Here is a 57,671-nt window from a genome sequence, read left to right as displayed (position 1 = left end):
ACCCCTTCAGAGTTGTCTACATTCTCAATAACTTTCCCACATACTTGACAAACGATAGTTCCCTGCTTTACATTAACCTGCTTATTCATGTCTATTTCCTCCTTTTTAGTAGAAAAATTCGTTTGTATTCAAATCCATTTCTTTAGAGACAAATTCGTTTTATCTCTATTTTGATTAATCATTGTATGATAGAAAAGATATCCTTAAGCTAGAATGGTATCCAGTAAGCTGTATTTATCATCATTACTAGATAGCTTCGAATGAACTTTTTCAATATCTACATTGATTAAGTCGTTTTCTTTAATTCCTACAGCTCTGCCAGAATACCCTTTGAGTAATAATTCTACTGCTGTGATCCCCATTTTACTTGCTAAGATACGATCAAATGCGGACGGTTGTCCTCCTCTTTGAATGAAACCTAATATACTTGTCCTTACGCTAATATCTAATCGATCCTCGACATATTTTTGTAGGTCTTGAATATCGTACATTTTTTCAGTAATCAGGATTAGGTTATCTTTTTTACCATTTTTAATTTTCTCATTAAGCTTGAAGCAGATCTCTTCAAAGCCCAATTTTCTCTCTGGGGTTGAAATAATTTCTCCAGCTCCCGCTAAAGCAGAGTACAGGGCTAAATCTCCGCAATATCTTCCCATAACTTCTACAATGGTAGTCTTTTCATGAGATAAATCTGTATCCTTAATTTTACCGAGGCACTCTAATATCGTATTTAATGTAGTATCAAATCCAATTGAATAATCTGTGTAAGATAAATCATTATCAATCGTTGCCGGTATACCAATGACATTTACACCTAATTGATGTAATTTTTGTGTTCCTTTAAAAGAGCCTTCACCGCCGATTACCACTAAATGATTAATTCCATAATCCTTTAATATGCTTAAGGCTTTCATTCTGCCCGACTCTTTCATAAATTCTGCGCAACGGGAGGTTTTTAAAAATGTCCCTCCTTTATCCGCAATGTAGTCTACATTCGTAGAGGTTAATCTATGAAGTTTACCTTCTATTAAACCTTGGTAACCACCCTCGATTCCCATTACCTCTATATTATGATAATCAGCTGTTTTTACTACTACTCTAATAGCAGCATTCATTCCTGGAGCGTCACCGCCGCTTGTTAAAACTCCTAGCTTCATCATTGCCATACACCCCTGTTATTCTTATCCATGTAAGAAAGTTGTCCGACAGTCTCTAAAAACTAATTGTCCGCCCCTCCTAGTAGTACAAATTTCTTTCAAACAATAATCAACTAGTTTTTTCTAATCGATCGACTGTATTTTTTTTAATAGCTCTTCCTGATTGTTTTAATAAAAAGGCTACGATAAAGGACGCTACAAACATGCTAATACCTAGAAATGTCATACTAGCATTAAAAGATCCTGTTAGATCTTTAATGTATCCCACGATATATGGTCCAAAGAAACCGCCTAGATTACCAATACTATTGATAAGAGCAATGGCACCTGCAGCAGCAGCTTCCGTTAAGAAAGACGGTGGAATTGCCCAAAACGGAGAATATGCTCCGAACGCTCCGCAAAGACTGATCGTTAAGAATACAAATGATAAAACAATGTTCGTATTTGCCACGTAGCTACTGATAATCAATGCCACGCCACTTGTTACTAAGCAAGCAACTACGTGAAAGCGTCTTTCATTTTTCTTGTCAGAGTGGTTACTAACCAACATCATGGTTACCATTGCACAAACATACATTAATCCTAAAATCCACCCCATAGCATGTGTACTAAGAGAAGTAGTCTTAGACAACCCTTCTGAAATTGTCGGTAAAAACATGACGATGCCATAGTAGCCAACCATCCAGAAAAAGTATCCTAAAGATAGAGTTAATACGTCACGATCTTTTAAGGCCTGAGCGAATGTATAGTGTTTGGCTTCCTGCTTTTCTAACTTCTCTTTTGTTGTAACGTCGATTAACCATTTCTTCTCCTCGTTAGTCAACCATTTTACATCCTCCAGCTTATCGTCAAGATAGAAGAAACATATCACACCTAAGATCAAAGCTGGAATCGCTTCCAAAATGAAAAGCCATTGCCATCCAGCCATGTTTAACCAGTCGATACCTAATAAATAAGTAGAAAGAGGAGATCCTATTGCATTAGCACCAGGGATTGCAATCATAAAACCAGCAATTGCTTTTGCATGATGTTTTGTTTGATAAAAACCACTTAGATAAAAGACCATACAAGGGTAAAAGCTAGCTTCAGCAACTCCTAAAAGAAATCTTGCTGTATAAAACTGCCATGGTGTTTGGATAAAAGCCATTAAAATAGCAATTACTGCCCATGTAATCATTATTCTACTAATCCATCTTCTAGCCCCGACCTTCGTCATCATAGCACTGCCAGGTACTTCTAAAAGGAAATAGCCAAGGAAGAAAATCCCTGCCCCTAATCCAAAAACAGCATTAGAAAAACCTAAATCTTCATTCATTTGTAATGCAGCAAACCCGATATTCACTCGATCAAGTATAGATATGGTAAAACATAAAAATAGAAATGGAATGAGCCTTAATGTTACTTTTTTGGTAGTTGAACGTTCTAAGTTAATTGGATCCAAAATAATTCCTCCCTGGGTTACCATCTTTCTATTCTTCATACTCTTCGGTCTTTGACCCTAGTATTTACTCTAGGCTAATTGACAAAAAGGATTAAAAGTTTATATAAAAGATGATTGATCTATTTCTAAGTCTCAGTAAATCTAGTCCTTACTTCTGTAATCCCTTTCATATGGAAATATAAAAAATGAAAAAGCGAAGTATCCCCCTGTATTATTTATCATTTTAAAAAGTAAGAACTATTAGAAAATATCACGCACCAAAACCTTACTAGCGATATGAAAACACTATAAATCTACTTTCTATCCTAATAATCCAAAACATTTGTACTCTACAGTAACGGTAAAAACGCTTACATTTTCTAACCCTTCTGCTAATCTCTTCAACAAAATATCGAGCTGTAAAGAATAATGAATTTTAAGATTCACATTACCTCCGTTTTATAGATTTGCTACTTGTATACTAAGTTACCTTATATAAACAGTGTACTTACATACCTACTAATTGTCAATATAATTATTAGATTAAATATTTTCTTAATTTTCTTTTAAAAAAAAGAAATATACAGTTTGTTTGGAAAGAAAACACTGAATCTTACTCATTTTATGCTGTCTTTTCAACAGCAAAAAGACAGCTACACTTTAGCTGTCTTTTAACTCTATATTTGGTATTATTCTAATAAAAAATTAGTTGGAATTAAGCTTTCCAATAGCGATCATACAAGTTTCGCATGTGAAAATTCATAATTCTCACAGCTTCTTCTTCGTTATGTTGTTCAATTGCATTAATAAGTAATTTATGCTCATTAAAATTAACTTCTCTATAGTCAGGTCTAGTGACGGTTCGGTCTCTTATAAACTTCCACATTTCCTGCTGTTTCATCGCATTGCTGATAGCTGCCATAATACTAATAAATAAATCATTATGAGAAGCCTTCGCTATGCCATTATGTAGGGCTTCATCTGTTTCTGGTACATACACCCCTGCGTTCGTTTCTTCCTCCATCTTATCAATTGTTGCGCGCAGTTCCTTAATATCTTCTTCTGTAGCTCTCAAAGCTGCAAAACGTACAATAAGAGGCTCTATGTTCATTCTTGCTTCTACAATGTCTTCAGGGGAGGTAGATTCCGTTAAAAGTGTTGATTGAGAATTTTCAGCTTCTGTTTGAAAATCTTTAACGTATACACCTTCTCCTTGACGAGAATAAATAAAACCGTTCAATTCTAGGGCGCTAAGGGCTTGTCTAACAGGCACTCGGCTTACACCAAATTGTTCACACAGCTCCCTTTCAGCAGGGAGTTTGTCTCCTACTTGGAATGCTCCAGATTGAATTTCAGAAAGAATTTGATTATAAATTTGAATATATAATTTATTATTGGAAACTGGATTAAAACTAATGGAAATCACTTCTCTCTATAATTATTAACTCATTTTATTCATAATTAAGTAGACATAATTATTATATACTGTTCTATTTTTAGGGGCAACAAGCCTAGCATCTTCTAGCAAAAAAATCCTTATTTATGTAGTCAGTTTCTCATTTTACTAATGATTTTATCAATAAACAGCTATACAGGCATACCATAATGGCATGCCTGTATAACGAACCTGAATATTAATCCATATGTGAGCCACCGTTTATATCAATTTCTTCTCCTGTAATATACGAAGCTTCTTTTGAAGCTAAAAAGGCAATTGTAGCCGCGATTTCTTTCACTTCACCTGGTCTACCCATAGGAATACTATCAATCACAGACTTTGCATCTTCTTCAGGAAGGGACTTCCAAATTTCTGTATTAACCAATCCAGGAGCTACACAGTTAACCGTAATGCCATCTAAGGCTACCTCGCGCGCTAAGTTCTTTGAAAAACCTAGTACTGCTGCCTTAGATGCCGAATAGTGAGGTCCACCAAACACGCCTCCACCTCTTTTAGCCGAAACAGAAGACAGGCTTATAATTCGACCATACTTTTGATCTTTCATTGTTTCTAATACTGCTTGTGTACATAGAAACAACCCAAACATATTAACGTTAAAAACTTTTGTAATGTCTTCAAGCGTCATATCTTGAACGGTAACTTTTTGAGAAATCCCTGCATTATTAATTAAAATATCAATTCTGCCGAATTCTTCAAGCGTTTTTTTAACCATCGCATCGCAAGAATCTTTACTTGTTACATTTAACTCTATTCCTAAGGCTTTGCCGCCAGCTTCTTTTATTTCATTTACTGTATCCTGCACACCATCAAAATTAATATCTGCTATAACAACAGCCGCTCCTTGCTCTGCAAGTGTCAGGGCGATTGTACGTCCAATCCCTTTTTTGGAACCGCTACCAGTAATAATTGCTACTCTCTCTTTTAAATCAAACATATTATATTTCCCCCATCTTGTTAGCTTCTTCTATTTAATTTAGTTAGTCTTAAATCAGTTCTTTAGCTGTTTTGATAATATTTTCTACAGTAATTCCATTTAACTCTAATAGTTTTTCGTAAGGCGCAGATTGTCCAAATTGATCCTGTACACCAATTCTTCGAACCGTACCTTTTCCTTCTTCCGCAACTACTTCACATACAGCACTCCCAAGGCCATTTAAAATATTGTGATCTTCAACCGTAATGATTTTTCCGATATTTAAGCAGTCAACCACTGCTTCTCGATCTAAAGGTTTAATCGTATGCATGTCTAGTAATTTCACCGATATGCCTTGTTTCTCTAATTCTTTAGTTGCCTCTAAAGCAAGTCGTACTGTATCGCCGTTGGCAATAATAGCGATGTCGCTTCCATCTTTAATTTTTTTCGCTTTTCCAATTGTAAACTCTTCATTTTCATCGTAAATCATTGGAACGGTATCGCGAGTAAAGCGAAGATATATAGGTCCGTACACTTTAGCAGCTTGTTCTACTAGCTTTCTAGTAGAATAATAGTCAGCTCCCATAATGACGGTCATATTTGGAACCGATCTTAATACACCCATATCTTCTATAGCTTGATGACTTCCCCCATCATTAGCTGGCGTTAAACCGCCGTGTGAACAAGCAATCTTTACATTTAAGTTAGGGTAGCAGACTTCTTGTCTAATTTGTTCAAGCATTCTTAACGAACCAAAAACCGCGTAAGTGCTTACAAAAGGAATTTTACCAGTCGTAGCAAGTCCAGCTGCTAACCCAGCTGCATTTTGCTCTGCAATACCGACATTAATATGCTGGTCGGGTAATTGTTTGATAAAGTTTACTGTTTTACACGACTTTGCAATATCTACATCAATGACATAAATATTTTTATTTTCTTTCCCTAATTTTACGATTTCATCTCCAAAGGCTTCTCTCGTAGCTTTTTTTACTGTAAGATCTTTTTCTAGTATGCTCATTATCTTAAACCTCCTGCTACTTCTTCCATTGCTTGATGATATTGTTCTTCATTAGGAGCAACCCCGTGCCAATCAGCCACATCCTCCATGAACGAAACTCCTTTACCTTTTACCGTGTCACAGATGATGCATTTTGGTCTTCCATTCTTCGCTACTCTTACTTCATCCAATGTTTCTACAATCTCTTCCATAAAGTGTCCATTAATTCGCTTTGTTTCAAAACCAAACGCATCAAATTTTTTCTCTAAATCTTGCAATGGCATAATTTCATCACAAAATCCATCGATTTGAAGTCTGTTATTATCTACAAATACAATTAAATTATCTAATTGGTACTTAACTGCTGTTTGAGCAGCTTCCCAAATTTGTCCTTCTTGACATTCTCCGTCTCCTACTAAAGAAAAAACTCTATAGTCTTTAAAATCTCGTTTCCCTGCGATTGCCATACCTACGCCACATGAAAGTCCTTGTCCTAGTGAGCCTGTTGAAATATCAATACCTTTACACTTTTTCATATCTGGATGCCCTTGAAAAGGAGAACCGTATTCTCTTAACGTGTATATCGTTTCATAGGGAACGAATCCTCGTAAAGCTAAAGCGGAATATTGAATGGGACAAACGTGACCTTTAGAAAGTACAAATCTATCACGATCTTCCCAGTTAGGGTTGTGGGGATCAACATTCATTTCTTTAAAATAAAGCGCTGCCATAATATCAGCTGCAGAAAGTGAACCTCCTGGATGGCCAGACTGTGCTCCGTAAATCATTGTAAGAGCTGTTTTTCTTAATTGAATGGCTTTCTCTTTTAATTCTTCAATACTAATTTCTTTCATTTTAGTCACCTCATTAATTTATGACTTGCTGTTTTCTAAATGATATATTCATTAACATATAATTTAGTATACTTAGGTAACTTGTATACTAAGTATCTTTGTGACTTAAGTGTACATTTGAAATGCGAGTTCGTCAATAACAAGATTGAATTATTAGAATTTTTTTATTTAAAACAAGTCATTTTTGAAGGAACAGATGAATTCATCCGCCATTTTCTCTAAGATTTTTAAGCAAAAAAATAAGTACTGCTCCTATTTTAGAAGCAGTACTTATTTTTTATTGATTAATTAGTAAATTGTGTATATAACCAAAAGCTTTATCAAAAAACAACTATGCTTTTGCACTAGAATTATTGATGCTTATCATGTCTTGGCTACCAGATTTAATGTTTTTAGCTACTAGTATACCTACTATCCCCGATACTCCTAAAATAATAAAGATGTAGTTATAACTTGTAACGAGAGCAATAAGCGTGGACGAAATAATACTTCCGAAATAACGAAACGTTGAGTAAATGCCAGAGGCTGTACCAGATTGCTCTTTACTTACGGAGTCCAGCGAGGCAACCTGCATGCTTGTTAAACCTATTCCTGTAGAAAAACCTCCAATAATTAAAGCCACTATAAGAAAAAGAATAGATCCAACGTTCTCTAAAGATAAAAAAAGAATATTAGAGACAATAATCATAGCAAAAGAAAATCCAATCACTTTTCTAGAACTAAACTTATTGTTTAATAATCCACCTATCCAGCCGCTTAAAGACATTGAAATCGAAAAAACTGATAAAACAAGCCCTGTTTGCGCTGTAGATAAATGAAATTGAGACTTCATTAACAGAGGCATAATTAATAAAATCACATACATAACAAAATTACTAAGCATAATAGATAAATTAGCGCTTGTAAAAGTAGAATTTTTGAATAAAGAAAAATTGATAATCGGGTTTTCTGCCGAATTTTCTCTTTTGATAAACAAGATTGAAGATAAAATAAATATTATTCCCATTATTAAAGCCTTAGTAATTTCCATACCGTGTGTTAATAAGATCAACAAAGAAATACTAATTGCTAAATAGATGGAACCTTGAATATCTAAAGTCCTTGCTTGTTTTTTAACATTGGATTTAGGAATCATAACTATTCCACTGATTGAAGCTAAGAAAAGAAAAGGAACGTTGACCCAGAATATAGCTTCCAAGTTAAAGTTTTCAAGCAGTACAGATCCTAGCAATGGTCCAATTGCAGCACCCAAGCCCATTCCCATTCCAAATACACCTAAAATTTTAGGAAGCCGCTCTTTTGGTATCACATATCTAATAATGGCTATAGTGTTGGGCGTGAGTAAAGCTCCTCCTACTGCCTGCAGTGATCGAAAGATAATAAGGGAAATGAGATTAGTTGAAAATATACAGCCTAAAGATGCTATAAGAAAGAACACTGCGCCCCATAAATAGATATTTCTGTTTCCGTACAAATCTCCTAACTTCCCAGCGATTGGCTGAGTAACAGCCATTACAATTAAATAAATAGTTACTACCCACGAAATATTTGCAAGTGGTTCATTAAAATGAGCTGATATAGTTGATAGAGCAACGGCAATCATTGTCGAATTTATTGGTACAAGAAATGTCCCAATTAGTAATGAAATAATCAAGATAAGCTCTTTATGTTTACCCAAACATTATTGCCTCCTTTTAGTGGAGAGAAATTCCTTTTATAAACGTTTTTATACTGTTTTTTATCATATTTTGATAATCTGCATGTAAGGCTTTGTCTCCAAAATTTAGTTTATACATAAAATATCCCCAATACGTACTTAGGAAAATCTCTGCTTGTGTACAGCAATCTAATTCTTTGATATATCCTTTCTTTTGCATTTCTTCAAAGTATTCTTTTAGTATTTTTTTCGTATCATTAATTTTTTTTATAATTTCTTCGTGCGCCTGTGAGAAAATTAAAGGGTCTTTTAAAGCAATTGAAATCATGTCTTGGTTATTATCAAAGTCTTTTAGTAACAGGTAACCGAAATTCGTCAAATCTTTTTCAAGCTTCCATTCAATTGATTTATCAAAAATCCCAAGCGAAAAGCTTGTTGTTTTGACAATAGCTTGAATAATGCCTTCTTTATTGCCAAAGTGGCGAAAAACAGTTAATTCATTAACGCCAGCTTGTTCTGCAATTTCTCTAGTGGTAGTACCTTTATAGCCTTTTTCTTTAAGCAGTTCTATTGTAGCTTTTGTTATCTTCTTTTTTGTTTCATCTTTTTTCATGTTAATCATCCTTTATGCTTCCTGAATGTAAGTATTTACTTTCCATTAGGCAGTATATAAAGGAAAAAGAGCTGTTGTCAAATGGAAGCGAAGAGAATTATTTATTCATTTAAAAGCGTGACAATTCCATTCGTACCATCGACCATAACCATATCGCCATCTTTTAGCTTATCCGTACTTATTTTCGTACCAACCACTGCAGGAATTTCATATTCACGTGCAATTATTGCCGAATGAGAAAGGATACCTCCAGCATCAGTAATAACAGCCCCTGCAGTCTGAAATAAAGTAGTCCAAAGTGGAGTAGTGGTCTTACATACTAAAACATCACCTTTTTCCAACTTGGAAAATTCCTTCGTATTTGAAATGACTTTTACTTTTCCGGTATATGTTCCCGAGGAAGAGGCTAACCCTTTAATAGAATGTTCGCTGTTAGCGTCATTTTCCTCAATAGCTCCCATATATTTCTCAGCTTCTTTCAGCTGAGCTGGTTCAGGGACGCCGAAGTATCTAGGCAAATTAGACATTTGCTCATGTTCTGCATGTTCTTTTTTACGTTTCTCAACTAATTCTGTCACGTCTACTGGATTTTCTAAAAGAGACTCTAGCTCATCAAGATATAAGAAGAAAATATCCTCTTTCATTAGAAAAACATGATGATGTACTAGTAAATTACCTAGCTTGAGTAAGAATAAACGAGCTTTTGCATCCAACATTGCATCGATATAAAAATGATGGTCATCTCTTATAACGGATGCATCTAATGCCCACTGATAATATTTTTTAAACTCTTCTTTGTGTTTGCTATCCGCTATCTGTTCCAGAAATTCGTTATAGTTCTGTTCACGTTTCTTGACCGTTTGTTTGAAATTCTCATCAAAGTTGTAACCGTCATTAACATATCCTTGAATAATCGATAATGCGTGAAGAGGATTCTCTAGCCAAGTTTCTCCTACAAAATCGTGACTTACAACGTTTCGATATCCATACTGTTTTAGAAAAGTATCTAATTCAGCCATAAAGCTTTTCGCTGCTTTATTTTCCTCTAACTTCTTTAATAAAGTTTCTGTACATTCTTCTTCAAAGATCTTAGTAAGTTCCGCATCGACTTTAACTGTTAAAGCAAGTCTAGAAAGCTGTTGATCCGTTTCCAACGATTTGTTCACTTTCCCGGTCAATAGCTCATAAACATCATGTCCGGATTTTTTATTTGTAAGGTTTTTATAGCATTCTTCAACTTTAGTGTTTAAAGACATTTGAGGCATAACAATGTCAAAATGCAAATCATATGCCGTTTTATAAAAATCAGTCAAACTTTGAAGAATCTCTTTTCCTCTATGAAGGTTGAGGTTTTCCCCGGTAAAGCTATCTAATTTGTCATAGTAAGGTAAAAATTGTTCCTTAATCATTTGATTCATTCGTTTTGTTAGGATTGGATAAATACTTTCCATCAATTCTTTATTTTCTTGGAATCTTTTATTAGAATCTCCTTTAAAAGGCTCCGTTTTTGTATAGATATGACCTTTATAAAGTTTTAAATTAAGTCTATTAAACATAAACTTTAACTTTTTAAAACTAGCAGCTGTTCCTTCAGAAAATGCCGGAATAATAAATGAAGCATACAAAGGGCTAACAGCATGAGAAAAACTTGTGTCATTTAAAATCCAAAACTCTTCCATATTCTCGAAACTTAAAGATATATCTTGTTGGAAAGGAGTTAATTCTTTAGCTTCTGTTAATGTGGTAATCGCTCTTGCCTGTAATAGATATATTTGATTTTCTTGAATACCAAACTCTATGTCTACGGGATGTTGGTAAAGAGCTTCTACTTCTTTTGTTATTTCGGCCAGCTTAATAATTGTTTCGTTTGTTAAACAAAACCTTTGCTGCTCATCTTCCGTTGTTTCAATTTCTTCAACGCCTTCAGCAAGTGGAATTATTTTTACTTCCTTTAGCCCTTTTTCTTTCTCTATCTCAAAGGTTTGTTTATTAACCAGATAAACATCAGGTGTTACTAAGCCTGAGACGATTGCTTCTCCGAGTCCATAGCTGGCATTAATCATCATTTCTTTTGTATTATGAGTAACGGGGTTTTGGCTGAATATGACTCCCGATACTTCGGACTCAATTAATCCTTGAACAACAACTGCCATTGAAATTTCATCAAAATCAGCATACATATTTTGAGTATATTGTTCGACTCTTTCAGTGAAAAATGAGGCCCAGCATGCTTTCACTTTACTCAAAAAATCCTCGGTACTTTTCACATTAAGATAGGTTTCATACTGGCCAGCAAAAGATGCACCTTCTAAATCTTCAGCACTGGATGATGACCGAACAGCTACTGACGTATAAGAGCTTTTTAGGTTTTTGAATGCCTCTATGAGATCCGATTCAATTTCAATAGGAATTTCTCCGTGCAAAATTCTCTCGTGTATATTATCCGTTTGACGATTAATCCCATTCCATTCGATATATCGCTTTAAAGCTTCCGTTTGAATAACAAAGCCATCTGGAATCGGTAAATTTTCTTTTTTCATTTTTATAAGGTTTAAAGCTTTTGATCCAACTTTTTCATTCGCCTCGTCCACCTTTTGAAAACTTAAACTATACATTAAAAATATTCATCCTCCTACAAAACAATTTTAAAATGTAAGTAATTACTTACTTTATATTTATTTTAATTCTTTTAAATTTTTATGGTCAATAAAAAGTGGTAAAACATTTAAAAAATGCATATTTAGTTGTGCTTTATTTTAATTTTACTTAAATAATATTCCTCTTTTTTATTCCATTTTTTAACTTTTATTAGTCTTTTTTATTATAAAGTCTAAATAGTTAACCAATTAAAAGGTTAATAAAAGAAATGCAAAAAACCCCATCTAAATTAAGATGGAGGTTTTTCTCTTTTTATAGTTGGGTTAACCATTATCTCGGAGTGCTTACAAGCTTCCACTGGCTGAGTGTCAATTTTATCTTATACCCTCTAATATATAAATGAGCGCTATCAGATTTACGAATCATATGCGAAATCATAATCAAAAATCTCCTTTCTCATAGAATTATTTTTAATATAAAACTATTTTGGAAATCTTAACCTAAGCATAGCTCAGGATTGTAAACCATTTATTAATGACAAGAAAAGATTATGTAAAAATTTTAAATTACAGGGGAACAGCTCATTATTTATGTTTCAACTTCAGTAGATTGAGGTCTCTATATGTGTGAGTTCATTGACGGAGCAGAAACTGCAGTGAAGATTCAAAATCAAGTGGATTCCAATACTGTAAGGTAAATTAAAAGGATGGGCCTTTAAAGGCCCATCCTTTTACATAGCATATAAAAAATTTATTTTCTTAATAAAATTGCGATATTAACCATCTATAATGGTTATAAACAAGTATCAGTCCATTAAATTGACAAGCTACTATTTATGTTAGATACAATAGTTTCTAACTCCATCAAATCATCTATTACTACATCAGCCTGTGCAAGCTCAGCTTCTTGAGCAAAATCAAAATTGCACCCCACTGCCATTAAACCATTATCCCTTGCAGCATTGATATCAGATAGGCGGTCTCCTACTACTGCAGCGTATTTGATATCATATTTTTTTATAATCGTTTTGACTAACTCTCCTTTATCGAGGGTTTGGATTTGTTGAATACTAAATGTTTCTATTACCCAATTTTTCAAATCGTAATGGTCTACAATCGCTTCTAAATATTCTTTTAAACCGTTACTTGCTATGTAAATGGAACAGTTATGTTCTTTTAAATAGCTAAAAATCTCTTTTACATTGGGATATAAAGCACCTTTTCCTTTTCTTATATTTTCCACTAAGCTTTTTAAAAAATAGTCATCTGTATATTTTCTTATTTCATCTGATTGATTAGGTAATAAAGCTTCCCATACTTTTGGTAAAGGTACACCCATAATCTCACGATACTTATCAATAGGAGTACTAGTGTCCCATTGATTGATTGTACGCAAATGGTTAAAGGTATCATCAAGTGATAATTCTAAAATCTTATCTGTTTGAAACAGCGTTCCATCCATATCAAAAATCAGTGATTGCAACATTAAGTATCTCCCTCTTTCGGCAGTATTAAATATGTATTTATATATAATACCATAAAAAGGAAAATACAGTTATTAAAAACCATAATGAATGTTCTTAGCACAAAAAAGCACCTAATCATTTATGGGTGCTCTTTTTAACTTTACATACTTTGTTTGAAATAATAAATGAAAAGGTGGCCGCTATAATCGAACTTAAAAATGGATAATTAAAAGAAAAACCACTGACCGTTGAGTTACTCAAAGGCTGTGAAAGATCAGGTACATATGTAAGTGTAAGAAATAGTCCAGAAACAATTTGAAAAGCAAACAGTAACACTATAAAACTGCCAATAAACACTACATAATTTTTCAAAATGACTCCTCCAGTACTCTTAATTTATAAACCTCATATTATTTTAAAAATAGGGACGCAGCGATAAAACCTATAATTATTACAGCAATAAGTACACCTCGACCCTTCCAACTTAAGCTATCTGCTAAACCAGATAGGTTTCCGGCTTCACTTCTATTAAATGCATCATTAACATTTCCCGCTGGATTTCTTTTTATTTCTTCTTGTTTTAGCCTCTCTCTTCTTCTTTCAGGTGCTTCGTTATTTTCGCTCATTTTCACACCACCATTTTTAAAATGCTATAACATATTATGGTTAAAATAGTAAAAAAACCATCATAATTTTATTCTTATATATGATATAAGCTTTTATTTAACATACTGAGTGTTAAATAAAAGTAAAAAAGAACCTTCAGTGGAAGATCCTTTTTAGGGTTTATTGAACTAGTACATACATTAGCTCTAACGGAACTTTTATTATAAACAACGTAATCCTAAAAATGCTTTTATTCTCTAAATTGTTAAGCCTTTCATCCAATCATAAATTCTCCAAAATTATAGACGCCTATATTGAAGACTCACTTTATACTGCTAGACATAAACATAGAGGCATCTTGATTCATAAAAATCTTATGACCATGATGGAAGGTCTTTATTTTTATTGATTTAAAACCAATTTCATCTAATATTTTTGTCAGTTCGTTATGTGCAAAGCCGTTGTGAACTTTCGGATGATTGATACTATGGTTTTTATCAAAATCGACAATAATCAGCTTTCCGTTATCATTTAAAATATTAAATAATTCTTTTAAGATTTTTTTAGTATCTGGGACATGAAGAAGGACTAATGACATTAAAATTATATCTGCCTTAAGTTCAGGAGTTTCTTGAGTGAAATCTGAACAAAGTACTTTGGAATTCGTAAGTCCTTTGTGAGAAATCTTAGCTTTCGCCACCTCCAACATTTGTTCAGATGAATCAACCAACAAAATAGAGTCAACTACATCCGATAATTCTAAGCTAACTAAGCCCGTACCGCTCCCATAGTCTATTAAAGATTTTGATTCACTTTTGGATAATTCTTTCCTTACTTCCTTCACGATAATTTTAGCCAATTCAATTCGTTCTTCTGAATCATATCTTTTTGCAATTCTTTCAAAAACACTATTTTCCATGTTCTTCTCACTTTCTTAGTTCTATTTATAAAACGTTAAAGCTATATAGGACTCATTATAGCCCAAAATAAAAAAAGTAAGATAATACTATTTTTTTTTGAAACATTTTGTATGTAAGCTTATTTATGTAAAACATCTTCTTTTGTAATTACTTTTTCATAAATTAATGGTTTAGTTCCTGCTTCTGGCAAAAGATAAATAAAGACAGTAAACGTAAGCTGGAGGATTGAAACTACAGCCAAAAATAGAAAAAGACGTTCCCTGTTCTTAAACCATATTACTAAACATAAAACTAGGGATATTAAAGACAAAAATAAAAAAAGAAAAAAGCTATATGAATAAGGAATACTATAATGATAAGAAATATCTAAAAAGAAAAATATTATATAGAGAAGTATAAAAGTTGACGGTACTACTTTAGTAAACGTACTCAATAGAAAAATCCTTTCTATTTATTTATTTTAGATTTATAGCTTACACATAATCTCTATGCTAAAAGGTTATAGCTGTTTCAGTATTTCTTCTAACTTTTCTTCAATATCAGCTTCTAAATGATTTTTTAACAAATCATACAAAGTGCCTGTCCCTTTAAAATATCCACTAAAGTAATACCACAATTGGATGTAATGAACGTATGCATCTTCTTCATCTGTAAAGCCATCAAAGTTTATTGCCACTTGGGAACGATATTCTTTTTCCAGACACTGCTCCGAACTTAGATTTGGCAGTTGGTCGCCATCAATATCTCGACACACCCATATTTTTAAGTTCTGCTTACCATCATGTTCAAATATATTTCTATATTTGTGCTGAAGAATTTCACTGTATGCCTCTCCTACTTCTTCCAACTTCACTATATCTTTTTTTAAATTCTCATTTATTTCACTCTCAGGGACTAAAATGTATTTGTCATCTGTTTCCTGATTCTGTTTATCCATAAATAGCTTTTTCAATTTATCAAACAAGCTTTTCCCACCTATCTAAAAAAATAATATAAGCATGTTAAATTCGACTAAAGAAATCTTATTTCCTTCTTCGAGCTCTAGTCGTCATAACTAATATGATATCAGCTACTCCCTTAATAGTGGATTGTTTTACTAGAGTGCTGATTTTCTGACATACTTGTCATTCGATATTTTTTACAGCGAGCACATATGTTAAAGTGTAAAGTAGTGAAGCGAAAGGAGTAACGACAACATGGCTCAACGAATCGTCAATATGTTTTTATCTGTTTTAGCTGCTTATGGAACGTTAATTTTAACCAAAAACATGAGCATTGCAGATAATATCTTTGTGACACAGATTGTTCGTCTGATTATTTGTGTTGTAGCTGTTATCATTGTGACAGGAATTACTACATACATTTTCAGAAATAAATCTTCTAATAAATAAAAGGGCCGCTATTTAGATAGCTGCCCTTTTTATTTTCCTTAATTTCTATTGTATGTCTATTTATAACAGCCATTAAAATTTTTGAATTTCCTGCCATAATTTACTCATCCCTTTTTCATTTGTTATTTACATACATGTATCGTTAATAACTCATTTATCTCTTTGAACATGTTCCCCGGTATTATTTGATGAAAACATGATAACTTTTTCTTGATAATAAAAAGAACGGGCAAAAATAATCGTTGAATTATACAAAGAAACAGGCTCTTTTTTTAAAAAAAGTTTGAAGATGATACGAAGCAGATTTTATATATATACAGTTTGACAAGTGATCACTTTAAATATTTTCACTTTTTTGACATATACATCTAATTTGATTAATACCTAATTAGATGTATATCGAATTAGAGGAAGAAGGTATTAAGCTATGCAATTAGATAAGTTGGTGAATTACCATAAAGCCGTTGGTGACCCTACTAGAATCAGAATTATTTCACTATTAAAAAAAGGAACTCTTCACGGGCAAGCAATTGCTTACAAACTGGGGTTACAGCCTTCAACTATCACTCATCATATTTCCAAACTAAGAGATGTAGGAATTATTTATCAAAGAAGACAAGGAAACATCATTTATTTTTATCTAGACCTTGAAAGACTTGAATATAACTCAAAAGCTATTTTGAGGATTGGAGATGAAGGGATGAAAAATCAAGATAACAATTTACAGGATAAAGAGAAATTATCTATTGTTAAAAATTTTATAAACAGTGACGGTACTCTAAACATTATTCCAAGTCAAAGAAAGAAAAAGAACGTGATATTAGCCTATTTAATACGTGATTTACAGCATGGAAAAACGTATCCAGAAAAGGAACTGAATGAACATATAAAAAAATATCATGAAGATTATGCAACGATTCTCAGAGAGTTAATTATGCAGCATTTTATGTATAGGCAAAATGGAGAATACGAGTTAAATCCGAAAGAGATGTGGCCTGTTATCTTTTAAAATGGACGTAAAAACGTTCATTTTTTAATCTTTCTAATTCGATAAACATCTAATTAGTCTGTGTTATTTCAAATAGAATCAAAGTAAAAATGTAATTTCCAAAATGAAAAAAGCCAACGTTTTGGTAAGCATGTGACATTAATTTCATTCTCCTATGTGCTGGCACAGCAGCCATATTAGCTTGCTTGCTGCTTACCCTAAAAGCATCTGCTATGAAAAAAATCATAGAACTTCTGTATGCAATAAGGATTATCCTCTACCAGTTAAATTAGTGAATAATCCTTATTTTTTAAAACTATAAAAGTGTTTTAACCATAATGAAGTCTATTTGTTCTTCGTCTCCCATATAAAACGAGTGAGATCCAGTTTGAACAAACCCTTGTTTCTTATAAAAAGCAATCGCATTTTTATTTTTTTCCCATACGCCTAACCAAATTTTCTTTTTATTAAGTGTCGTTGCTATCTCTACTGCTTTATTAAATAAATGTTTACCAAGCCCTTGTTTTTGAAAGCTGTTACCTATATAAATTCTTTCAATTTCAAGGGTTTCTTCCCCCATCTCTTCAGACTGAGCGTCATCCGTATTAACCTTTAAATAACCTGCAATTTCATGATTAACATACATAAAAAAGAATTGCGAGGATGCATTGGATAGTTCTTTTTCTAGCTGTTCGATTGTAAATGCTTTTTCTAAATAAGCTGTCATATTTTCTTGTGAATTCTGATCTTTAAATGTCTCATGAAATGTTTTATAGCTAATATCTTGAAGGTGATTTACATCTTCAAGAATACACTTTTTTATATGCACCATCACTGACATGCACCTCTCCTTTATATCATCAATAATTTCTCTTGTTTCCTTTTTTGACGAATTCCCAGTCTGTTTCGATATTTTTTCTTACTCTTTGAACCAGCTTAAGAATGGTATCTGCTTCTTCCTGGGTAAAACCTTCTAATGCCACTTTATCCGAATAATCATTTTCTCTTTTTATAAACGGATATACGTTCTTCCCTTTTTCAGTGGGAAAAAGGTTTTTATTTTTTTTATTTTGAAGATCGTCTTTCTTTTCAATAAAACCATTCATTTCAAGCTTTTTTATAGCCCGAGCCGCTGTTGTTCGATCTACTTTTATCATTTCAGCTAACTTTTCTTGAATGATTCCTGGGTTTTCACATATTCGCACCAAATACAAATACTGCCCTTTTGTCAGGTCATATTCTTTAAATTCTATATTACTAATTGAATCTAATGCTCTTGCTATCATTCCAATTTCACGCAGAATTTCACTCATAAATATCTCCTTTATACATATTTTTGTTGCAAATACAATAAAAATAATATACATTTAATGTACCTTAAAATAGTTGCATTTGCAACAAAAAATAACAAAAAGGATGATGACAATGAAGTATGTTGTTTATGCAGGAGGAATTTTACTATTAACTCTTGGAATTGCTTTAACGATACAATCTAACCTAGGAGCTTCACCTTTTGATGCACTGTTAGTTGGATTGTCCCTAAACGTAGGTCTTAGCGTTGGAAGCTGGGAAATCATACTTGCCTGTATTTTAATTTGTGGTAATTCTCTTTTAAGCAGACAAAAGCCAGAAATACTAGGACTGTTAACAGCATTCATAACAGGGCTTGGTATTGATATATGGCTTTTTTTATTAAAGAATTGGATTACGTTCGAAAGTTGGTACAGCAAAGTATGTTGTTTCGGAATCGGTTTAATCATTATAGGAGTAGGAACCTCAGCCTATTTACATACAAATTTTGCACCTATTCCAATTGATCGCTTAACATTAATTATACAAAAACTAGCCAAAACCAATTTATTTCTTTCAAGAACATTTATTTACCTCACATTCTTACTAGCTGCAATGTTTTTAAACGGACCAATTGGTGTTGGAACGTTATTAACCGTGTGTTTAGGCGGCGTGTTGTTTAATTTTTTTATGCCCATTACTCAAAAAGCCGTAGACTGCATATTACCAAAATCTCATACTTCACAAAATCATAAGCGTTCCATTACATAACTGAAACGACCTCTGTCTAAATCATGAATTTTATATATAGTCATCATTAATAAACAGAAAGCGCACCTCCAGTCAGAGATCCGCTTTCTGCGTGTGATTATCCTATTTTTTTGCCTCAGCTTTAATAATAAAACGATGCTGTTTTATTATTAAAGCTGAGGCAAAAAAACCTTGAGACTCTATAATTTGATGGATATTATACAATCCGCCGATATGTGTTTTGATATCAAAATTAGGAACTTGCCAGGGAATTGCTTTTAGATAAAAAACTAGCGCCCCGATATCATAAAATCTCTGCACAGGAAACTCTTCTTTGCAAAAGATGATGTTAAAAGAATTTTGTTTAAGCTCTTCTATTGCTTTCTTTAAATTCCAATTAGAAAACTCTTCATTTATTGGAACCCCTATACACTCATTGATTCGCGAACAGTCTAACCCTCCCACTTGTTGCGTGAAAAACGTGCCTTCCTTTGACAAAATCCTTCTTACTTCCGAAGCACAAAAAGATTCGTGCTGGTTCAAAATTAAATCAAATGTATCATCTTTAAACGGTAAATTTGCGTCTTCCGTTCGTTCAACAACTGTGACACCAAGCGGCTCTAAACGTTTTTTAGCGATTGGAACGTTAGGTTTGTATCCTTCTGTAGCGTACATAACGTGAGGAAAAGGCTGTAACAAAGATAAAAATTCTCCTCCTCCTGTTCCCATATCTAAAGCGGCACGAGAGTCTTGGATAAGGTTCAAAGCCTCACTTCCGTATGACCACGAAAGCATGTCGCTATCCATACGACCAGTATGAGTAATAGCAGAAAAATCCCATCCAGTAAAATCAACATTTGTATTGTTTACGGCGTTTAAGAAATGTTTGTCCATTATCATGTTAAAATCCTCCTTTTAATAGTCAGTCAACACTAATCATCTATCCGAAACTAGTAAAAGGCGGACCACGGACATACAGACAGCGTTGTTATGTTTCAGGTGCTAACGTATTCACAATAACCGCTCCTTCATCCGAATTACTTATTTTTCATTTATTTGTCCATTCATATGTAATATCGGGCAGTTTCTCTTCATTTTCACATCCTCTTTTTATAATACTGAAGCCGTGATGCTCGTAAAATCGCTGGGCATTTTTATTTCGTTCAAATGTACGTAATGTTAATTTTCCATTTGATTCTGTTTTGGCTCTTTCAAGTAAATGTTGTCCGATTCCCCTTCTTTGATAATCTACATGAACGTACAGCTGGCTAATTTCGTCGGCGTTATAAGCAACCATTCCTACTATTTGTTCATCTATTAACGCTAATTCAATTTTATAGTGTGCTGACAGTATATACTTTAAAAAATAAACATGACGGTCAAAACTGTGCATTTCTTTTTGTCCAATCGCTTTTTCTTTACTATCCCTCCACATTTTTACCGTTGCCTCAGCAAATTGAAGATGACAGTGAACAATGTCAAATTTAAAATGGGCCATACATCTTCTCCTTATCTGTCATCATGCTATTTGTATTTTTAATACCGTTTTCTAAATATTCATGGGCTTGAAGCTTCTCAAAGTCTTGCTTTAATAAAGAATATATATAAATCATCAAATTTTCCACACGTAAATTCATAGCTTCTTAATAAAACTTCTTCTACAAAACCGTGTTTTTTTATTAAATTTTGTGAAGGAACATTAGCAGGCTCTATTAAAGCTTCAATTCTCCGTAAGTTAAAATGTGTAAACCCATATTTTATGATAGCGGCTAATGCCTCACTAGCAATTCCATTTCCCCAGTAGTCTCTAGCTAATTCATAACCAATTTCCGTACGGTAATGGTCATGAACTCGATTAAGAAACCCGCAGCTGCCAATAATGTCACCCTGTTCTTTAAGAGTAATACCCCATCTTATTCCAGATCTTTTGTTTAAGATTGATTTATACCACGCAATCTCATTTAAAGCATCCTCAACCGTTGTAAAAGGCTCTAGACCGCAGTGTTTCATTACTTCTTTATCTGATAGGTATTTCAAAATATTGCCTGCGTCTTCTGCTACAATTTCCCTTAGGATAAGCCTTTTTGTTTTAATTATGAGAAAATAATTTGACACCTGTACCTTCCCTCCTCTTATTCATTCATTAACTAAACGGAGCTTTTCTCACAGCTTTATCTAATTTAAATAAGCGTTAGTAAGGAATTTCTTTTATTATTACTGAATTCCTTTTTAATCCTAAATATTTGTCGAGAAATGAGTAAAAAAGCACCCATAACTTCATTTTTGAATCAGAACCGTCATTTATTTTATATTTGGTAATTCTAAAAATTAAAGGAATGAAAGCTAATAAGGAAGAATTCTTTTCTAACTAGTCTAAATGCGAAAATGAGGAGAAAAAGATGAAGCTGTATGGGGATTTTGAAAAAGAAGATTGGCTAAACGTATTAAAGCTATCAGAAAAAGAGCTGCCTAATGCATTCATTATTCATGGTGAGTGGGAATTCCAAGATAATATAAACTTATGGAATAAAATTTTATCTACTAATGTTCATATGCCTAAATGGAACACGGTAATAGGAAAGTTTAAAAGCAGAAATATAGGATTTGCAAATGTATACGGTAGTTCGATGGCATCAAACATTGTACATCAATTTGCCGGCAGCGGAACCGACTTATTTATTCAAACAGGATATTTTGGAGGCTTATCTTCTACTATACAATATGGTGATATCTTAATTGTATCTGCAGCACAAATGCAAGATGGGGTATCACACTGGTATTTACCAGAACAAACACTTGTAGAAGCTGACAAAGAGATAGTGGAAGCCGCCTGTAGATATTGTGAACAAAAAGGCTACAGCTATATAAAAGGGCATGTGGTCAGTATGGGTGCGATGCTTATTGAGACGCATGACATGGTAAAAGAATGGTCGCTTGCAGGTTTTCTCGGCGTGGATATGGAGACAGCTACCACTTTAGCCATTTCTCATAAATTTAATAAGCGCGCTGTCGGCTTATTAAATTTATCAGACCACCTTCTTCACGGCGATACTCTTTATTCGTATACAAAGGACAGAGAGTTAATAGAAAGTGAAACTGATAAAGCAATTCGCGATGTGGCTCTTTATTTAAGCAGTATATATTAGAATAGAACAAAACAAGATAACTGTGCAGTTATCTTGTTTTGTTCGTTTCATAGCTTTTCACACCTGAGGTCTATAGCTTGTGTATAAAGAGGAGCCTCTTTATTATCAGCATTTAAATTTTTATTTGTTTATTATTTAAACCGGCTTCCAACGTATCATACAGCGCTAATTTGTAATTAATTCGTTCTAAATGCAAGTAGGTTTGCGACATGTCTGCTTCCACTTTCTTTTTATGCTGAAGCATTATGTTTCTACGTTCGCTGATGGTACTTTCGCCTTTTTTATATGACTCTACATACTGCTTGATTTCAGCAAGAGGCATCCCTGTTGCGCGCAGTGCTAAAATAAACTTGACCCACTCGATATTCTGATCCGTGTATGAGCGCTGATCATGTTCATTTTGTTCAACAAACGGTAAAATGGCTTCCTTTTCGTAGTAGCGCAATGTAGACGCAGACAGCCCCGTTTTTTCTTGCATGTCTCTCACTCTCATTGTATAAGACATTAAGAAGCATTCAGCACCTTCTGCTCCTTTTTTCCTTTTTCTTTAATTAGTAAGACACCTAACAACCCCATCATTGAAAACAAAATAGGAATCATAAAAGCATAATGATACCCGATCTGCAGCGAGCGCTCAGGGAATAAATCAAGGACATTTCCGAAAATACTAGGTAATAATACGGCGCTTAAAAAACCTCCCATATTAGCAAAACCTGATACAACCCCTACTTCTTTTACTGAGAAAGATTGACGTACTACGGCAAATGTCAAAGCGCTTGCGCCGTTTCCAAAGCCGATGATAAAAAGCAAAATAACGACTAGCATGAAGGAAGGTTTCACTCCGGATAATAATAATCCAGTCCAGCTAAGCACTACAATAAAATGAACAAGTGAATAGATTTTTTTGATGGAGTTTAACCTGCTTGTTATCCAGCTGATTAAAGGTCCGCCAATCATAGCGCCAAACAGACCATACATGATAAGCTGACTTGCATCAGCGCGAGATAAATGGAACACATTCATTCCATAAGGAACTCCCCAAGAGCCAATAAAACCGATATATGTACCTACTACACCAAAATGACAAAGAAATGTTGCCCATGCTTGGCGAGTCGTCATTACCCTTCTTAGGATCGCCCATACGCTTTCTTGAGTCTTGGCAGAGGCTTTATTTGCTTTAGCATCATCTACAAATAATCGTTTAGGTTTTACGACTAAAACGACATAAAGCAGATAAGATACCGCCATTAAAACCAGACCTATGCTAAGAAAAGGAACTCTCCAGCCTGAAAAGGAAATCCACATAGATAAAGGCACCGTAGCTGATAATGAACCTACACTTCCTACCAGACCAATTAAACCTAACAGCTTTACAAATTCATTTCCTTTGAACCACTGACTTAAAATTAATACTAAATTGACAAAAATCATAGAGTCTCCGGTACCGACTAGCAAACGAGAGAAAATTAAGACATATTCGTTGGGAGACGTACTGTAGATGAGACTTCCTATTCCGGTTAAAAGCGATCCGATGATAAGAAATCGATTTGGACCGTATCGGTCAGAAAGTAAGCCAACAGGAATCTGAAGGCCTGCATACGCCAAAAATTGTATACTCGTCATCAGTCCTATAACGGACGCTGAAACGTGAAAATCTTTCATTAACTGTTCTGTAATAAGTCCAGGGGCTGTTCGTTGACTGACAATCAAATAATATGCTAATAAAGCGGTTCCAAAAACAACCCATCTGTAGCTACTTTCCTGTTTGTTCATTTTGACAGATCCTCTCGTGTATAATTTTTTCTGCGTAAAAATGTTAGTAGAAAACATTTAAGAGACGAAGATATTGGTAGAATGAAGGTCTTTTAAACAAATAAAGTGCCATTCCGGCAGCCTTTTTTTATCCTTGTTTTTCCTTTCTATTATAATTTTAAGTTTTTAAATGTTATTTTTCAATGAGGGATTTAATCTTGTAATATACCTTTTACAATTTTCTTTTCACTATTAGACATCCAAGTGAGAGTCAATCTCGTCATTTTTGGGTATAAAACAATTTAATAACAACCCATAAATAACCTATATCATACGAATTTTTTTCAAAAGCCCTTCTTTTAAAGTGTTTTAGCTCTTTAATAAGTTGGTATAAAACTTGCATGTTCATCTATGAACACTTATTAAAGGAGGAGAACTTTATGAAAAAAGCTAAACGTAAGAAAAATATTAAAAAGCAGGTCATCGCTATGGCACAAGCAGCTCATGGTTCTGCGCCAGATATCGCAGGTCTGAACATAGCAAACCCAACCGGTATTATCTCTTCAGCGGTCATGCTACTGAAATGGCTGGCTGAAAAACATGTAGATCGTAAACTTACAGAAGTGGCTACCACAGTAGAACACGCACTTTATCAAACACTCCAAGATGAAGTAAAAACAAAAGATTTAGGCGGACATGCCTCTACGTCGGAGTTTACAGAAGATATTTTAGAAAAAATAAAATCCCTGCAACATTAACAGCAATTTATCCATTCTATAGAGGTGATCATAATGAAAAAAAGAAAGATTATTATGGACTGTGATCCAGGTCATGATGATGCCATTGCAATTATTTTAGCTGCCGCACGACCAGAATTAGATATTTTAGCGATCACAACTGTTTCAGGAAACGCAGAAATAGAAAAAACGACAGTGAACGCTTTGAAAGTGTGTGATTTAGTATCTTTACATAACGTGGTTGTCTCAAAAGGAGCAAGCGAACCAATGATTCGCACGCGTGAAAACGCGCCTAGCATACACGGTGACTCAGGGTTAGATGGTCCTGAGTTCCCTCCTCTGTCCCGCAGCTGGAGTGACGAACATGGAGTAGATACAATTGTAAGAATCGTAAAAGAGTCAGAAGATCCCGTTACGCTTTTGCCCACCGGTCCTTTGACAAACATTGCCTTAGCTTTAATGAAAGCTCCAGAAATTAAAGAAAACATTGAAGAGATTATCCTTATGGGCGGTGGAACCTTCGGAAACTGGACGCCAACGGCTGAGTTTAATATTTGGGCAGATCCAGAAGCTGCTAAAAAAGTGTTTGATAGCAGCATCCCACTCGTAGTAATGGGGTTAGATATTACGCATCAAGCCGTTGCAACAGATAATGTTATTAACCAAGTGATGAACATTGATAATAACGTAGCAAAAAAAGTGGGTGAATTATTAGCATTTTTTAAATCTACTTATAAGGAAACGTTTGGCTTTGACGGCCCTCCCGTTCACGATGTATTGACCGTTGCTTATTGTATAGCTCCAGAACTATTTACGCTCAAAGAAGTTAATATTGTAGTAGAAACACGCGGAGAATACACGTCTGGAACAACTTCAGTTGATTTACTTGGAGTTACAGGAAGGAAAGCGAATGCGAAGTTTGGTTTAACCCTTGATGTGGATGGGTTTTGGGATCTGATGCTTGCAGCTCTTAAATCATATACAGCTTAGTAATGTTCATTTAGAAAATAAACTTTATAAACGAGAGGCAGCACCATAGCTGAATTGGTGACTTGCTGGTGCTGTCTTACGTTTATTCATACTATCTAGCTGTTCTTTTCGCTTTTTGATTGAGCATTACCGTAATGATTGAAGCGACAATAACATTTCCTTACTTTCTGTTTGCAACGCCCGTTAAAAAATTCAAAAACACGTGTACGCCTGCTTTCACGGTAATTTCTCTTACATCACGCAGCGGGTCTAGGCATACAATATCCATTGCTTGAACAAGCGGATGACTCCCCGCAGTGTATACTGCTTCAAACAACTCATCTGTCGTCATTCCGCCTGTCGTTCCTGCTGGAACTCCCGGTGCGTAAGCAATATCTAACACGTCCATATCAACTGTTAAATAAATTATATCTACCTCTTTACTCAGCTGTTTTAGTGCTTCTTTCACCGTATGAGCTATTCCCGCTTTTCTTGCTTGCAGTAACGTTACATAATGAACGCCTTTGCTATCTGCATATTCCTTTAACGATTTTGAGTTATAAAACCCGTGAAGTCCGATATTCCATACATGTCTTGCATCAATCGTGTTGCTTTCAATTAAATTTCGTATAGGTGTTCCGTTAGAAGGACCGTTATCTTCTAAGCTGCGTAAGTCAAAGTGCGTATCAAACTGTAAAATCCCTATCTTCTGTTCGGGATGTGACGCTTGCCATCCTTTTACTAACATAGCTGTAATAGAGTGGTCTCCTCCAAGCATAACAGGCAGCGCATGCGGATGATATTTCCGCATAGACATCATCGCTTCTTTTATATGCTGATGGGATTTCTCTATATCCGTTACATGCTGTTTAACGTCTCCTAAGTCTAAAACTGACAGGGAAGTTAAATCCGTATCATACTCAATATGATACGGGTTAAAGGATTTCCAGAGCTTCCTCATGGCCATTGGCGTCTCACTGGCTCCAGAAGCGCTAATGGAAGACCTTGAAAGAGGCACCCCTAAGACCGTAATATCTATTGGTGTAAAGTCAAAGTTGCTCCCATCTTCAACTGTTTGAATCCAGTCGCTTACTTTTGGGTCATGAGTGCTTTGACGCTGCCAGCAAAAAAGTGGACGATCAAGCTGTGGGTACGGATAGTTCATGCAAAACACCGCCTTCAACCACTACTTTTCCATCTTTTAATACCGTATCTACAAGATTTACCGCATAGTTATACTGCAGCGTTTGATAATTTGGAGCGTCAAATAGCACTAAATCGGCTTTTTTACCTACTTCAATGCTTCCGATTTGTTCCCCTTTGCAAATGGCGTGAGCTGCATTAATCGTACAGGCCGTTAACACTTCTGCTGGCGTCATCTTCATCGTTAAACAAGCTAAATTCATAATAAACGGCAGCGATTCCGTAGGAGAAGAACCCGGGTTTCGATCTGTTGATAAAGCAACAGGCACTCCTGCTTCGATTATTTTTCTAGCACGCGCCGGCTCTTCTATTAAAAAGAATGCAGTACCCGGCAGTAGGACGGCTATAACTCCACTTTCAGCCATTTGTTTAATTCCTTGATCCGATGCTTTTAGTAAATGATCCGCGGACACAGCTCCCACTTTAGCCGCTAATTCTGCACCGCCAAAAGAAACAATTTCATCAGCGTGGATTTTAGGTTTTAGTCCGTATGCTTTTCCAGCTTGTAAAATACGCTCTGACTGTTCAACTGTAAACACGCCTTCTTCACAAAACACATCACAAAACTCCGCTAGCTCTTCTTTTGCAACGATTGGTATCATTTCTTCGATAACAAGTTGAACAAACTCATCCCCATTTTCTTTGTACTCAACTGGCACCGCATGAGCTCCCATAAAAGTTGAAACAACATCTACTGGATGCTGTTCATTCAGTTTCTTCGCTACTTTTAATTGTTTGATTTCATCTTTAAGATTTAAACCGTACCCGCTTTTTGCTTCGACAGTTGTAACTCCGTACTGCAGAAATTTATTTAAACGTTTTGTAGATTGCTTGATTAGCTCCTCTTCTGTTGCTTGTCGTGTACTAACGGTTGTTTGTAAAATTCCTCCTCCCGCTTTTAAAATATCAATATACTTTGCTCCGTTTAAGCGCATTTCTAATTCTTTTTCACGACTGCCGCCAAACACAAGGTGAGTGTGGGGATCAATCAACCCAGGCGTTACAATTTTTCCTGAGGCATCAATTACATGAACCTGTTCCTGAATCTGTTCAAGATATTCCTGCGCTTTGACGTCAGGCCCAACAAATACAATTCTTCCATTTTTCACGAGTACGCTGCCGTTTTCAATGATGCCTAGCTCTGACATTTCTTCCGCTCGTCTAGGCTGACTTCCTCCTTTAATCGTAATGACTTGTGCAGCGCATTTGATATACGTAATAGTCATACGTATTCCTCCTTTTTTATTCATTTAACGCGGGAATTTGCATTCCTTTTTCTTTTGCAGTTTGAATGGCCTTATCATAGCCGGCGTCTACATGACGAACAACACCCATGCCTGGGTCTGTTGTTAAAACACGTTCTAGACGTTTGGCGGCATCTTCCGTCCCGTCTGCTACTACAACCATTCCAGCGTGAAGAGAATACCCCATACCGACTCCTCCTCCGTGGTGAACAGATACCCAGCTTGCGCCTGCTGCCGTATTGACTAATGCATTCAAAATAGGCCAGTCTGCTACTGCATCACTGCCATCTTTCATTGCTTCAGTCTCACGATTTGGCGAAGCCACAGAACCGGCATCTAGATGATCTCTGCCAATAACAATAGGCGCTGACAGCTCTCCGTTTGCTACCATGTCATTAATAATTTTTCCAAAGCGCGCTCTTTCTCCGTAGCCTAGCCAGCAGATACGAGCCGGCAATCCTTGAAACTCAATTTTTTCTCTCGCCATTTTAATCCAGTTGCAAAGATGCGTATTATCCGAAAACTCACGTAAAATGACTTCATCTGTTTTATAAATATCCTCTGGGTTTCCTGACAAAGCGACCCATCGAAACGGTCCTTTTCCTTCACAGAACTGTGGACGGATGTACGCTGGGACAAATCCCGGGAAATCAAATGCATTCGTGACACCTTCATCGAGCGCCACTTGGCGAATATTATTACCATAGTCAAAAGCAACCGCGCCTTTTCTTTGCATCTCTAATATGGCTTGAACGTGAATAGCCATACTTGCTTTTGATTGTTTTATATATTCATTTGGATTTGTATTCCGCAATCTTTCTCCTTCTGCTAAGCTGACTCCAATCGGCAAATATCCGTTAAGCGGATCATGTGCCGATGTTTGATCTGTCACAACATCTGGGATAAATCCTCGCTTTATCATCTCAGGAAGAATCTCGGCTGCATTTCCAACTAATCCAATGGAAAGCGCTTTGCCCAATCTTTTTGCATCTTCAGCTAACGTGATGGCTTCAGCTACGCTTTCGACTACCGTATCGCAATACTTTGTTTCGATACGTTTTTCAATACGGGTGCGATCAACATCAATTCCAATTACAACGCCGCCTGCCATCGTAACGGCTAGTGGCTGTGCACCTCCCATTCCTCCTAATCCAGCTGTTACCGTAATCGTTCCTTTCAAACTTCCGTTAAAATGCTGGTTGGCACACTCAGCAAATGTTTCATACGTTCCTTGAACAATGCCTTGGCTTCCGATATAAATCCAGCTTCCTGCAGTCATTTGCCCGTACATCATGAGCCCTTTTTTATCGAGCTCATGGAACGTCTCCCAATTCGCAAAAGCAGGAACAAGATTTGAATTTGCTAATAAAACACGCGGCGCATCACTGTGTGTTTTAAAAACCGCAACCGGCTTGCCAGACTGTATGAGAAGCGTTTCATCTTCTTCTAATTCTTTTAACGTATCTACAATACGATCGAACGCCTCCCAGTTACGGGCTGCTTTTCCGATCCCTCCGTATACGACTAACTTTTTCGGATGCTCGGCTACTTCGGAATCTAAATTGTTTAGAAGCATACGAAGAGCAGCTTCTTGTACCCAGCCTTTTGTCGTTAGTTCTGTTCCACGAGGTGCTTTTATTCCACTTTGTTTTGTCTCCATTTTGTTTTCCTCCTCTATAAAAATGAAAAACTGTTAAACTAACTTTTTATTACAGCGCTAGTTCATAATTAGTATCTTGCACAAAAGTTTTGAAATCAGCTGCTAACGCCTCAATATCACGCGAGAAAATTCGATCTTTAATAATGGTTGGTACGGTTTTTCTAATTCTTGAATAAATTTTTCTTGTTTCTGAAGCAAGTTTATCCACTCCTTGAATATCGGCTGCTTGAGCCGCACAAATTGCTTCAATCGATAGAACTCTTCGTGTATTTTGGATAATTTGATAAGCATGACGTGCAGCAGTCGTTCCCATGCTGACATGATCTTCTTGATTTGCTGAAGATGGGATAGAATCAACACTTGATGGATGCGCTAATACTTTATTTTCGGAAACTAATGAAGCTGCAGCGTATTGAGTAATCATGAGTCCGGACTCTAAACCTGGATCTGCACTTAAAAATGCGGGCAGCCCGCTAAGCTGAGGGTTTACTATTCGTTCAATGCGCCGTTCAGAAATATTCCCAAGCTCCGCCATTGCAATCCCTAGAAAATCCATAGCAAACGCAATGGGCTGCCCGTGAAAATTCCCTCCAGAAATTACTTTGCCGCTGTCAGCAAAGATGAGCGGGTTATCAGTTGCTGAATTAATCTCAATTAAAAGCTTTTCTTTTACATAATTTAAAACTTGATAAATAGCACCATGAACTTGAGGAATACAGCGCAGTGAATAAGCATCTTGCACTCTTATTTGACCTTGAGAAGTAGTTAATTGACTGCCTTCTAAGTACGAAAGAATTCGGGCAGCTACCTGCTGTTGTTCGCGATAAGGTCTTACTGCATGAGACTCGGGCATGAATGCTTCTACAATACCTTGCAGACCTTCTAATGTTAGTGCTGCAATTCCGTCCGCAAGATCAGCGAGCTTTTGAGCTTCAAGATACGAAACTACTCCTACTGCCGTCATTGCCTGAGTGCCGTTAATCAAAGCTAGCCCTTCTTTCGCCTGTAATTGTATAGGTTCAAGCCCCGCTAGCTTTAAAGCTTCTTCTCCTTGCATTCGCTGACCATTATATACAGCTTCCCCTTCTCCAACTAGCAGCAGCGCTAGATGTGATAATGGAGCTAAGTCACCGCTAGCTCCAAGCGAACCTTGACTCGGGATAACCGGCACTACGTTTTGGTTTAAGCAATCGATAAGAAGCTGCAAGGTTTCCAGTCGTATGCCTGAATACCCTTTAGCTAATGCGTTCGCTCGTAAAAGCAGCATGACTCTGCTTACTTCTAACGAGAATGGTTCTCCTAGTCCGCAGGCATGACTGCGAATTAGGTTAATCTGCAGATCAGCTAAGTCTGTTTTTGAAATAACCGTATCGCTAAATTTTCCAAATCCCGTATTGACTCCGTAAATTACGTTGTTGTTCGTAATACTCTCTTCAACTAATGTTCTGCTTTTTTGTATATGTTCAACTGCGTGATCGCTAATTTTCACGGAGTATCCTTGGTAAATAACTTTGTAAATTTGGTCGAACGTCAGTAAATTTCCATCAATTTGAATAAACATCATACCCGCTCCCTTGTTAAACTGTAGACTACCTTTTCTTTTTGAACACAAAAAGGGGCTATATCAAAGAGGAAACAAGCTCCTTTTGATATAGCCCCCTATAAACTAACCTACTTACACTCTGGGCTTTTATTAATAATCAGTATTTCACTTATACATACAATCGCTAAATCACTAAATCACTATACACTTTAAGCTGTACAACTTAAAGCAACTAGGGTACCTACACTAAGTATTACGCTGAATTAATCATTTGTCAATTATTTTTTAAGAAAATTTTAAATAATCTGAAACAAACTCATTATTTCTTATAGCAGCGATGATTCACGGCTGCACCATTTTATTTTTCAAACGTTATCGGACGTTCATGTCACTTGGGTGCGGACCTTTGCGGCGATTGCTGTTTAACCCATTAATCTCTGCCATATCATCGGCAGTGAGTTCAAAATCAAACACGTTAAAGTTTTCTTCTATTCTAGACGGTGTAACTGATTTAGGGATGACAATTGTGTTGTTCTGTAAGTGCCAGCGCAATACAACTTGAGCCGGAGTTTTGCTATGTACTTCAGCAATTTTTTGAATAATCTCGTCTTGTAACACTTCTCCTCCTTGATCAAGAGGGCTCCATGCTTCCACGAAAATATTATGTTTGGCGCAAAACTCTTTTAATTCATTTTGAGCAAGATACGGATGGCACTCAATTTGGTTTAAAACAGGCGTTACGTCACATTCATTTAACAAGCGCTCCAAATGCTCAATTTCAAAGTTGCAGACGCCAATTGCTTTTACTTTTCCATCGTGATAAAGCTTTTCTAATGCTTTATACGTCTCCACATACTCATCATATTGAGGAGTAGGCCAGTGAATCAAATATAAATCGACATAATCAAGTCCTAATCGTTCTAAGCTTTCATCAAACGCACGTAGTGCATTTTCATAGCCTTGGTCGCTGTTCCAAACTTTTGTTGTAATAAACAGCTCTTCCCGAGGAACAGAAGATTCTTTAATCGCTTGACCTACTCCTTCTTCATTTTTATAAATCATAGCTGTGTCAATAGAGGTATATCCAACTTCAATTGCTTTTGACACTGCAGCTGCTGCTTGGTTGTCTTCTACTTGCCATACGCCAAATCCAAGCTGAGGCATTTTTAAACCGTTGTTTAATGTGACAATATTCATTTTACATGTCTCCTTTTTTGTTAAAAAGTTCAAGGTTTTAATGATGGTGCCAGCCGATCAGCATAGCAACCTGGCTCATTATAATGCCGACTGGGATTCCTATAATCATGGCTCCAAATCGAAATTTAAAAGACCATGCGCGCGGCACAAGGGAAAACAAATAAATCATACTCATCGTTGCCATACATGTACTGCTAAAGAAACTGACGACAGTGTGTAAATTTGGCATTCCTTCTCCTCATTTCACTAGAACGTTTGCGCCTTTTCAATTTCATCATTTATCTTTTGTTCTAATGCCTATGTTTTCGCAGCCGACATAGTTACATTCGTCAAAGGGTTCCGTAATCCTGCTTCAATAAGCTAAAAATACTTTACCTACGTAACTTTTTTAATTAAAACGAATATGTGCTTTTAACTGCGAAGTTGTGTATAATTTCCGTATATACAAAATAATAAGAATTTTTTTATTTCAAAGAGAAACTGTATATTCTCTGTAAGGCAATCATACATATTTGCAAGAATTAACGAAAGGAATGGATATAAAAAATGGCGATTGAAAGAGTAAAAGCCTATTTTAAACAATATGGCATGGAGAATCGAATTATTGAAATGGATGCGTCCAGTGCTACTGTAGAACTGGCAGCGCAAGCTTTAAAATGTGAGCCGCAACGGATCGCAAAAAGTCTTTCTTTTAACGCAGAAGGAACTGTTCTATTGATTGTGGCAGCAGGAGATGCAAAAATTGATAACCGAAAATACAAAGAAGAGTTCGGAACCAAAGCAAAAATGCTTGGAGCAAGTGAAGTAGAAACGCTGATTGGTCATGCTGTAGGCGGAGTATGCCCGTTTGCCGTTAATGAAGGTGTTCACGTGTATCTAGATGAATCTCTGAAACGTTTTGTCACCGTTTTCCCCGCCTGCGGAAGTGGAAATAGTACAATCGAATTAACAATAACCGAACTAGAAGAATTTTCGAAATGCTTAAAGTGGGTTGATGTATGCAAAGGATGGAATGAATAATTTAGGTAAATTACGGTACAGCTATACATAAAATAAATAAATCAATCAGCACGCCAACAAGCTGAAACAGTTTTTTGTTTCAGCTCATTGGTGTATCTAAACGAATTTATGAAACAGCTTAACCCAACCTAGGTAAGAAACCCCTAAGAGAAATACAAAAAGAAATAGTAAAGGAATGTTCCTAGGGATAAAAAGCCAGCCGTCTAACGTATTCCACAGAAATTCACTTTTATTTGCTTTTCTCATCATTTTCACCTCAAGCAGATTTACTATTTTGTATTCAAAAATTCTTTTACATAGTTATATACAGTATCTTCAACTTATAACCTTTTTTCAAGAAAAACGCGCACAGAAAATTGATTGAATGTGAATCTTTTTAATTTATACCCGCTATGTACTCATTCATCATCTTAGTTTCATCTGTAAAAAAGAAGAAGCCTACATTTTTAGATGCAGGCTTCTTCTCGTTGATTCAGTCTTTCCTTTGTTTGCCTAGTCAGGCCCTTTCGTTACGTATATCGGTTCATAACCAAAGTGCCTTACGTGAGATACGAATATCTACTTTCAATTTGCGGTAATACATTTGCTGAAGTCGCTGTTAAGCCTTTCAAAACTAATCAGTCCCTTCATATGCTAAGTATTTAACCTTTCACAACAACCATTTACACGATAGCTGCTGTACTATATGTGTACCCTGTATTTATATAGTAAAACCTAAAAAAAAAATTTTTTAGACTTTATAGCAAAGAAAATTTAGATACTATAAGCGAAAGAAGCACGCCAGCTATTAGTGCCTCTTTTGCTAATCCTCACGTAGGCAAAGAAAAACACTCGCAGTGAAATTGATCAAATGTATTTAATGTATGATTTGATCAATTTGTTGAAATGCATCTTCAAGTGAAGCATATCCATTTGTTTCTCCTTCATTACCTTGAAGAGTCCATTCTTGCTTTTCTACTGCTAGTTTCCCGTTTTTATCTTTTAGATAAGGTCTGTTAAGCATAAACACATGATCATTCTTTTTTACTGTGTAGCCAAGATAATAGTGATTCCCTTCTCCTTCTTCTTCATATACAGAGACGCCTTGAAGGTTATATTTGTTTAAAATGTCATCCATACGATGAGTCAGTTCGCTTACAATCGCTTCTCTTCCTACATATTCCACATTTTATACCCCTTTTCATTTTGATTTATGTTTAGCATTCCCTTGAGCATATTCAATTACACTATCTTTCAAACGTTATCTGAACAAAGCAAATCAATATGATCATTATTCATTTCATAATAAATCAAAAAAGCCACCTCACTATAACACAATGAAAAAACATTGCTAAGTGAAGTAGCTTTTTATTAATTAATGGAATCTATAGAAATAAGAAGATGTGCGAAACTTGATTATAGTTCAGTTAAAATAATCGGTTCACCGTTTGTTACAACAATCGTATGTTCACATTGTGCTACAAGACTATTATCTGGCGTAACAAACGTCCAGCCGTCGTCTCCGCGTTCAATGATATGATCAGCTTTCATAGAGATAAACGGCTCTACAGCAATAACAAGGCCTTTTTTCAAAAGGGCTTTATCCATTGGATCATAATAGTTTAAAATATGGTTAGGAGTGTCATGCAAGCTGCGGCCAACACCGTGACCCGTTAAGTTTTCAATAACAGCGTATCCGTTTTTGTGTGCAAAGTTAGAGACAGCACGACCAATTTGGTTTTGTTTTGAACCAGCTTTTACTTTTTTCATGGCTGCCCAAAATGCATCAACTGCAGCTTGGCAAAGCTTTTCTTTTTCTTCGTCTTGCCCAATAACAAATGAAATACCCGTATCTGAATAATAGCCATCAAGTACGGCAGATACATCCACATTTACTAAATCGCCATCTTTTAATACTCGATCTCCCGGAATACCGTGAGCCACTTCTTCGTTTACACTAATGCACGTTACACCTGGGAAATTATATTCTTTTTCAGGTGCAGAAGTAGCACCGTGTTCATCCAATATTTTTTTACCGATCATATCAAGCTCTTTTGTTGTCATGCCTGCTTTTGCTTGGTTTTTCATCTCTTCGCGCGCAAGTGCAACGATGCGCCCAATTTTGCGTAAACTTTCTAAATCTTGTTCGTTACCAATAATCATAAAAAACACTTTCCTTCCTCGAAATATATATCCTATCCGATTTTATCATATTTTTATGAGGATTTTTCAAAAGACCTTTTAAGAACTAAAATGTACGATTAATTAGACTAGTAAGATATTTATCATATGTCAAAATCCTCTTCATTAACCTATGAAATTCAAAAAATCATGCTACTTCACCGCAGCATGATTTTTTATGTTATATAAAAGCTCCCTCAAATAAGCAGAAGCTTTCACAATCTCTTAATCGACTGTTTCAAACTTCACTTCATTAAACAAACTAGTAGAATTCCACACATTCAACCCTGCATAGCCTTCTGAAAAGGTATGGTCCACTGCATCAATCACAAGCTTATCATCGAGATAAACTTGAATGTGTTCTCCTTCAGCCGTTACTTTCAAGCGATAATCCGTATTTGTCTTTAAATCCAACTTTCCCCCATCATCGTAAATAATGAGATCCTTGCCTATTCCGTCTCTAAACGCAATGAGTTTTACTTGATTATTAAGCACATCTACATTCGCAGCGTAAGCGTTATTTGCCTGTTCATCCGAACGGAATACTAGCGATCCTGCTCCTGTAGAATTTGAAACAGGATCGTCTAACACCTTTATCTTTGCCTCATATATAAAATTCTTTGCTTTTTCTGATGATAAAGCAAAAGCATCTTCTTTGCTTCGTCCTTGTTTTCCATTAATCGTATCGGCCCATAGTCCGCTAATGCTTTTCCACCCTGATAAGTTTGTCTCAACAGGACTTTTATTCCAAATAGATTTTAATGGATACATCTTCAGGGAATTCAATTTCACAGCTCCTCCTTTGCTATAAAGCCTTATTTTATTGCTTGAAAGCGTTGGAAAGAGCTGATCTGTTATTACTTCCGTGCCGTCATTACCAAATACTTCTACAGATGACTGGTCTACAAACATATGAAGCTTAACCTTTCCGTCTTTTGGAAGCATGGAAGCAGAGTGTTTGCCTTTCACATTTTCACCAAAATCAAAACTTCCAGAGTTTGTTCGGTCAACAAATAATCGCTGCTTGTTTACGTTATAGCTGACTTTTGTATTTTCACTGCCTTCTTTTTGAATTTGAAAACCAAATTCTTGTGCATCTGTATTTGAAACATCGAATTCTGCAATAATTTCATATTTGTTTTCCTGTATGCCTGAAAGAAGGTTTTTATTTTCAACGACCATCAGATTTTTTAACACCTTTTTTTCTTGCTTATTGCGAATTGAATCAATTGAAACAGGTATTTGTTTTAAACGAAGCCCTTTTGCTGTGTTGGTTAGTTCTATTTTTCTTGGAATTGACATAGAGCTTCTCCAAGTAGTAGTTGGGGTATTATTTGCATATTGCCAGTTGCTCATCCAGCCTAGCCAATACTTTTCTCCGTTATCTCCTTCAACTCCGCTCCAATCTACAGCAGCATAAAAGTCGGCACCATAATCTGTCCAACGCACTTCCTCTGGCGGGTTTTCATTTTTAAATGTTTTTCCGTCAAAATCACCAACAAAGTACTGCATACCTGAACCTCCAGCTGCCGCTCCATCATTGATACTGACCTGCAGCACCCATTTTTTCTTTGTGCTGTCTCCATCAACCGGCAGTTCGAGTAAAGTAGGACACTCCCAAATCCCTCCGTTGCTTCCATGAGTTGATTTCACCCATTCTCCTGACACAGTATTCCAATCTGAAAGCTCTCCGCTTTCCCTTTGTTTAACTTCCTCCGGTTCTTTTGCTACACTGTCTACTTTCTCCGGCATTTTTTCTGTATTAAATACATTAACATCATCTAGATTAATATGCCCCCATCCGCCTACAGCTTGATCAACGGCTTTAATGTACAGCACTTCTCCTATATACTTAGAAGCATCCCATACGTAGCGCTGATACTTTTCATCTGCAAACTTTGTATTTGCTTGACGAATCAATTCTTTATCGTCAGATGCCCTGACTAAGGAGACATAGCGGTTTGCGGGGTCGTTTCCGCCTCCCATTAATAAATTGATTTCACCTGAGCCGCTCAATTTAAAATAAGATGAATGTAATTCTCCAGTGGCATTATCGCCATCTTGCTTATCGGAAAACCCCCATAAATGATACTTTCCTTTTTGTTCAAAGAGGCCGCTCCAATTTGCGGTTGCATCCGTTACATGATCGTTTGTGAATGCATTTCCTTTTATCGTTTTCCAGCCGGTGAGATCGCCTGTTTCAAAACTTTTATTTTTAATTTCCTTTTCATTTGTATCAATAAACTTGGTCATGTTAACATCTTGAAACCGGACTGAAGATTGATGAACATGTAATCCAAACAATCCTTTTGAAAAAGTTTCATCTTTTGCAGTAAGGGTGAATTTATCGTCTATATACAAATCAAGTTTATTTCCCGATGCAGTTACTTTTACTTGATGTGACTTGCTCGTATCAATTTTTTCGCTTGTTTCGGCAAGGACAGTTGAAATGCCATTTTGAAGCTTTACTAGTTTGATTGTATCCTTAGAAGCATCCACGCTAGCTATATATCCGTTTTTGGCTTCTGCGTCTGCTCGAAAGAGTAGTGCACCTGAACCATTTGCATCTAAAAATGTCATATTTGACTTAAAAATGAACTGATCTCCCTGTTCTTCACTCATGATATATCCATCACTGTCAGATTTACCGATTTTTCCAGCAGCAGTATCATTCCACGTTCCCGTAACAGGTTTCCAGTTAGATAGATTGGTTATAAAATTAGATTGATTCGTAAATTTAACATGACGAAAGACAGCTGTGGAATTCCATGCTGTTAATCCAAATTGACCATTTTCAAAAGATGCATCACTGCCTTCTAGAACCTGTTTTCCATTTAGCAGTACCTTAAAGTAGTGACTGTTTGCTTCTACTTTTACATGATATGCTTGTGATGTATCAAGCCTCATCGACTTTGAAACAACGGTCGTTACGTTTCCTTTCTCTACTTTGTTAAGTGTTAAGAGGTTCTTTTCTGCATCTAAATTGACGGTATATGCGTTTGTTGCGTCTTTATTAGAACGAAAAACAAGACCGCCTGCGCCTGCGCGTCCATTCTTTTCTACAAGCGTAATTTCCCCCTCTAGAGTAAAGGACTGACCTTTTTGTTCGGATAAAGTATATGAGTAGGCACCACTTTGACCGTTTGCTTGGATGCCTCCATCAGGTCCAAACTCACTTGCGTATTTCCAATTTTTCAAGTCAGGTGATGTATAAAACATAATTTTATCTTTAGCAGCTAAAGACATCACCCACTGCTTGGTTTGGTCGTGCCAAAACACTTTTGGGTCGCGCCAGTCAGGAACTGGGGGATTCGGCATAACAGGATTTCCTTCATACTTGGTCCACGTTCTTCCGCTGTCCTTGCTGTATGCTAGACTCTGCACTTGTCCTTTGCTGCCCGAGTGTGTAAAGATAGCTACCATTGCTTCTTTTCCAAACCCTGCGGTATTATTCCAATCGATAACGGCACTTCCTGAAAAAATCTCTCCGTTCTCGTCTGGAGAAAGAGCAATCGGCAGGTGTTTCCATTTCACTAAATCTGTACTAACTGCATGCCCCCAGTGCATAGGTCCCCAAGTGGTACCGTAAGGATAATACTGATAAAAAAGGTGATACTCTCCGTTATAATAGACCATTCCATTTGGATCGTTCATCCAGTTTGCTTCTGGAGAAAAATGAAATTGATTCCGGTATTTTTCTTGATAATACCCCGTATCATCAGCTAATACAGGGTATGCAGAAAATAAGCTTATGGAACAAGCGACTCCAATCATCAATATCTTTTTGACGGTTCTTTTCATCTTCCTTTCCTCCTTTATTTGCATACTGGTTATGTGGAACATTTTCACCAGCAGCTTTTAGAAGCATATGGGACTCCTTATTTTTCACCCTAAAAAGCCGATCCAATAGCCTCCTATACCTATTAGGAAAATACCGAAAATAATAAGCAGCGGATTTGTACCTTTTCGAAGCATCCATGCTACTAATAAAGTTAGCGCTAAAGGAAGCAGCCCCGGTAGAATACTATCAAGTACGTCTTGCACGGTTTTTACCACAACTTTACCAGAATCATCTTTGATCCTAGAAACAACCACTGGTATATTAATAGTGGTCCATTTCGAAACCAACGCTCCCATTACGAAGAGTCCTAAAATGGACGCACCTTCCGTCAGTTTTTGAATTCGATTGCCTACTAAATCTTTTAAAATTTCTGTTCCTTTTAAATAGCCATATTTTAATCCATAATATTTTGTACTTAATCGAATTGCATTAATTAAGATGAAAAACAGCAGTGGCCCGGCAATATTCCCGCCTAACGCAAGAGATGCTCCTAGTGCTGCGAGGACTGGTCGCAGCGTTCCCCAGAAAATAGGGTCTCCTACGCCAGCAAGCGGTCCCATTAATCCAATTTTCATTCCGCTGATGGCTTTTTCATCAAAATCTTTTTTGTTTGCCATTTCTTCTTCCATTGCTGCCGTGACGCCGAATATAGGTGCAGAAATCCATGGATGTGTATTGAACCATTCTAAATGCCGCTTTAGTGCTGCATTTCGCTGTGCCCCTGGTCCGTATAAACGTTTGATTGCTGGAATCATAACATAACAGTAGCCCATTGCCTGAACACGCTCAAAGTTAAATGAACCGAGTAAAAAATTCGAGCGAATAAACATGCTAAAGATGTCTTTTTTCGTTAATCTTTTTTCATTTTCCATCTCTATCCCTCCCTTAAGTTCGCCGTTTAGGCATCTAAATCATCATCGTCATCATCATATACTTGTTCGCTCCCTGTAGCTGCGGGAACGCCTGCCGGCTGCATTTGATTTCGCTGCTGCATTACTTGCTGATAAAGAAGTGCTAAACAAAGACCTAACGCCCCAAATCCTACCAGGTTAAACCCTGTAAATGCCGCTAATAAGAAACCGATATAGAAAAAAGGCTTTAAATGAGGAATATTCATCATATTGATAACCATGGCATATCCAACGACCACGATAATGCCTCCTCCAATTTGCAGACCTTTCGTAATAACTTCCGGAATATTTCCCAGGAAAGTTTGTACGGCGCTTACGCTGATTAATGTAACAATTAAAGTTGGAATCATAACGCGGAGAGCCTGAAAACCCATAGCAGTAATATGCATAATTTCAATTCCTTTAAAGTTTCCTTCTTCCGCATACTTATCAGCTCGATGAATTAAAAATACTGTGATGGTACGGACAAAAATAGTGAGCACTTGCCCTGCAGCTGCTAGAGCTATGGCCACTGCAATGCCTTCACCAATACCTTGACCAGCTGTAATAACCAAAATGGTTGAAATAACAGAAGCAATAGCCGTATCAGGTGCCATCGCCAATCCAACATTCATCCATCCAAGAGCCATTAATTCCAGCGTTCCACCTAAAATAATGCCCGTTTTTAAATCTCCAAGCACCAAGCCTACTAACGTGCAGGCAATGAGAGGACGATGGGATTGCCCTTCGTCCAACACGCTCGCGATGCCAGTTACCGCTGCAATGACTAATAATAAAATAATTTGTATGGAAGACATAAACTCATCTCCTTATTTGATTTTTGTTTCGTTTCTCAGTAGTTGAATAAAATTTTCACTAGAATCTGAAGGTAATTGGCGCAGCTCAAGCTTTACACCTAGTTCCTGCAGTTTCTCAAAAGCATCGATATCTTTTTCGGTAACGCTTACAGATTTGGTGATTTGTTTTCGGTCATTAGCAAAACGCATGCCACCTACGTTTACTGTCTCAATAGGCACTCCAGCTTGAACAAGAGCGGCAATGTCTGCGGGATTTTCAAACAGCAGCATGGCTGTTGTATCCTGATAACGCGGACTATGAAAGGCTTTTGTCATTTTAGAAATCGAGACAGCACTTGCTTTTACATTCGAAGGAGCTACAGAAAGAATCAGCGTTTTTCTCATTTCATCCGCTGCCACCTCATCTGAAACAATAATAATTCGATCCGCTGCATTTGTTTTGATCCATCTTGTTAATACCTGCCCATGAATAAAGCGGTCATCAATTCTTGCTAAAACGATTTTCATAATAATCCATCCTCTCCGATTTGGTTTGTTTGCTGGATTTTTTCTAAATGTTCACTGCATACTTGAAAGCTTTCTTCATTCACTTGCTTTAGTCTTCCTAGCATCTCTTTTAACGTAACGTGTTCCCGCATCGCTAAAACTTCTAATAACATAGGCAAGTTGACGCCGGATACCATATCCGCTGTTTTATTTCTAAGGATATATGGAGTAGCTGCATTATAGGGAGTCCCTCCGAAAATATCGACTAGAAAAAGCACTTCATTTTCTAAAGGCATTTCCTCTAGCGCCTGCTTATATTTTTCTTCAAGAGTTTGGATACCCTCTCCCTTTAGAAAAGGTACGGCTACTACGTGATTCTCTTCTCCAAATATCATTTTGGAAGACCCTTCTAATGCTGGCGCGAAATCACCATGGCCACTAATAATAACTGAAATCATGTACACTTGCTCCTCTCTTTTATGTTCTACACTTATTTATTGCAAGTATCGTGCCAACAAAGAGTATTAAGCGCTTTCATTTATTTTTCAATGCCTTTTTCTTTTTTGTTGATACAGGTTCCTTACAATAAATAAACCTGTATCAAAACGCGATACGTTTTAATACAGGTTCTTCTGTTATTTAAAAACTTGGATAAAAAAAGAAACTAGTGGCATATAAATCAAACTAGTTTCTCAGAATTATAATATGATTTTTACATTTCATCCGCAAAAATGGTGGCAATAAATAATTTTTCATCTCTTGTTAAGGTAAGTTTCAGCTTTTTTTCGACGGCTTGTAATGTTTTTTCCGTTTTTTGATAAATATTTTCTACTTGGTGAGTGATTTCTTCATCCTCCGGAAAAGTAAGAGGTTCATTTTTTATCATTCTTTCTAAAGCAAAGGCTGTATGCATCACAATTCGAATCATAACAGTGTTGCTTAATTCCATTTCTAACTCATCTTGTACATGACTTAACCACTCTAACAAAATTTCACTTATGAGGTACGGATTAATAAATAGAAGGTACTTTCGCAAGTTTTCTTCGCAAAGTTCACGCACCACAATATTCGCTTCGGTTTTCTCGTCATCATAGCGTAGCGTTTCTTTTGTAATTGCCTGTTGAAGTATTCGCTCTCCCTGCCCTTCAATGAGGACTTCTAATGATACATGAGGCGCATCAATCCTTGGATTTTTAGTACCTGCCGTTGCAACAATTTCATATTCTTTTTGAATTTCTCGAATATTTGCTGCTAATTTAATAGAAGAAACGGTTAGAATTTTAATAGGCTCTTGAGATACTTTGCGTGAAATAATCGTTAAGATTTTTTCTAATTGTTTTGCTGTACCGCTTCCTGTTGTACAAATAGAAACAAGGGCTTTCTTTTTTCCAAACACATGCTGCTGCTTATCTATAAATTCCATAAAGTCTTTTTGCACCGAATCAAATATGGCATATAAATTTAAGTCTAAATAATTTACTTTTCTAACGGTGTCTAACACCATAGATGTCGTCACGTTGCTGATTGTTTTAATCTTAGTCCCTGTTTTTTGTTCTAACTTGCTTTCTAACATGGCAAGCGAGCCCATGTCCACAAGCATTAATACGCCTTCTCCTTCATCTACTTTCTTAATTCCCTGGATTAACCTATCTACAATTTCGACTGGAGATACCGTCAAAGGCACATCAATAGCTATAATAGGAGTGCTCCCTAAAAGCTCCGTAGCCACTTCTACCATAGAAGTGGCCGTGCTGTTTCCATGTGCAGCAACTACAATCCCTACTCGCTTATTTTCTTCTAACGTTCGAATGGATTGAATAACCATGGTGAGATAAATGACTTCTATTTCTGGCACGACAATATTAAACCACTTTTCAATTCGATTTTTAAAAAGCAGGGCTACCGCATATTCTTTTGGATATGTTTCGCGAATTTCATCTATCTCCTTTGTATTTAATACGTCTACTTGTTTTTTTCGTTTTAAAAAGGATTCCATATGCATACTTAAAAAATGAATAAACCTGCGATCAAATTTACAGTTCAATTCTTTTTCAGCCAAATGTTTTAATTCTTTTGTAAGCTGAATCACGTCGTCTTCTACGAATTTCATTAAATTAGAGCTCTGGCCATTTTTTTGATTAAAAAAGCTTCGAACATTCAAATGAATGTCGGTAAGAATATACTGATTGATGTCTTCTTGAGATAAACCTTCTTTTGTTAAAACATCTACTTTTTCTTCTATTAACTGATATAAATTAAATGATACGTCTTCCTCCATTTTTATTTCTTGGCTCTCCATAGCCGGGGAGATAATCGTTTTAAGGTTTACATATTCAGAAATTTTTTTGCTGCGCTCCATATTTTTACTATTCGAAATCCAATCTCGTTTAATATCATCAGGCAGATCTCGCACTGTAAGTTCCACCATATGTTTACTATCAAGGTTATTTAAAAATCCGTGCGCGCAAACGAGCTGCACATTCGACTTTAACTGCCCTACATTCCCGAATTTTTCAGTGTGGATTAAAGCATTTAATACATCAATGTGGACACTTAGCTTTTTATTAATTCGTTTAGCCTCTTGTTCTAAAAGAAACGTGGTGAGGCGAATTTTTTCTTTTAAAGACCTCTCTTCTAATGAGGGAATATGGATAGTCATCGGAATTCTTCTTAAGAAAGTTTGCAGTAAGGCTGAACCGGGATTTTCAGTTGTAGCACAAATAATTAATACCTTAGACGTTCGCTTATGATCTGTTTCCCCTAAGCGATTGTACGTACCTTGATCAATGAGGTAAAAAAGCATTTCTTGACCTTCAGGAGGAAGCCGGTGTATTTCATCCATAAAGAGAATGCCTTCATTTGCTTGTTCTACTAAACCTACTTTACTTTCAGTTGCTCCAGTGAAACTCCCTTGCTTATGACCAAATAACTGAGAAAGAAGTAATTGAGGATTGTGGTAATAATCAGCGCAGTTAAAGGTAATGAACGGGGCCCCTGTTTTTAACCTCTTTGAATATAAAGCAAATTGATAGATTCGTTTCGCAAAAAGAGATTTGCCTGATCCCGTGGGACCTAATAGCAGCATATGTAACCCATTGGGCGGGTAAAGAACAGCAGCTTTTGCTTGAGAAATCGATTTTTTCAAACTGCCTGTGGCTCCAATCATTAATTCAAAAGGATTAGCAGGAAGTGCTTCTTCTTTTCCCCCATTAGATAGCTGCTCTAGTTTTTCCACTTCCATCTTATTGGTATCCCACTTTTGACGAAAAATTGTTTCGACAACCTCTAGCGGAGCGTAGCGAACGGGGAACATTTTAATTTTAATTACTTTTTGCATGCGGACAAGTTTGTTCAGTTCAAGACTTACATTAGATCTCTCTAAACCTAACTGTTCAGCAATTTCAACCGCTGAGCTTCCTTGTTTATGTAAAAGTTCTACTTCTGTAAACTCCTGAAAATTACTCAACAGCTGATTGTATACCTTATCAATTCGTTTCATTAAGAAGCACCTTCTTTATTTTCAGTTAACGATCGGGATTTTCTCTTTCAAAGAAAAGAAACATTCCCTCCTACTACAAGTTATTTCATCTATAAGTACCATCATGTCATACTAATCTATGAAAGCGTTTCAAGCCATTATATGTAAATATATTAAGTTAGTCAACCTTGCATGTCAACCGGTTTCATTCTTGAAGTTATAACCTGTCTGAATGTTTCATTTTCTTTAAATAGCTATCAATTTTTATATACTACTTTTTTATTTAATTAGCACTGCAGTTATAGCACATTTTTGATTAAATAATAAAACGAAAGAAAACAGCAGCAGTTATTGCCATTTCCTTTCGTTTTAAAAAATTATTTATCTGTAGTTAATTGCCCTTGTGGTAAAATACTATTTTTCACAACAGCTGTTTTTGATCCTTTAATATTTAACAGGAAGCTAGGAGCAAACGTAGAATGTTCCTCTGAGTAGAAGCCTCTGTTTGTCATATAACTTGTAATTACGACATTGTCTCCTTTCACTTGTGGAACTGCAAAATGTGAATACGTAAATGTTTTGTCATTAGGATCGAGGTTCATATGTAAAACAAGTCCTGTATCATTTAGCGGTTTGTATTTTCCAGTCAGCGTATTTGATACGTATCCTAGCATATATACATCATCTTGGCCGATACCATCAATGGTCATTTTAGATCCGCGAGAATCTGTGAATAAGTACCATTTTCCATCTTTTTTAAATACATTTGCACGTTCAATTTCATCCGTTACCGTGTTTGAGGTAATCAATGGATCCATTACTTTTTTCAAGGTATAATCGTTATTTAGTTCTACAATGCCTAATGCGCCGTTTGCTAAAGAGGCTTTCTTTTTATTAGAACTCTGCAGTAACTTCTCTTTTTCTGATTGGAAAAATGGATTGTTTCCACCGTAGTAAGCTCGATTGTAAAGAGAGTCTTCACCTTGATAGCCATCTTCAGTTCCTGTGTTTGCTTCAAACACAAGATATTTATGCCCTTTATCTTCTACATAGTGAGGATCTCTCAACGTATGATTATCTCCTGAACCATATGCGCCTTCGTCGATAAACTGCTGAACATTTTGATACTTTTTACCATCACCATCAAAAATGGATTTATGATCTTCAACACCTTCAATTTTCAACGTATCTCCACTTGGCTGAGATACATTTACTTGAGCTGTTGTTAAAGTTTGTTTTCCATAGTTTGTACCTGAAAAGTTGGTATAGAATAAGCGTACTTTTCCGTCCGATGTTAAAGTAGCAGATCCTGACCATTCTTGTGTTTGCTTTTTCAAATGAGGGTCATTCGGTACAAATTTGTCACTGTCTTTGAACACTCTTCCTGCATTTTTCCAGCTGTCAATCGACTCTTCACCGATTTTTTGATAAAACACATAAATAGATGTATCATCAGCATCTTTCGGGTCGCCTGCTAGTGCAAATACAACTTGGTAACCATGATAGTTGGCTACTGTTCCGTCAGCATTTTGCAGAGGCCAGCTGTCCCATACGTCTAAGTCAATTAAATTGCCCGATTTATCATACCCTTTTGCAGAGGCAATATTTTTAATCGTTGATTTATCAAAAGCTGGAACTTTAAACTGTTCGCTTTTTTGCTGCTGAGGAATTTTCAGCATGTTATCACGTGTGATATGGGAAACTCCATAATTATTATTTGTATCTTTATGGCTGTTTTCAGCAGCCCATGTTTGAGATCCAGCACCTACTAACAGAGCTGTAGCAAAAGATAAAGCTGTAGTTTGCTTTGCGATTTTCTTAATATTCATCTGTTTTTCTCCCTTTTGTATAATACTTTTTCTTGTGTCACTCACAAGCAATTCATTTTCTATGTATCGAGAAGTAATATCAATCTGGCGAAATAACAGAACCGGTTCCATTACCTTTCCAAGATTACTTGCATAATATTGAAAAGTCAAATAGGTAAAATGGATTAATTATCTCATTTTTCTCCTCTTATATTTTTCATTTGGTTATAAAGTCTTAAACCTTCAATTTTTTGATTAAATGGGCAAATTCACCATCATATTTAACCTGATATTTTTTATAAGCTCTTCTACAATTGTTAAAGTAAGCCATTTTCAAAAAATATCGTTAATGTATTTTTTGTGAATTAGTGGAATAATTTATTATATAATAGTTCCTATTGGCAATAATAAGAGACAAAAGAATTAGATAATTACTTTTCAATTTGATTCTTTTGTCCTGTTAAATTTTATGTAGCTTTTCACGAGAAATCGCTATCATTTTAATGAATCAATAATACATTTTTCAGAAAACCAAAAAGAGCTCTTTATAAAGAGCTCTTTTTGATATCATTTATGCTGTTTTTAAATAGCAGTCCTTATTTAAACAAATCAAGTTCCGCAGTACGTTTGATAAGGCTGATTAGACGGAGCAGACGGTGTACAATACTCTGGCTGACCCGGAGATTCATATGGGCTAGAAAGCACTTCAAGAAGGGTTTCCATGATGCTGTAGTCTTCTTTTTGTGCTGCGTCTAACGCTTCTTCCACTCGGTGATTTCGAGGAATGACAGCCGGATTATTATTTTTCATAAGCTCTTGTGACTCCGCTTTAGATTGTTGTTGTCTACCTAGTCTTTTCTGCCATAGCTCATGCCACTGTGCAAATTCTTTGCTTTCAAACAGATCACTATTTCCTAGCTTATCGAAAGTTAATGCACGAAACGTATTTGTATAGTCAGCTTTATAGGTTTTCATTATTTTAAGAAGCTCTTGGAATAATGCTTCATCTTCTTTTTCTTCGTTAAAAAGCCCAAGTTTAGCCTGCATACCTGCCAGCCAGTTTTCCCGATAGAATTTTGGAAATTCCGTCACGGCGCTTTGCGCTATTTCAACTGCTTTTTCTATATCTTGATCCAATAGCGGTAATAAAGCCTCAGCAAACCTCGCAAGATTCCACCCTGTAATGCCTGGTTGATTTTGATATGCATAGCGCCCTTGTACATCAATTGAACTAAATACAGTTTCTGGATCATAGGTATCCATAAATGCACATGGTCCATAATCAATTGTTTCTCCACTAATTGTCATATTATCCGTATTCATGACGCCATGAATAAAACCAATAAGCTGCCATTTAGCAACTAGGGTAGCGTGACGCTTAATCACTTCTTGAAGCAATGATAAATATTTTTTTTCATTCTTTTCTATATGGGGAAAGTGACGTTCTAATGCATAGTCAGCTAAAGCTTGAAGGTTTTCGACCGTTCCCCATTTTGCAGCGAACTGAAATGTTCCAAAACGAAGGTGACTGGAAGCTACACGCGTTAAAATCGCCCCCGGCAGTTCTTTTTCACGAACAATAGATTCGCCTGTTGTTACGACTGCTAGGCTCCGAGTAGTCGGAATACCTAAAGCATGCATAGCTTCACTAATAATATACTCACGCAGCATAGGTCCTAGAGCTGCCCGGCCGTCTCCTCCGCGGGAATACGGAGTTCGGCCTGAGCCTTTAAGCTGAAGATCTACTTTCTCACCCGAAGGCGTAACTTGCTCCCCTATCAGCATAGCCCGGCCGTCTCCTAGCATGTTAAAGTGGCCAAATTGATGTCCCCCATAAGCTTGTGCAAGTGGGAAAGCACCTTTTGGGACACTGTTTCCAGCCAAAATGCTAACTGCTTCTGGGCTTTGCAGCTGTTCCTTTTGTAACCCTAGAGATGCGGCTAAAGAGTCATTAAATTTAACTATTTTAGGTGAACTCACTGGATTAGGATCAAGAGGCGTAAAAAAAATGTTTGGTAACTCCGCATAGCTATTACTTAAATTCCATCCTGCTTCTTTTTGATTAGTCATCGTATCTCCTTTTCTTTTTGTGTCTTAAAACATAATTCTTTCTTTACTGATCGTTGTTTTATAAGCGCAGTAGCCCTTCTCTGTCCTGCTTTCTTCTGGGCATCTTAGAGCAGGACAGTTTCTCTTTCATACAATATTTCTTTTACTATTATATCGTATTTGCTCGTACTTTTAATCTAAAGTGCCTTATCCATTTATATACCTCCACTTTGTTGACGAGCTATTAAATGCTCAAAAAAGAAGAAGTATTAATATACTTCTTCCTCTGTATTTTACCCCCAAATATCTTTTAAATTCCAATACGTTAACTCTTTTACGATTACGTCTCCTCCTTCAGTAAATAACTCAATTCCGAGCCTGCTTTCTTTTGGATAAATACGGCTCGTCATGGTCGCTTGTCCTTCGTTTGCAAATACTTCAATGGAAGAACGGTCCACAAATATTCGTAAAGCTAGTGTCTCACCTGCTTGTAACGCTACTTTCCTCACTCCATCTTTTTTTCCCGAGTGAGTACAGTCAAGCAATAGCTTTTGCTCATTAAGGTTATAACACATAAGCGTTTCTTCGTTGTTTATTCCACGAATTTTTATCCCTACCGATGAAGCTTGGCATTCCGCTAAATCAAATACAGCTTGTATCTCTAGCAAGTCTTCATTTACTTCTACTACATAGCTGTTAGAAAGAGCTTTATTGGTTAGCATATTATACTGAGTTTCCCGAAGTGATGTAAGCTCTTGGACGGGGTTCATTAACACTTTATCCCCTCTTAAAGTTAGTTCTCTTGGAAGCGTTAGCGCACCGCACCATCCATCGTCTTTCGTTGGCATATTAGCTTCCCACATGTCCATCCAGCCAATTGCAATTCGCCGCCCTTTATCATCTAAAAGTGTTTGAACAGCATAAAAATCGTGGCCGTAATCTAATTCAGTAAATGACCCATGATGAAATGTATTGGTTTCATAATTATATTCTCCAACTAAATATCCCGTTTGAAAAAGGTTGTGATAGGAATTACCTTTTGCTTCTATCCCTTGAGGAGAAATCATTAACACATGCTTTCCGTCTAACTCAAAGAAGTCTGGACACTCCCACATGTATCCTAGATCTCCATCGCTTTTAGCAAGGACACCAACATATTCCCATTTTCGCAAATTTGAAGACCGGTATAAGATAACACGTCCCTCTTGTTTCTTTGTTGAGTTTCCTAGAATCATATACCAGAAACCTTCGTGCTTCCATACTTTAGGATCTCGAAAATGATGAGAACTATCTGCTGGCGGCTCAGCAATAACTGGGTTGGCCTCTGCTTTTTCAAAGGTAATGCCGTCTTTACTAACAGCTATATTTTGATTTTGAAAAAAAGTATCCAGTTCTTTATCTATATAATTATGTCCTGTATAAATTAACGTAAGCTCTCCTTCGTTATCCACGGCACTTCCAGAAAAACATCCATCTTTATCAAATGTATCTCCAGGAGCTAAAGCAATAGGTAAATGCTGCCAATGAACAAGATCTTTGCTTTTGACATGTCCCCAATGCATAGGTCCCCAATTCTCGTCATAAGGATGATGTTGATAAAAAACATGATATTCTCCTTTATACTGAACCAGCCCATTCGGATCATTAATCCAGTTTGCTGGCGCCATAATATGATACCCTAACCGATATTGATGATTCACCTTTTTCTCTGCTTCATTTAATGAATTTTGAGCTTGATTGATTTTATTTATCGTTAACATCATCATATTCCCCCTATATAATCTGCGTGTTTTTTTGTACATCTTTTCTTATAAATCTATGTTTTTTAGAGTTTAGTAGTGTAAACATCGAAATAACGTTAAATACCAAAACCATACCTCCCATAATTAAATAAGTACGGGAAAAACCTACGCTATCATATAATCCTCCCGCTATGGGTGAAAGAACTGAAGCACCTATTTGTGAAGCGAATTGGAATCCAACCAAATAAAGTATAGAAGATAGGCGTGTGTCAAAGTTAGCTGCCAAATATTTAAAGATAGCAATGAGCATAATAGGAAGTTCTAATGCATGAATAAGTTTCATCGAAGATATTCCGATTGGACCAACCACAAGCCCTGACCCAACAATACGAAATCCCATTAGAAATCCTGCTAAAATTAAACTATTTTTTGCACCGATCTTATTTACAATAAACGGTGCTGCGAACATCATTCCAGCTTCTAAAAATACTTGAAACGAATTTAAGTAGCCAAATACTTGGTTACCTATCGATTCAGTGGGAAACAAAGATGCATAATAGATAGGAAATTGCTGATCGTATACCCCATACACGCACGTAACGCCAACAACATAAATCATAAAAAACCAAAATTCCTTCAATAAGAATAAATTACCTACATCTCTCAGCGTAACGGATTCAGCTTTTTCCATTTCATAGCTGCTCATTTCTACTTTTACAGAAAAAATAATAGCCATTAGGATAACCGCTGAAACAGATGCCACCCAAAAGTTAATATGGGGATTAATATTAAATAGTTGTCCTGCAAAGAATGTAGCTGCAGCCCAGCCTAATGACCCCCACATTCTAGATTTTCCGTACTCAAATTTATATTTTCGGCTGACTTTCTCTATGTATGTTTCAATCGCTCCGATGCCCGCCAAAAACGCTACTCCTAAATATAAGCCTCCAATAATAGCTCCTATCAACACATTGTATTGAAGCAAGGGCCCATAAACAAAAATATAAAATGGTCCTACAAACACTAAAAGACAGCTAATAAAAAATAAAATGTGTTTCTTTAAACCTATCCTGTCAGATATATATCCGTACAAAGGCTGCATACACAAAGCAAAGATAGCGTTTACAGAAAAGATTAAGCCTGTAGCTGATCCGTTCAACTTAATCTCTTGCCCTAACCAGATAGAAAATAAAGAGTAGCTCGACGACCACGTAAAAAAGAAGAAGAAAAAATATGCACTCAGCTTCCAATATAAACTTTTTGAACTTTTCATTTTAGTTACCCCTTTAGCTTAAGATATAAAATCTTTTATCTAACAAAATGAAAGCACTTTCAATTTGATTTTATGTCAACCGGTTTCATATGTCAACCGGTTTCACATTTTATATTGCAAAAAGATTATATTAGGTGTAAAAGTGGGCTTTGTGGTATGTTTAAATTGTTTAATAAACCGTTTACAATCCTTACATTGATTTTTATCGATCAAAATAAAACGTAACGACTGGAAAGCTACTTGCTTGACTGCATTTATTTTAGCTTTTGCATGTCTGATATATACTATAAAAGCAAGGTTTTGGAGAAATTAGGAGGAAACTAGATGAAAGCCAAAATTAGTGATGTAGCAAAAATTGCAGGTGTTTCACCGACTACCGTTTCTCGTGTATTAAATAACCGTGGTTACATAAGTAAAGAAACGCGAGAAAATGTTTATAAAGCAATGAAAGAAATTAATTATTTCCCAAATGATATTGCGCGTTCATTATTTAATAAGCGAACAAATTTAATCGTATGATTGTTCCGCAAACGAGCAATCCTTTTTTCGGAGAGTTAGCCTTTCACATTGAAAGTATATGTGCTTCTCTTAACTACAAAGTACTTCTTTGTAACAGCCTTAATCGAATTGATAAAGAAAAAAAATACGTAGAAATGCTCATCAGAAATCAGGTAGATGGTGTTATTGCCGTTACTTATAATAGAGGTATTTTTGATTCAGAAAGTCAAAGTCTTCCTGTGGTAGCAGTGGATCATTATTTATCAAAAAATATTCCTACCGTATCTTCTGATAACTATTCTGGAGGAAAACAAGCCACGGAATTGCTCATTTCAAAAGATTGTAAGCATATTATTCATATTAACGGCCCCCTTAAACTCGAAACTCCAGCTAATTTAAGAAGGAAAGCTTATGAAAACGTGATGAAAAAGTACGGAAAACAGCCTATTACGTATGAAATTTCAAATACCTTCGACCGCAACATCCAGCGAGAAACTATTTCTAAGGTTTTTGAAGAAAATCCGGAAGTAGATGGTATTTTTGCAAGTGATGACTTACTTGCAGCTTTAGTAATCGCTGAAGCACAAAAAAGAGGAAAAAATATCCCAAGAGACTTAAAAATTGTGGGCTATGACGGAACGGAGGCCAGTCAGACCTTGTTACCTGGTCTAACTACAGTTCAACAGCCAATTGAATCGATTGCTCAAACAGCCATTGATATTTTACTAAAAGAAATTGAAGGAGAATTTAGTAATGTCCCCCATGAAATCTGTCTTCCAGTTAAGCTTCTAGAAGGACAAACAACGTAAGAATACGTTTTTTATAAAATAAATATCAGTTTATTGCATATTCTTCTTCTTTTATTCACACCTTAACGTTACAGAAAGGAGTTGAATACAATGGCAAACAACAAAAGCAGCAATAATAATGAATTATTAGTATACGGAGCTGAACAAGCAATCGATCAAATGAAATATGAAATCGCTAGCGAGTTCGGAGTAAATTTAGGAGCTGACACTACTGCACGTGCAAACGGATCAGTAGGCGGCGAAATCACAAAACGTCTTGTACAATTAGCTGAGCAACAACTTGGCGGCGGACGTTTCTAAGACAATTTCATACACACCATGACTTAAGGAAGAATGGATATCCATTCTTCCTTTTCATATATTTACTTTCCATCTTTATATAAAAATTATTATTCTTCCTCCTCTTTACTGACTGATTTTATTTTTCCTTTCTTTAGTACAGCGCTGATTCCTAAACAACAGACAGCTGCTATCCATCCGGAGATGAGAAAATAAACGGAAGTATTTGCAAAGAGTGTGCCTATTAAAATAAACAGGCCTCCAAGAATAATAAAAAAGACGTGACCCTCACCATTTCTTTTCACCTTCATCACCTCTCCCTACGTATACAAACGAATATTCAGATACAAAAGAAACTTCTTGATAAACAAGAAGTTTTCTTCGTGCGTTCCTTTTTTAATAAAAAGTAAAGGTGTTTTCTTTTTATTTATTCAACGAAACCCCTCAATATTCTTATCAATTACATGCTATTCAATAATTTCTGCAGTTTTATACTCTTTCATAAATACATCAATAACATCTCCTGCTTCTTCGTTCTCCTCTTCCATTTGAACGAGTATTTCGTTTTGTGCATTTACCGAAAGGATTCTGACATCCGACATTCGGTTTATATCCAGCTGCAGTTCCAAATCTCTGGCAACTTCATCAGCTTTTAGTGAATCTTTGATAATATATCTGTGGCTTCTCATAACATTCGCTCCTTTACGTTATATGAACGAATATAGTTTATCCAAACTATCAGCGCACAATGACATTTTTCTTGTATCTTTCATTTAAACAAAACAAAAAAACGGCTTTTCTCAGCCGTTTTTTTGTTTTGCTTTTCACTTATGAAAATGCATAGTTATTTCTTTATTTGACCGTTCTCTGTATCAGGTATCATACGCTTATTTATTCCGAATGCGTAAAAACTAATGACAACGAGAGCGAGGAAAATAATCCCTACAATAAGTGAAATACGCGTTTCATCATTAAACCACATGCCTGCAAGCACCATTAGTAGAAAAGCAATGGTTACATAATTCGTTACAGGCGCAAAAGGCATTTTGAAAGGATGACTATCCATTTCAGCACCTTTAGCTTTACGGAAACGAATTTGGCTGATAAGAATAATGAACCAAGGAATCATTCCCGGAAGCACGCTAGCGCTGTATACATAAACAAATACATTCGGTGGGGCGATGTAGTTTAAAATAACACCAATTACTAATCCAGTCATAACAGCGAGTGTGCTGTAAATTGGAACACCGTTACGAGAAATTTTTGTGAAGAATTTAGGTGCTTGACCGTTTATACCAAGCGTATAAAGCATGCGTCCTGCACTAAAAATTCCGCTATTACAGCCTGACATCGCTGCTGTAATAACTACAAAGTTAATAATACCTGCAGCTGCTGTAACACCAACTTTAGCAAATGTAGATACAAATGGACTTCCTAAAGAATCTAACTCATTCCACGGATATACCGTCACGATGACAAAAATTGCTCCAATATAAAAAATTAAGATTCGCCAAATGATGCTTTGAATTGCGCTTGTTAACGTTTTTTTAGGATCCTTTGCTTCACCAGCTGTAATACCAATTAGCTCGACTCCTTGATAAGCTGCAATAACAAGAGATAGGGCAAAGAAAAAGCCTGACCATCCGCCTGCAAAGAAGCCGCCGTGTGCCCAAAGGTTTGATAACCCGATTGCGTCTCCACCATTTCCAAATCCAAAGAAAATTAACCCAAGTCCTGCGATAATCATTAAAATAATTGTTACAATCTTAATCATCGCAAACCAAAATTCAAACTCTCCAAATGATTTTACTGAAATTAAGTTTGCTACACCTAAAATCAACATGGCGATAATACCAGGCACCCAAGCTGGTAAATGAGGGAACCAGTAATGCATGTATGCTCCTACCGCTATAATTTCAGACATCCCTACGATTACAAATTGAAACCAGTTGCTCCACGCAGCCATATAACCTGCTAATGGATGAATATATTTGTGGCCAAATGTAGCGAATGAACCTGTGCTTGGTTCCATGTACAGCATTTCGCCCATGGCACGCATAATAAAGAAAATAAACATTCCGCAGATTGCGTAAGCAAGCAATACCGATGGACCTGTCCATTGGATGGTGCTTGCTGATCCCATAAATAATCCAACGCCAATTGTTCCGCCTAGCGCGATCATTTGAATGTGACGGGATTCTAAGCCTCTTTTTAGCTCTTTGTCTGCCATTCCATTTCCTCCTCCTAAACTTGTTATAGCTCTGTTAGGAAAGATACTTTTTGTGTCTGATGGAACAGCTATCGTTTTTAAAACCTTCCATTTTTACCTAGTACCTTTACAACTAAACTATTTTTTCTATTTTTAGCTATTCGACTGTATAATTACTTATTTTATAATAATAAATTTCCCTGAGAAATACAATTGTTTTTTTCAGAAAAACACTCAAGTGAACCTTTCACCTTCATTAAATCAATCACCTCAGTGAAATAGTTTTTTATTTCAGCATAATTTAAATTTTATGAATATTTAAAATAGATATAGGCGCAGGGTGCCGGAACACTCTATTTCTTAAGGATAACGAAATGAAACCGCTACTTAATCGAAAAAATTCCTTTCTTCTACTTTTACGTTTTTTCTTTCTCTTCTTAGGGAAAGTATCTATAGAAAATAGAGATGAGGAGGGATTTTTCATGTGGCAAGCTGCGATGTGGGGCGGAATTTCAGGATCAGCTGTCCTTCTTGGTGCTTTGGCAGCAGTTTTTTTGCCTATCCGCAAAAAGATAATTGGTTATATTATGGCTTTTGGGACAGGTGTATTAATCGGAGCATCTACCTATGAGCTGCTTGGAGACTCGGTTCATAACGGCGGGTTAAAAGCTACTTCTCTTGGGTTCCTTGCGGGGGCTGTCGTTTTTACTTTTTTAGACTATCTAATTTCACGTCAAGGAGCGAATAAAAGAAAGAGGTCTACCAAACAAATGGCTGCAAATAGTTCTGGAATTGCTATATTTATAGGAACCGTAATGGATGCAATCCCGGAGTCTATTATGATTGGGGCTAGCTTAATCGAAAATGCAACCGTTAGCTGGCTTCTTGTTATCGCTATTTTTATAAGTAATATTCCTGAAGGACTGTCCAGTACGACCGGTCTAGTAAAAAGCGGATTCTCTAAAAAGAAAATTTTTTTACTATGGGCAGCTGTTTTGTTCATTTCAGCTTTTAGTTCATGGACAGGCTTTGTTTTTTTAGACCATGCATCTGAGACACTTATGGCTGCTATTGCTGCTTTTGCCGGCGGCGGTATTATTGCTATGGTAGGTTCTACAATGATGCCAGAGGCCTATGAAGAAGGAGGTTCTATTACAGGATTGATTGCTGCACTTGGATTACTTGCTTCACTGATACTGGATCATTTTTCTTAATCGTCTTCATACTACTTCTATCGTTTCCAAGTAGAAAAGAGAAAGCCTTCTACTTGGAGACATTTATTTCAATCACATTATTATGAATGTGTCTTCTTAGTAAGTAAAATCGTAGTTTTCTTTTATTTCCCGAGTAAAAGCTTTCCAATCCGTAGCTTCAAATTCTGCGTTGCGTGCTTTTAACTCTTTTTCCATTCCTTGAATCTCTTGAACAGCTTCTATAGTTCTTTCACTTCCTGGCCCTACTCTCCAAATTAATTCTTTGTATTCTTGTATTTTCTGTCGCAGTGAAGCGTTATCCATTTCTACATATTTTGACATGTTTCTAAGCTCCTTTTTCTTATTTCTCTTAACCATATCATATTTCATATAAATTTTTTTAAGATTAATTTTAACTTAATAAATACTACTATACAGGGCTTCGTGGCCTGATAATTTTGAGAAAAATCTAATTTTGAGAAAAAATATAAAATAACCAGTTTAATCCTTTTTTGACCGGGAAGACAGACTATGAATTCAAATTTATTAGGAGGGATGCAAGATGGCAACTAATAAAAAGAATGAAAAA

52 protein-coding genes and 4 pseudogenes (2 of these 56 cut by a window edge) are annotated in these 57,671 nt (G+C 36.1%); 11 read left to right on the top strand and 45 right to left on the bottom strand.

Going from position 1 to position 57,671, the window contains the following annotated elements; all coding sequences use genetic code 11:
* From ACN6NE_RS19100 to ACN6NE_RS19025, 16 genes are all read right to left on the bottom strand, one after another.
* Positions 1 to 89, bottom strand: partial view of a GapA-binding peptide SR1P gene (locus tag ACN6NE_RS19100; RefSeq protein WP_107917869.1) — the 5' portion only. The gene continues 46 nt to the left of window position 1, outside the view; 89 of the gene's 135 nt are visible here — the first part of the coding sequence; the start codon lies at positions 87 to 89; the stop codon falls past the left edge of the window.
* Between the two features lie 114 nt (positions 90 to 203).
* Positions 204 to 1,160 carry a 6-phosphofructokinase gene (gene pfkA, locus ACN6NE_RS19095; RefSeq protein ID WP_474326561.1) on the bottom strand — a complete coding sequence of 319 codons (957 nt, stop codon included), beginning with the start codon at positions 1,158 to 1,160 and terminating at the stop codon, positions 204 to 206.
* 106 nt (positions 1,161 to 1,266) lie between these two features.
* Positions 1,267 to 2,598 carry an MFS transporter gene (locus tag ACN6NE_RS19090; protein ID WP_129707502.1) on the bottom strand — a complete coding sequence of 444 codons (1,332 nt, stop codon included), beginning with the start codon at positions 2,596 to 2,598 and terminating at the stop codon, positions 1,267 to 1,269.
* Positions 2,599 to 2,898: 300 nt separating this feature from the next.
* Positions 2,899 to 3,024: a hypothetical protein gene (locus tag ACN6NE_RS19085; protein ID WP_474326558.1), complete on the bottom strand. Its 126-nt coding sequence runs from the start codon at positions 3,022 to 3,024 to the stop codon at positions 2,899 to 2,901.
* Positions 3,025 to 3,292: 268 nt separating this feature from the next.
* Entirely contained in the window at positions 3,293 to 4,003 is a 711-nt protein-coding gene (locus tag ACN6NE_RS19080) for a FadR/GntR family transcriptional regulator (RefSeq protein ID WP_129707500.1), read from the bottom strand.
* A gap of 208 nt (positions 4,004 to 4,211) precedes the next feature.
* Positions 4,212 to 4,970 (bottom strand): SDR family NAD(P)-dependent oxidoreductase, encoded by a 759-nt coding sequence (locus ACN6NE_RS19075; protein ID WP_430128641.1) that lies wholly within the window; start codon positions 4,968 to 4,970, stop codon positions 4,212 to 4,214.
* Between the two features lie 49 nt (positions 4,971 to 5,019).
* A complete protein-coding gene (locus tag ACN6NE_RS19070; RefSeq protein WP_129707496.1) occupies positions 5,020 to 5,967 on the bottom strand; it encodes a transketolase family protein in 948 nt (315 codons plus the stop codon).
* Positions 5,967 to 6,818, bottom strand: a complete 852-nt coding sequence (locus ACN6NE_RS19065) for a transketolase (protein ID WP_306461255.1) — start codon at positions 6,816 to 6,818, stop codon at positions 5,967 to 5,969. Before ACN6NE_RS19065 ends, ACN6NE_RS19070 begins: the two co-directional genes overlap by 1 nt.
* Before the next feature lie 313 nt (positions 6,819 to 7,131).
* On the bottom strand, positions 7,132 to 8,478 hold the full coding sequence (locus ACN6NE_RS19060) for an MFS transporter (protein ID WP_129707492.1): 1,347 nt from the start codon (positions 8,476 to 8,478) through the stop codon (positions 7,132 to 7,134).
* Between the two features lie 16 nt (positions 8,479 to 8,494).
* Entirely contained in the window at positions 8,495 to 9,070 is a 576-nt protein-coding gene (locus ACN6NE_RS19055) for a TetR/AcrR family transcriptional regulator (protein WP_474326555.1), read from the bottom strand.
* A 101-nt stretch (positions 9,071 to 9,171) separates the two neighbouring features.
* Positions 9,172 to 11,685, bottom strand: coding sequence for a PEP/pyruvate-binding domain-containing protein (locus ACN6NE_RS19050; protein WP_129707488.1), 2,514 nt, complete (start codon positions 11,683 to 11,685; stop codon positions 9,172 to 9,174).
* Between the two features lie 796 nt (positions 11,686 to 12,481).
* Positions 12,482 to 13,153, bottom strand: a complete 672-nt coding sequence (locus ACN6NE_RS19045) for an HAD hydrolase-like protein (RefSeq protein ID WP_129707486.1) — start codon at positions 13,151 to 13,153, stop codon at positions 12,482 to 12,484.
* Positions 13,154 to 13,268: 115 nt separating this feature from the next.
* Complete coding sequence (locus ACN6NE_RS19040; protein WP_129707484.1) at positions 13,269 to 13,505, bottom strand: hypothetical protein; 237 nt, start codon at positions 13,503 to 13,505, stop codon at positions 13,269 to 13,271.
* A gap of 38 nt (positions 13,506 to 13,543) precedes the next feature.
* Positions 13,544 to 13,759 (bottom strand): DUF6366 family protein, encoded by a 216-nt coding sequence (locus tag ACN6NE_RS19035; protein ID WP_129707482.1) that lies wholly within the window; start codon positions 13,757 to 13,759, stop codon positions 13,544 to 13,546.
* Between the two features lie 302 nt (positions 13,760 to 14,061).
* Positions 14,062 to 14,658, bottom strand: coding sequence for a class I SAM-dependent methyltransferase (locus ACN6NE_RS19030; protein ID WP_474326551.1), 597 nt, complete (start codon positions 14,656 to 14,658; stop codon positions 14,062 to 14,064).
* 500 nt (positions 14,659 to 15,158) lie between these two features.
* On the bottom strand, positions 15,159 to 15,623 hold the full coding sequence (locus tag ACN6NE_RS19025; RefSeq protein ID WP_129707476.1) for a hypothetical protein: 465 nt from the start codon (positions 15,621 to 15,623) through the stop codon (positions 15,159 to 15,161).
* A gap of 232 nt (positions 15,624 to 15,855) precedes the next feature.
* Between ACN6NE_RS19025 and ACN6NE_RS19020 the strand changes: the two genes are divergently transcribed.
* Entirely contained in the window at positions 15,856 to 16,050 is a 195-nt protein-coding gene (locus tag ACN6NE_RS19020; RefSeq protein WP_013082531.1) for a hypothetical protein, read from the top strand.
* Between the two features lie 427 nt (positions 16,051 to 16,477).
* Positions 16,478 to 17,059, top strand: coding sequence for a DUF2087 domain-containing protein (locus ACN6NE_RS19015; RefSeq protein ID WP_474326547.1), 582 nt, complete (start codon positions 16,478 to 16,480; stop codon positions 17,057 to 17,059).
* 295 nt (positions 17,060 to 17,354) lie between these two features.
* On the opposite strand, the gene paiA is transcribed toward ACN6NE_RS19015, so the two are convergent.
* Both paiA and ACN6NE_RS19005 read right to left on the bottom strand, forming a co-directional pair.
* On the bottom strand, positions 17,355 to 17,879 hold the full coding sequence (gene paiA / locus ACN6NE_RS19010) for a spermidine/spermine N(1)-acetyltransferase (RefSeq protein WP_474326544.1): 525 nt from the start codon (positions 17,877 to 17,879) through the stop codon (positions 17,355 to 17,357).
* Between the two features lie 19 nt (positions 17,880 to 17,898).
* Positions 17,899 to 18,351, bottom strand: a complete 453-nt coding sequence (locus ACN6NE_RS19005) for a MarR family winged helix-turn-helix transcriptional regulator (RefSeq protein ID WP_129707470.1) — start codon at positions 18,349 to 18,351, stop codon at positions 17,899 to 17,901.
* A 112-nt stretch (positions 18,352 to 18,463) separates the two neighbouring features.
* Between ACN6NE_RS19005 and ACN6NE_RS19000 the strand changes: the two genes are divergently transcribed.
* A complete protein-coding gene (locus ACN6NE_RS19000) occupies positions 18,464 to 19,099 on the top strand; it encodes a YczE/YyaS/YitT family protein (protein WP_129707467.1) in 636 nt (211 codons plus the stop codon).
* Positions 19,100 to 19,201: 102 nt separating this feature from the next.
* On the opposite strand, the gene ACN6NE_RS18995 is transcribed toward ACN6NE_RS19000, so the two are convergent.
* From ACN6NE_RS18995 to ACN6NE_RS18985, 3 genes and pseudogenes are all read right to left on the bottom strand, one after another.
* The gene (locus tag ACN6NE_RS18995; protein WP_474326541.1) at positions 19,202 to 19,978 is read right to left on the bottom strand and encodes a class I SAM-dependent methyltransferase; all 777 of its coding nucleotides are present in this window, start codon (positions 19,976 to 19,978) and stop codon (positions 19,202 to 19,204) included.
* Between the two features lie 148 nt (positions 19,979 to 20,126).
* Positions 20,127 to 20,576, bottom strand: a complete 450-nt coding sequence (locus ACN6NE_RS18990) for a GNAT family N-acetyltransferase (RefSeq protein WP_474326539.1) — start codon at positions 20,574 to 20,576, stop codon at positions 20,127 to 20,129.
* Positions 20,563 to 21,193 (bottom strand): annotated as a pseudogene (locus ACN6NE_RS18985) (GNAT family N-acetyltransferase). Before ACN6NE_RS18985 ends, ACN6NE_RS18990 begins: the two are co-directional and overlap by 14 nt.
* A gap of 284 nt (positions 21,194 to 21,477) precedes the next feature.
* On the opposite strand from ACN6NE_RS18985, the gene ACN6NE_RS18980 reads away from it, so the two are divergent.
* Positions 21,478 to 22,224, top strand: coding sequence for a phosphorylase family protein (locus tag ACN6NE_RS18980; protein ID WP_474326536.1), 747 nt, complete (start codon positions 21,478 to 21,480; stop codon positions 22,222 to 22,224).
* 112 nt (positions 22,225 to 22,336) lie between these two features.
* Here the strand turns inward: ACN6NE_RS18980 and ACN6NE_RS18975 are convergent, their stop codons facing one another.
* A complete protein-coding gene (locus tag ACN6NE_RS18975; protein WP_474326534.1) occupies positions 22,337 to 22,729 on the bottom strand; it encodes a MerR family transcriptional regulator in 393 nt (130 codons plus the stop codon).
* A complete protein-coding gene (locus ACN6NE_RS18970; protein ID WP_474326531.1) occupies positions 22,729 to 23,997 on the bottom strand; it encodes an MFS transporter in 1,269 nt (422 codons plus the stop codon). The genes ACN6NE_RS18975 and ACN6NE_RS18970 overlap by 1 nt, the downstream gene beginning before the upstream one ends.
* A gap of 419 nt (positions 23,998 to 24,416) precedes the next feature.
* Between ACN6NE_RS18970 and ACN6NE_RS18965 the strand changes: the two genes are divergently transcribed.
* Entirely contained in the window at positions 24,417 to 24,734 is a 318-nt protein-coding gene (locus ACN6NE_RS18965) for an isocitrate/isopropylmalate family dehydrogenase (RefSeq protein ID WP_438616520.1), read from the top strand.
* Positions 24,735 to 24,767: 33 nt separating this feature from the next.
* The gene (locus ACN6NE_RS18960) at positions 24,768 to 25,703 is read left to right on the top strand and encodes a nucleoside hydrolase (protein WP_129707461.1); all 936 of its coding nucleotides are present in this window, start codon (positions 24,768 to 24,770) and stop codon (positions 25,701 to 25,703) included.
* Positions 25,704 to 25,863: 160 nt separating this feature from the next.
* Here the strand turns inward: ACN6NE_RS18960 and ACN6NE_RS18955 are convergent, their stop codons facing one another.
* The 6 genes from ACN6NE_RS18955 to ACN6NE_RS18930 form a co-directional block, all read right to left on the bottom strand.
* Entirely contained in the window at positions 25,864 to 26,847 is a 984-nt protein-coding gene (locus ACN6NE_RS18955; protein WP_129707459.1) for an agmatinase family protein, read from the bottom strand.
* The gene (gene hutI, locus ACN6NE_RS18950; RefSeq protein WP_129707457.1) at positions 26,822 to 28,111 is read right to left on the bottom strand and encodes an imidazolonepropionase; all 1,290 of its coding nucleotides are present in this window, start codon (positions 28,109 to 28,111) and stop codon (positions 26,822 to 26,824) included. The genes ACN6NE_RS18955 and hutI overlap by 26 nt, the downstream gene beginning before the upstream one ends.
* Positions 28,112 to 28,127: 16 nt before the next feature.
* Positions 28,128 to 29,789 carry a urocanate hydratase gene (gene hutU, locus ACN6NE_RS18945; RefSeq protein WP_474326527.1) on the bottom strand — a complete coding sequence of 554 codons (1,662 nt, stop codon included), beginning with the start codon at positions 29,787 to 29,789 and terminating at the stop codon, positions 28,128 to 28,130.
* Between the two features lie 49 nt (positions 29,790 to 29,838).
* Positions 29,839 to 31,350: a histidine ammonia-lyase gene (hutH, locus tag ACN6NE_RS18940; RefSeq protein WP_474326667.1), complete on the bottom strand. Its 1,512-nt coding sequence runs from the start codon at positions 31,348 to 31,350 to the stop codon at positions 29,839 to 29,841.
* Between the two features lie 354 nt (positions 31,351 to 31,704).
* Positions 31,705 to 32,529 (bottom strand): aldo/keto reductase, encoded by an 825-nt coding sequence (locus ACN6NE_RS18935; RefSeq protein ID WP_129707453.1) that lies wholly within the window; start codon positions 32,527 to 32,529, stop codon positions 31,705 to 31,707.
* Between the two features lie 37 nt (positions 32,530 to 32,566).
* On the bottom strand, positions 32,567 to 32,758 hold the full coding sequence (locus ACN6NE_RS18930) for a hypothetical protein (RefSeq protein WP_474326523.1): 192 nt from the start codon (positions 32,756 to 32,758) through the stop codon (positions 32,567 to 32,569).
* Between the two features lie 317 nt (positions 32,759 to 33,075).
* Between ACN6NE_RS18930 and ACN6NE_RS18925 the strand changes: the two genes are divergently transcribed.
* Entirely contained in the window at positions 33,076 to 33,549 is a 474-nt protein-coding gene (locus ACN6NE_RS18925) for a YbaK/EbsC family protein (RefSeq protein WP_129707452.1), read from the top strand.
* A gap of 856 nt (positions 33,550 to 34,405) precedes the next feature.
* Here ACN6NE_RS18925 and ACN6NE_RS18920 read toward each other — a convergent pair.
* The 12 genes and pseudogenes from ACN6NE_RS18920 to ACN6NE_RS18865 form a co-directional block, all read right to left on the bottom strand.
* The gene (locus ACN6NE_RS18920) at positions 34,406 to 34,714 is read right to left on the bottom strand and encodes a DUF5634 family protein (protein WP_129707450.1); all 309 of its coding nucleotides are present in this window, start codon (positions 34,712 to 34,714) and stop codon (positions 34,406 to 34,408) included.
* 230 nt (positions 34,715 to 34,944) lie between these two features.
* Positions 34,945 to 35,740, bottom strand: a pseudogene (gene map / locus ACN6NE_RS18915) (type I methionyl aminopeptidase).
* A 194-nt stretch (positions 35,741 to 35,934) separates the two neighbouring features.
* Positions 35,935 to 39,510 (bottom strand): glycoside hydrolase family 32 protein, encoded by a 3,576-nt coding sequence (locus tag ACN6NE_RS18910; RefSeq protein WP_474326520.1) that lies wholly within the window; start codon positions 39,508 to 39,510, stop codon positions 35,935 to 35,937.
* A gap of 84 nt (positions 39,511 to 39,594) precedes the next feature.
* Positions 39,595 to 40,422 carry a mannose/fructose/sorbose PTS transporter subunit IID gene (locus ACN6NE_RS18905; protein WP_013056298.1) on the bottom strand — a complete coding sequence of 276 codons (828 nt, stop codon included), beginning with the start codon at positions 40,420 to 40,422 and terminating at the stop codon, positions 39,595 to 39,597.
* Positions 40,423 to 40,448: 26 nt separating this feature from the next.
* Positions 40,449 to 41,258 (bottom strand): PTS mannose/fructose/sorbose transporter subunit IIC, encoded by an 810-nt coding sequence (locus ACN6NE_RS18900; protein WP_028408130.1) that lies wholly within the window; start codon positions 41,256 to 41,258, stop codon positions 40,449 to 40,451.
* A gap of 12 nt (positions 41,259 to 41,270) precedes the next feature.
* A complete protein-coding gene (locus ACN6NE_RS18895) occupies positions 41,271 to 41,765 on the bottom strand; it encodes a PTS sugar transporter subunit IIB (protein ID WP_474326516.1) in 495 nt (164 codons plus the stop codon).
* The gene (locus ACN6NE_RS18890; RefSeq protein ID WP_474326513.1) at positions 41,762 to 42,202 is read right to left on the bottom strand and encodes a mannose/fructose/sorbose PTS transporter subunit IIA; all 441 of its coding nucleotides are present in this window, start codon (positions 42,200 to 42,202) and stop codon (positions 41,762 to 41,764) included. The genes ACN6NE_RS18895 and ACN6NE_RS18890 overlap by 4 nt, the downstream gene beginning before the upstream one ends.
* A gap of 254 nt (positions 42,203 to 42,456) precedes the next feature.
* The gene (locus ACN6NE_RS18885; RefSeq protein ID WP_474326510.1) at positions 42,457 to 45,243 is read right to left on the bottom strand and encodes a sigma-54-dependent transcriptional regulator; all 2,787 of its coding nucleotides are present in this window, start codon (positions 45,241 to 45,243) and stop codon (positions 42,457 to 42,459) included.
* Positions 45,244 to 45,599: 356 nt separating this feature from the next.
* Entirely contained in the window at positions 45,600 to 47,051 is a 1,452-nt protein-coding gene (locus ACN6NE_RS18880) for a glycoside hydrolase family 68 protein (RefSeq protein WP_129707440.1), read from the bottom strand.
* 588 nt (positions 47,052 to 47,639) lie between these two features.
* Positions 47,640 to 49,100: a protein adenylyltransferase SelO gene (locus ACN6NE_RS18875; RefSeq protein WP_129707438.1), complete on the bottom strand. Its 1,461-nt coding sequence runs from the start codon at positions 49,098 to 49,100 to the stop codon at positions 47,640 to 47,642.
* A 272-nt stretch (positions 49,101 to 49,372) separates the two neighbouring features.
* Complete coding sequence (locus ACN6NE_RS18870; RefSeq protein ID WP_474326664.1) at positions 49,373 to 50,830, bottom strand: glycoside hydrolase family 32 protein; 1,458 nt, start codon at positions 50,828 to 50,830, stop codon at positions 49,373 to 49,375.
* 22 nt (positions 50,831 to 50,852) lie between these two features.
* Entirely contained in the window at positions 50,853 to 52,094 is a 1,242-nt protein-coding gene (locus ACN6NE_RS18865; RefSeq protein ID WP_129707436.1) for an MFS transporter, read from the bottom strand.
* A 324-nt stretch (positions 52,095 to 52,418) separates the two neighbouring features.
* On the opposite strand from ACN6NE_RS18865, the pseudogene ACN6NE_RS18860 reads away from it, so the two are divergent.
* Positions 52,419 to 53,401 (top strand): annotated as a pseudogene (locus tag ACN6NE_RS18860) (LacI family DNA-binding transcriptional regulator).
* Positions 53,402 to 53,491: 90 nt separating this feature from the next.
* Positions 53,492 to 53,701 carry an alpha/beta-type small acid-soluble spore protein gene (locus ACN6NE_RS18855; protein WP_013058452.1) on the top strand — a complete coding sequence of 70 codons (210 nt, stop codon included), beginning with the start codon at positions 53,492 to 53,494 and terminating at the stop codon, positions 53,699 to 53,701.
* An 89-nt stretch (positions 53,702 to 53,790) separates the two neighbouring features.
* Here ACN6NE_RS18855 and ACN6NE_RS18850 read toward each other — a convergent pair whose 3' ends face one another.
* The 3 genes from ACN6NE_RS18850 to ACN6NE_RS18840 form a co-directional block, all read right to left on the bottom strand.
* On the bottom strand, positions 53,791 to 53,991 hold the full coding sequence (locus ACN6NE_RS18850) for a hypothetical protein (protein ID WP_303533160.1): 201 nt from the start codon (positions 53,989 to 53,991) through the stop codon (positions 53,791 to 53,793).
* A 156-nt stretch (positions 53,992 to 54,147) separates the two neighbouring features.
* A complete protein-coding gene (locus ACN6NE_RS18845; RefSeq protein WP_013056286.1) occupies positions 54,148 to 54,369 on the bottom strand; it encodes a hypothetical protein in 222 nt (73 codons plus the stop codon).
* A 155-nt stretch (positions 54,370 to 54,524) separates the two neighbouring features.
* Positions 54,525 to 55,910 (bottom strand): amino acid permease, encoded by a 1,386-nt coding sequence (locus ACN6NE_RS18840; protein WP_129707430.1) that lies wholly within the window; start codon positions 55,908 to 55,910, stop codon positions 54,525 to 54,527.
* Positions 55,911 to 56,371: 461 nt separating this feature from the next.
* Between ACN6NE_RS18840 and ACN6NE_RS18835 the strand changes: the two genes are divergently transcribed.
* Positions 56,372 to 57,103, top strand: a complete 732-nt coding sequence (locus ACN6NE_RS18835; RefSeq protein WP_129707427.1) for a ZIP family metal transporter — start codon at positions 56,372 to 56,374, stop codon at positions 57,101 to 57,103.
* Between the two features lie 96 nt (positions 57,104 to 57,199).
* On the opposite strand, the gene ACN6NE_RS18830 is transcribed toward ACN6NE_RS18835, so the two are convergent.
* Complete coding sequence (locus tag ACN6NE_RS18830) at positions 57,200 to 57,424, bottom strand: hypothetical protein (protein WP_013056283.1); 225 nt, start codon at positions 57,422 to 57,424, stop codon at positions 57,200 to 57,202.
* A 220-nt stretch (positions 57,425 to 57,644) separates the two neighbouring features.
* Here ACN6NE_RS18830 and ACN6NE_RS18825 point away from each other — a divergent pair.
* Positions 57,645 to 57,671, top strand: a pseudogene (locus tag ACN6NE_RS18825) (KGG domain-containing protein) (its annotated part continues 177 nt past the right edge of the window); the annotation flags it as partial.

It is taken from the genome of Priestia sp. 53B2 (genome assembly GCF_056099005.1).
This window is presented reverse-complemented; position numbering and strand designations above follow the sequence as displayed.

Excerpts from the sequence above, each read along its gene's own strand:
- ACN6NE_RS18840 (WP_129707430.1), bottom strand. The coding sequence starts at position 55,910 with ATGGCAGACAAAGAGCTAAAAAGAGGCTTAGAATCCCGTCACATTCAA.
- ACN6NE_RS18900 (WP_028408130.1), bottom strand. The coding sequence starts at position 41,258 with ATGTCTTCCATACAAATTATTTTATTATTAGTCATTGCAGCGGTAACT.
- paiA (WP_474326544.1), bottom strand. The coding sequence starts at position 17,879 with ATGTCAGTGATGGTGCATATAAAAAAGTGTATTCTTGAAGATGTAAAT.
- ACN6NE_RS18905 (WP_013056298.1), bottom strand. The coding sequence starts at position 40,422 with ATGGAAAATGAAAAAAGATTAACGAAAAAAGACATCTTTAGCATGTTT.
- ACN6NE_RS18875 (WP_129707438.1), bottom strand. The coding sequence starts at position 49,100 with ATGACTAATCAAAAAGAAGCAGGATGGAATTTAAGTAATAGCTATGCG.
- pfkA (WP_474326561.1), bottom strand. The coding sequence starts at position 1,160 with ATGATGAAGCTAGGAGTTTTAACAAGCGGCGGTGACGCTCCAGGAATG.
- ACN6NE_RS18895 (WP_474326516.1), bottom strand. The coding sequence starts at position 41,765 with ATGAAAATCGTTTTAGCAAGAATTGATGACCGCTTTATTCATGGGCAG.
- ACN6NE_RS19045 (WP_129707486.1), bottom strand. The coding sequence starts at position 13,153 with ATGTTGCAATCACTGATTTTTGATATGGATGGAACGCTGTTTCAAACA.
- ACN6NE_RS18930 (WP_474326523.1), bottom strand. The coding sequence starts at position 32,758 with ATGCCAAATTTACACACTGTCGTCAGTTTCTTTAGCAGTACATGTATG.
- ACN6NE_RS18865 (WP_129707436.1), bottom strand. The coding sequence starts at position 52,094 with ATGAAAAGTTCAAAAAGTTTATATTGGAAGCTGAGTGCATATTTTTTC.
- ACN6NE_RS18925 (WP_129707452.1), top strand. The coding sequence starts at position 33,076 with ATGGCGATTGAAAGAGTAAAAGCCTATTTTAAACAATATGGCATGGAG.
- ACN6NE_RS19050 (WP_129707488.1), bottom strand. The coding sequence starts at position 11,685 with ATGTATAGTTTAAGTTTTCAAAAGGTGGACGAGGCGAATGAAAAAGTT.
- ACN6NE_RS18880 (WP_129707440.1), bottom strand. The coding sequence starts at position 47,051 with ATGAATATTAAGAAAATCGCAAAGCAAACTACAGCTTTATCTTTTGCT.
- ACN6NE_RS18830 (WP_013056283.1), bottom strand. The coding sequence starts at position 57,424 with ATGTCAAAATATGTAGAAATGGATAACGCTTCACTGCGACAGAAAATA.
- ACN6NE_RS19005 (WP_129707470.1), bottom strand. The coding sequence starts at position 18,351 with ATGAGTGAAATTCTGCGTGAAATTGGAATGATAGCAAGAGCATTAGAT.
- ACN6NE_RS19030 (WP_474326551.1), bottom strand. The coding sequence starts at position 14,658 with ATGGAAAATAGTGTTTTTGAAAGAATTGCAAAAAGATATGATTCAGAA.
- ACN6NE_RS19015 (WP_474326547.1), top strand. The coding sequence starts at position 16,478 with ATGCAATTAGATAAGTTGGTGAATTACCATAAAGCCGTTGGTGACCCT.
- ACN6NE_RS18970 (WP_474326531.1), bottom strand. The coding sequence starts at position 23,997 with ATGAACAAACAGGAAAGTAGCTACAGATGGGTTGTTTTTGGAACCGCT.
- ACN6NE_RS18960 (WP_129707461.1), top strand. The coding sequence starts at position 24,768 with ATGAAAAAAAGAAAGATTATTATGGACTGTGATCCAGGTCATGATGAT.
- ACN6NE_RS18995 (WP_474326541.1), bottom strand. The coding sequence starts at position 19,978 with ATGATAATGGACAAACATTTCTTAAACGCCGTAAACAATACAAATGTT.
- ACN6NE_RS18980 (WP_474326536.1), top strand. The coding sequence starts at position 21,478 with ATGAAGCTGTATGGGGATTTTGAAAAAGAAGATTGGCTAAACGTATTA.
- hutU (WP_474326527.1), bottom strand. The coding sequence starts at position 29,789 with ATGGAGACAAAACAAAGTGGAATAAAAGCACCTCGTGGAACAGAACTA.
- hutH (WP_474326667.1), bottom strand. The coding sequence starts at position 31,350 with ATGTTTATTCAAATTGATGGAAATTTACTGACGTTCGACCAAATTTAC.
- ACN6NE_RS18935 (WP_129707453.1), bottom strand. The coding sequence starts at position 32,529 with ATGAATATTGTCACATTAAACAACGGTTTAAAAATGCCTCAGCTTGGA.
- ACN6NE_RS18990 (WP_474326539.1), bottom strand. The coding sequence starts at position 20,576 with ATGGCCCATTTTAAATTTGACATTGTTCACTGTCATCTTCAATTTGCT.
- ACN6NE_RS18845 (WP_013056286.1), bottom strand. The coding sequence starts at position 54,369 with ATGAGAAGCCACAGATATATTATCAAAGATTCACTAAAAGCTGATGAA.
- ACN6NE_RS18975 (WP_474326534.1), bottom strand. The coding sequence starts at position 22,729 with ATGTCTTATACAATGAGAGTGAGAGACATGCAAGAAAAAACGGGGCTG.
- ACN6NE_RS19075 (WP_430128641.1), bottom strand. The coding sequence starts at position 4,970 with ATGTTTGATTTAAAAGAGAGAGTAGCAATTATTACTGGTAGCGGTTCC.
- ACN6NE_RS18890 (WP_474326513.1), bottom strand. The coding sequence starts at position 42,202 with ATGATTTCAGTTATTATTAGTGGCCATGGTGATTTCGCGCCAGCATTA.
- ACN6NE_RS18835 (WP_129707427.1), top strand. The coding sequence starts at position 56,372 with ATGTGGCAAGCTGCGATGTGGGGCGGAATTTCAGGATCAGCTGTCCTT.
- ACN6NE_RS19035 (WP_129707482.1), bottom strand. The coding sequence starts at position 13,759 with ATGAGCGAAAATAACGAAGCACCTGAAAGAAGAAGAGAGAGGCTAAAA.
- ACN6NE_RS18910 (WP_474326520.1), bottom strand. The coding sequence starts at position 39,510 with ATGAAAAGAACCGTCAAAAAGATATTGATGATTGGAGTCGCTTGTTCC.
- ACN6NE_RS19020 (WP_013082531.1), top strand. The coding sequence starts at position 15,856 with ATGGCTCAACGAATCGTCAATATGTTTTTATCTGTTTTAGCTGCTTAT.
- ACN6NE_RS18855 (WP_013058452.1), top strand. The coding sequence starts at position 53,492 with ATGGCAAACAACAAAAGCAGCAATAATAATGAATTATTAGTATACGGA.
- ACN6NE_RS18850 (WP_303533160.1), bottom strand. The coding sequence starts at position 53,991 with ATGAAGGTGAAAAGAAATGGTGAGGGTCACGTCTTTTTTATTATTCTT.
- ACN6NE_RS18885 (WP_474326510.1), bottom strand. The coding sequence starts at position 45,243 with ATGAAACGAATTGATAAGGTATACAATCAGCTGTTGAGTAATTTTCAG.
- hutI (WP_129707457.1), bottom strand. The coding sequence starts at position 28,111 with ATGACTATTACGTATATCAAATGCGCTGCACAAGTCATTACGATTAAA.
- ACN6NE_RS19000 (WP_129707467.1), top strand. The coding sequence starts at position 18,464 with ATGAAGTATGTTGTTTATGCAGGAGGAATTTTACTATTAACTCTTGGA.
- ACN6NE_RS19055 (WP_474326555.1), bottom strand. The coding sequence starts at position 9,070 with ATGAAAAAAGATGAAACAAAAAAGAAGATAACAAAAGCTACAATAGAA.
- ACN6NE_RS18965 (WP_438616520.1), top strand. The coding sequence starts at position 24,417 with ATGAAAAAAGCTAAACGTAAGAAAAATATTAAAAAGCAGGTCATCGCT.
- ACN6NE_RS19070 (WP_129707496.1), bottom strand. The coding sequence starts at position 5,967 with ATGAGCATACTAGAAAAAGATCTTACAGTAAAAAAAGCTACGAGAGAA.
- ACN6NE_RS18955 (WP_129707459.1), bottom strand. The coding sequence starts at position 26,847 with ATGAACTATCCGTACCCACAGCTTGATCGTCCACTTTTTTGCTGGCAG.